Source organism: Lonsdalea quercina, from assembly GCF_900107885.1.
Taxonomy (GTDB): Bacteria; Pseudomonadota; Gammaproteobacteria; order Enterobacterales; family Enterobacteriaceae; genus Lonsdalea; species Lonsdalea quercina.
In genome coordinates this window covers 1-57,671 of record NZ_FNQS01000004.1, presented here as the reverse complement: position 1 = coordinate 57,671, position 57,671 = coordinate 1, and the positions used below count along the sequence as shown (strand labels likewise).

General features: G+C 56.1%; 49 protein-coding genes (1 of these 49 running past the window's edge). 33 read left to right on the top strand and 16 right to left on the bottom strand.

The window, feature by feature from the left end; genetic code table 11:
• Positions 1 to 2,515: the 3' portion of an autotransporter assembly complex protein TamB gene (tamB, locus tag BLU64_RS07140; protein ID WP_074728246.1), read on the top strand. 1,328 nt of this gene lie to the left of the window's left edge; the window shows 2,515 of its 3,843 coding nt (coding positions 1,329-3,843); its start codon lies beyond the left edge, outside the window; it ends in the stop codon at positions 2,513 to 2,515.
• 2 nt (positions 2,516 to 2,517) lie between these two features.
• Complete coding sequence (locus tag BLU64_RS07135) at positions 2,518 to 2,865, top strand: gamma-glutamylcyclotransferase family protein (RefSeq protein WP_026741789.1); 348 nt, start codon at positions 2,518 to 2,520, stop codon at positions 2,863 to 2,865.
• A 326-nt stretch (positions 2,866 to 3,191) separates the two neighbouring features.
• Here the strand turns inward: BLU64_RS07135 and ppa are convergent, their stop codons facing one another.
• Positions 3,192 to 3,722, bottom strand: coding sequence for an inorganic diphosphatase (ppa, locus tag BLU64_RS07130; protein ID WP_074728244.1), 531 nt, complete (start codon positions 3,720 to 3,722; stop codon positions 3,192 to 3,194).
• A 291-nt stretch (positions 3,723 to 4,013) separates the two neighbouring features.
• Here ppa and BLU64_RS07125 point away from each other — a divergent pair, with 291 nt between their 5' ends.
• On the top strand, positions 4,014 to 5,600 hold the full coding sequence (locus tag BLU64_RS07125; RefSeq protein WP_074728242.1) for a methyl-accepting chemotaxis protein: 1,587 nt from the start codon (positions 4,014 to 4,016) through the stop codon (positions 5,598 to 5,600).
• Between the two features lie 54 nt (positions 5,601 to 5,654).
• On the opposite strand, the gene plsY is transcribed toward BLU64_RS07125, so the two are convergent.
• On the bottom strand, positions 5,655 to 6,281 hold the full coding sequence (plsY, locus tag BLU64_RS07120; RefSeq protein WP_026741792.1) for a glycerol-3-phosphate 1-O-acyltransferase PlsY: 627 nt from the start codon (positions 6,279 to 6,281) through the stop codon (positions 5,655 to 5,657).
• 108 nt (positions 6,282 to 6,389) lie between these two features.
• On the opposite strand from plsY, the gene folB reads away from it, so the two are divergent.
• Positions 6,390 to 6,743 (top strand): bifunctional dihydroneopterin aldolase/7,8-dihydroneopterin epimerase, encoded by a 354-nt coding sequence (gene folB / locus BLU64_RS07115; protein WP_026741793.1) that lies wholly within the window; start codon positions 6,390 to 6,392, stop codon positions 6,741 to 6,743.
• 140 nt (positions 6,744 to 6,883) lie between these two features.
• Complete coding sequence (gene bacA / locus BLU64_RS07110; protein WP_026741794.1) at positions 6,884 to 7,705, top strand: undecaprenyl-diphosphate phosphatase; 822 nt, start codon at positions 6,884 to 6,886, stop codon at positions 7,703 to 7,705.
• A gap of 85 nt (positions 7,706 to 7,790) precedes the next feature.
• Here the strand turns inward: bacA and BLU64_RS07105 are convergent, their stop codons facing one another.
• Together BLU64_RS07105 and BLU64_RS07100 are read right to left on the bottom strand one after the other, a co-directional pair.
• Positions 7,791 to 9,023 (bottom strand): multifunctional CCA addition/repair protein, encoded by a 1,233-nt coding sequence (locus BLU64_RS07105; RefSeq protein WP_074728240.1) that lies wholly within the window; start codon positions 9,021 to 9,023, stop codon positions 7,791 to 7,793.
• A 91-nt stretch (positions 9,024 to 9,114) separates the two neighbouring features.
• Complete coding sequence (locus BLU64_RS07100; protein WP_026741796.1) at positions 9,115 to 9,735, bottom strand: TIGR04211 family SH3 domain-containing protein; 621 nt, start codon at positions 9,733 to 9,735, stop codon at positions 9,115 to 9,117.
• Between the two features lie 243 nt (positions 9,736 to 9,978).
• Between BLU64_RS07100 and BLU64_RS07095 the strand changes: the two genes are divergently transcribed.
• From BLU64_RS07095 to BLU64_RS07075, 5 genes are all read left to right on the top strand, one after another.
• A complete protein-coding gene (locus BLU64_RS07095) occupies positions 9,979 to 11,313 on the top strand; it encodes a CYTH domain-containing protein (RefSeq protein WP_074728238.1) in 1,335 nt (444 codons plus the stop codon).
• 54 nt (positions 11,314 to 11,367) lie between these two features.
• Entirely contained in the window at positions 11,368 to 14,223 is a 2,856-nt protein-coding gene (gene glnE / locus BLU64_RS07090; RefSeq protein ID WP_074728236.1) for a bifunctional [glutamate--ammonia ligase]-adenylyl-L-tyrosine phosphorylase/[glutamate--ammonia-ligase] adenylyltransferase, read from the top strand.
• Positions 14,224 to 14,338: 115 nt separating this feature from the next.
• Complete coding sequence (gene hldE, locus BLU64_RS07085; protein WP_026741799.1) at positions 14,339 to 15,766, top strand: bifunctional D-glycero-beta-D-manno-heptose-7-phosphate kinase/D-glycero-beta-D-manno-heptose 1-phosphate adenylyltransferase HldE; 1,428 nt, start codon at positions 14,339 to 14,341, stop codon at positions 15,764 to 15,766.
• An 11-nt stretch (positions 15,767 to 15,777) separates the two neighbouring features.
• The gene (gene ligA / locus BLU64_RS07080) at positions 15,778 to 17,826 is read left to right on the top strand and encodes an NAD-dependent DNA ligase LigA (RefSeq protein ID WP_036152413.1); all 2,049 of its coding nucleotides are present in this window, start codon (positions 15,778 to 15,780) and stop codon (positions 17,824 to 17,826) included.
• Between the two features lie 2 nt (positions 17,827 to 17,828).
• Positions 17,829 to 18,062, top strand: coding sequence for a DUF3820 family protein (locus BLU64_RS07075; protein WP_026741801.1), 234 nt, complete (start codon positions 17,829 to 17,831; stop codon positions 18,060 to 18,062).
• A gap of 23 nt (positions 18,063 to 18,085) precedes the next feature.
• Here the strand turns inward: BLU64_RS07075 and BLU64_RS07070 are convergent, their stop codons facing one another.
• The 4 genes from BLU64_RS07070 to barA form a co-directional block, all read right to left on the bottom strand.
• Entirely contained in the window at positions 18,086 to 18,352 is a 267-nt protein-coding gene (locus BLU64_RS07070; protein ID WP_244888415.1) for a FlxA-like family protein, read from the bottom strand.
• Positions 18,353 to 18,728: 376 nt separating this feature from the next.
• A complete protein-coding gene (locus tag BLU64_RS07065) occupies positions 18,729 to 19,100 on the bottom strand; it encodes a FlxA-like family protein (RefSeq protein ID WP_026741803.1) in 372 nt (123 codons plus the stop codon).
• A 158-nt stretch (positions 19,101 to 19,258) separates the two neighbouring features.
• On the bottom strand, positions 19,259 to 20,794 hold the full coding sequence (locus BLU64_RS07060) for a methyl-accepting chemotaxis protein (RefSeq protein ID WP_074728234.1): 1,536 nt from the start codon (positions 20,792 to 20,794) through the stop codon (positions 19,259 to 19,261).
• A gap of 433 nt (positions 20,795 to 21,227) precedes the next feature.
• On the bottom strand, positions 21,228 to 23,978 hold the full coding sequence (barA, locus tag BLU64_RS07055; RefSeq protein WP_026741805.1) for a two-component sensor histidine kinase BarA: 2,751 nt from the start codon (positions 23,976 to 23,978) through the stop codon (positions 21,228 to 21,230).
• 61 nt (positions 23,979 to 24,039) lie between these two features.
• Here barA and rlmD point away from each other — a divergent pair, with 61 nt between their 5' ends.
• The 5 genes from rlmD to eno all read left to right on the top strand — a co-directional run bounded on the left by rlmD (position 24,040) and on the right by eno (position 31,718).
• Positions 24,040 to 25,368: a 23S rRNA (uracil(1939)-C(5))-methyltransferase RlmD gene (rlmD, locus tag BLU64_RS07050; RefSeq protein WP_026741806.1), complete on the top strand. Its 1,329-nt coding sequence runs from the start codon at positions 24,040 to 24,042 to the stop codon at positions 25,366 to 25,368.
• A gap of 15 nt (positions 25,369 to 25,383) precedes the next feature.
• Positions 25,384 to 27,615, top strand: coding sequence for a GTP diphosphokinase (relA, locus tag BLU64_RS07045; RefSeq protein WP_074728232.1), 2,232 nt, complete (start codon positions 25,384 to 25,386; stop codon positions 27,613 to 27,615).
• A gap of 64 nt (positions 27,616 to 27,679) precedes the next feature.
• A complete protein-coding gene (gene mazG, locus BLU64_RS07040) occupies positions 27,680 to 28,474 on the top strand; it encodes a nucleoside triphosphate pyrophosphohydrolase (protein ID WP_026741808.1) in 795 nt (264 codons plus the stop codon).
• A 224-nt stretch (positions 28,475 to 28,698) separates the two neighbouring features.
• Positions 28,699 to 30,336, top strand: a complete 1,638-nt coding sequence (gene pyrG / locus BLU64_RS07030; protein ID WP_026741809.1) for a glutamine hydrolyzing CTP synthase — start codon at positions 28,699 to 28,701, stop codon at positions 30,334 to 30,336.
• Positions 30,337 to 30,416: 80 nt separating this feature from the next.
• On the top strand, positions 30,417 to 31,718 hold the full coding sequence (eno, locus tag BLU64_RS07025; protein ID WP_026741810.1) for a phosphopyruvate hydratase: 1,302 nt from the start codon (positions 30,417 to 30,419) through the stop codon (positions 31,716 to 31,718).
• A gap of 299 nt (positions 31,719 to 32,017) precedes the next feature.
• Here the strand turns inward: eno and BLU64_RS07020 are convergent, their stop codons facing one another.
• Positions 32,018 to 33,004 carry an MBL fold metallo-hydrolase gene (locus tag BLU64_RS07020; RefSeq protein ID WP_026741811.1) on the bottom strand — a complete coding sequence of 329 codons (987 nt, stop codon included), beginning with the start codon at positions 33,002 to 33,004 and terminating at the stop codon, positions 32,018 to 32,020.
• Positions 33,005 to 33,185: 181 nt separating this feature from the next.
• On the opposite strand from BLU64_RS07020, the gene queE reads away from it, so the two are divergent.
• Positions 33,186 to 33,857 (top strand): 7-carboxy-7-deazaguanine synthase QueE, encoded by a 672-nt coding sequence (gene queE / locus BLU64_RS07015; RefSeq protein WP_026741812.1) that lies wholly within the window; start codon positions 33,186 to 33,188, stop codon positions 33,855 to 33,857.
• A 39-nt stretch (positions 33,858 to 33,896) separates the two neighbouring features.
• On the opposite strand, the gene queD is transcribed toward queE, so the two are convergent.
• Positions 33,897 to 34,265 carry a 6-carboxytetrahydropterin synthase QueD gene (gene queD / locus BLU64_RS07010; RefSeq protein WP_026741813.1) on the bottom strand — a complete coding sequence of 123 codons (369 nt, stop codon included), beginning with the start codon at positions 34,263 to 34,265 and terminating at the stop codon, positions 33,897 to 33,899.
• A 349-nt stretch (positions 34,266 to 34,614) separates the two neighbouring features.
• Here queD and cysJ point away from each other — a divergent pair, with 349 nt between their 5' ends.
• The 16 genes from cysJ (at position 34,615) to rpoS (ending at position 51,068) form a co-directional block, all read left to right on the top strand.
• The gene (gene cysJ, locus BLU64_RS07005) at positions 34,615 to 36,432 is read left to right on the top strand and encodes an NADPH-dependent assimilatory sulfite reductase flavoprotein subunit (RefSeq protein WP_074728230.1); all 1,818 of its coding nucleotides are present in this window, start codon (positions 34,615 to 34,617) and stop codon (positions 36,430 to 36,432) included.
• Complete coding sequence (gene cysI / locus BLU64_RS07000) at positions 36,432 to 38,147, top strand: assimilatory sulfite reductase (NADPH) hemoprotein subunit (protein ID WP_074728229.1); 1,716 nt, start codon at positions 36,432 to 36,434, stop codon at positions 38,145 to 38,147. The genes cysJ and cysI overlap by 1 nt, the downstream gene beginning before the upstream one ends.
• Positions 38,148 to 38,159: 12 nt before the next feature.
• On the top strand, positions 38,160 to 38,894 hold the full coding sequence (locus BLU64_RS06995) for a phosphoadenylyl-sulfate reductase (RefSeq protein WP_074728227.1): 735 nt from the start codon (positions 38,160 to 38,162) through the stop codon (positions 38,892 to 38,894).
• Positions 38,895 to 39,119: 225 nt separating this feature from the next.
• Complete coding sequence (locus tag BLU64_RS06990; RefSeq protein WP_036152425.1) at positions 39,120 to 40,154, top strand: hypothetical protein; 1,035 nt, start codon at positions 39,120 to 39,122, stop codon at positions 40,152 to 40,154.
• 160 nt (positions 40,155 to 40,314) lie between these two features.
• Positions 40,315 to 41,736: a siroheme synthase CysG gene (gene cysG / locus BLU64_RS06985; protein ID WP_026741817.1), complete on the top strand. Its 1,422-nt coding sequence runs from the start codon at positions 40,315 to 40,317 to the stop codon at positions 41,734 to 41,736.
• A gap of 11 nt (positions 41,737 to 41,747) precedes the next feature.
• Positions 41,748 to 42,656: a sulfate adenylyltransferase subunit CysD gene (gene cysD, locus BLU64_RS06980; protein WP_026741818.1), complete on the top strand. Its 909-nt coding sequence runs from the start codon at positions 41,748 to 41,750 to the stop codon at positions 42,654 to 42,656.
• A gap of 11 nt (positions 42,657 to 42,667) precedes the next feature.
• The gene (cysN, locus tag BLU64_RS06975; RefSeq protein ID WP_074728226.1) at positions 42,668 to 44,095 is read left to right on the top strand and encodes a sulfate adenylyltransferase subunit CysN; all 1,428 of its coding nucleotides are present in this window, start codon (positions 42,668 to 42,670) and stop codon (positions 44,093 to 44,095) included.
• Between the two features lies 1 nt (position 44,096).
• Positions 44,097 to 44,720 (top strand): adenylyl-sulfate kinase, encoded by a 624-nt coding sequence (cysC, locus tag BLU64_RS06970; protein WP_026741820.1) that lies wholly within the window; start codon positions 44,097 to 44,099, stop codon positions 44,718 to 44,720.
• Positions 44,721 to 44,770: 50 nt separating this feature from the next.
• Positions 44,771 to 45,112 carry a DUF3561 family protein gene (locus BLU64_RS06965; RefSeq protein WP_026741821.1) on the top strand — a complete coding sequence of 114 codons (342 nt, stop codon included), beginning with the start codon at positions 44,771 to 44,773 and terminating at the stop codon, positions 45,110 to 45,112.
• A gap of 182 nt (positions 45,113 to 45,294) precedes the next feature.
• The gene (gene ftsB / locus BLU64_RS06960) at positions 45,295 to 45,633 is read left to right on the top strand and encodes a cell division protein FtsB (RefSeq protein ID WP_026741822.1); all 339 of its coding nucleotides are present in this window, start codon (positions 45,295 to 45,297) and stop codon (positions 45,631 to 45,633) included.
• Between the two features lie 2 nt (positions 45,634 to 45,635).
• Positions 45,636 to 46,355, top strand: a complete 720-nt coding sequence (gene ispD / locus BLU64_RS06955; RefSeq protein WP_026741823.1) for a 2-C-methyl-D-erythritol 4-phosphate cytidylyltransferase — start codon at positions 45,636 to 45,638, stop codon at positions 46,353 to 46,355.
• Positions 46,356 to 46,372: 17 nt separating this feature from the next.
• Positions 46,373 to 46,870 (top strand): 2-C-methyl-D-erythritol 2,4-cyclodiphosphate synthase, encoded by a 498-nt coding sequence (gene ispF, locus BLU64_RS06950; protein WP_026741824.1) that lies wholly within the window; start codon positions 46,373 to 46,375, stop codon positions 46,868 to 46,870.
• Positions 46,870 to 47,919 carry a tRNA pseudouridine(13) synthase TruD gene (gene truD / locus BLU64_RS06945; RefSeq protein ID WP_074728356.1) on the top strand — a complete coding sequence of 350 codons (1,050 nt, stop codon included), beginning with the start codon at positions 46,870 to 46,872 and terminating at the stop codon, positions 47,917 to 47,919. Before ispF ends, truD begins: the two co-directional genes overlap by 1 nt.
• A 108-nt stretch (positions 47,920 to 48,027) precedes the next feature.
• Positions 48,028 to 48,654, top strand: a complete 627-nt coding sequence (locus BLU64_RS06940) for a protein-L-isoaspartate(D-aspartate) O-methyltransferase (RefSeq protein ID WP_026741826.1) — start codon at positions 48,028 to 48,030, stop codon at positions 48,652 to 48,654.
• A 255-nt stretch (positions 48,655 to 48,909) separates the two neighbouring features.
• Complete coding sequence (gene nlpD / locus BLU64_RS06935; RefSeq protein WP_074728224.1) at positions 48,910 to 50,022, top strand: murein hydrolase activator NlpD; 1,113 nt, start codon at positions 48,910 to 48,912, stop codon at positions 50,020 to 50,022.
• A gap of 53 nt (positions 50,023 to 50,075) precedes the next feature.
• On the top strand, positions 50,076 to 51,068 hold the full coding sequence (rpoS, locus tag BLU64_RS06930) for an RNA polymerase sigma factor RpoS (protein ID WP_026739256.1): 993 nt from the start codon (positions 50,076 to 50,078) through the stop codon (positions 51,066 to 51,068).
• Between the two features lie 76 nt (positions 51,069 to 51,144).
• Here rpoS and proS read toward each other — a convergent pair whose 3' ends face one another.
• From proS to metN, 6 genes are all read right to left on the bottom strand, one after another.
• Positions 51,145 to 52,863 (bottom strand): proline--tRNA ligase, encoded by a 1,719-nt coding sequence (gene proS, locus BLU64_RS06925; RefSeq protein WP_074728222.1) that lies wholly within the window; start codon positions 52,861 to 52,863, stop codon positions 51,145 to 51,147.
• 115 nt (positions 52,864 to 52,978) lie between these two features.
• Entirely contained in the window at positions 52,979 to 53,686 is a 708-nt protein-coding gene (gene tsaA / locus BLU64_RS06920) for a tRNA (N6-threonylcarbamoyladenosine(37)-N6)-methyltransferase TrmO (RefSeq protein WP_026741829.1), read from the bottom strand.
• Entirely contained in the window at positions 53,683 to 54,093 is a 411-nt protein-coding gene (rcsF, locus tag BLU64_RS06915; RefSeq protein ID WP_026741830.1) for an Rcs stress response system protein RcsF, read from the bottom strand. Before rcsF ends, tsaA begins: the two co-directional genes overlap by 4 nt.
• Positions 54,094 to 54,203: 110 nt before the next feature.
• A complete protein-coding gene (locus BLU64_RS06910; protein ID WP_026741831.1) occupies positions 54,204 to 55,019 on the bottom strand; it encodes a MetQ/NlpA family lipoprotein in 816 nt (271 codons plus the stop codon).
• Between the two features lie 64 nt (positions 55,020 to 55,083).
• On the bottom strand, positions 55,084 to 55,737 hold the full coding sequence (locus BLU64_RS06905; protein ID WP_026741832.1) for a methionine ABC transporter permease MetI: 654 nt from the start codon (positions 55,735 to 55,737) through the stop codon (positions 55,084 to 55,086).
• Complete coding sequence (gene metN, locus BLU64_RS06900) at positions 55,730 to 56,761, bottom strand: methionine ABC transporter ATP-binding protein MetN (RefSeq protein WP_026741833.1); 1,032 nt, start codon at positions 56,759 to 56,761, stop codon at positions 55,730 to 55,732. The genes BLU64_RS06905 and metN overlap by 8 nt, the downstream gene beginning before the upstream one ends.
• Positions 56,762 to 56,943: 182 nt before the next feature.
• On the opposite strand from metN, the gene gmhB reads away from it, so the two are divergent.
• Entirely contained in the window at positions 56,944 to 57,516 is a 573-nt protein-coding gene (gmhB, locus tag BLU64_RS06895) for a D-glycero-beta-D-manno-heptose 1,7-bisphosphate 7-phosphatase (protein ID WP_074728220.1), read from the top strand.
• Positions 57,517 to 57,671: the final 155 nt, after the last annotated feature.

Below are 57,671 nucleotides of genomic sequence, written 5' to 3'. Positions count from 1 at the left end.
GCGCCTCGACGCGTTCGAAGGCTACAGCGACATCACCGCGAAAGTCGATTGGCGCGATGCCATCAACTGGAGCAGCGCGCTGACCATCAGCGGGATCAATACGGGCCGACAGTGGGCTGACTGGCCGCTACGTCTTAACGGCATCATCAAGGCTAATGGGAAAGTGGTGTCCGGCAGCGACTGGCAAGTACAGGTGCCTCAGTTGCAGATGGACGGCAGCATACGCCGGAACAAGCTGACGGCGAAAGGTTCGCTGAGAGGTAATGCGGCAGGGCTATGGAACGTGCCTGGACTGAATCTGGCGCTCGGCCGCAACCAGATCAACGTCAAGGGGAAACTGGACGATCGCTGGCAGCTGTTGGCCGATATCAATGCGCCGGAGCTAAATGGCATGCTGCCTGGTCTGGGCGGGCATATCCTCGGAAATCTCCACCTGGACGGCCGTCGGGACGCGCCTCAGGTACGCGCCGACTTAACGGCATCTTCGCTGCGTTGGCAGGATCTGCGGATCCAGCGTATCGATCTGAAAAGCGATGTCCGCACAGACCAGCAGATCCAGGGGACGCTGGCGCTTAAGGTGGCCCAGCTCACGCAGGGTTCGCTGAAGGTCAGCTCGGTTGATCTGGAAGCGGGCGGCAACGAAACCAAACATCAGCTTCAGCTCACGGTGAAAGGCGAGCCGGTTTCCGGCCAGCTTGCGCTGAACGGTAGCTTCGACCGCGCTCAGGAACGCTGGCGCGGGACGCTGAACCATACCCGTTTTGACACGCCGGTCGGCGAGTGGCGGCTGACGCAAGCCATGTCGCTGGACTATCTGGCGGCGGCGCAGAAAATCACCGTCGGCACCCACTGTTGGGTGAATCCGCATGCCGAAGTGTGTGTGCCTAAGCCGATTGAGGCCGGCCCCAGCGGACATGCCAGCGTGCGGCTTAATCGCTTCGATCTGGCGATGCTCGAACCGTTCCTGAGTGAAGACACCGTGCTGACCGGGCGGTTCTCCGGCGATGCCGATGTGAGCTGGCAGGCAAGCGGCGGACTGCCGCAGGCCAAAGTCACGCTGAATGGCGACGGTGTGAGCGTGCGTCAACAGATGCAGGGGGGCGCGTTGCCGGTCGTGTTTGACACGCTGACGCTGAATGCCGGTCTTGACCGCGGTCAGGCTAAAATCGGCTGGCGGATGGCGATCCGCGGCAACGGCCGTCTGAACGGGGACGTGCTGATTAGCGATCCGCAGCAGCGCCGCAACCTGAGCGGTACGGTCACCATCGATACGCTGTCGCTGGATATGCTCAACCCGGCCTTGCAGCAGGGCGAGAAGGCTGCCGGCATTCTGAACGCCAATCTGCGGCTGGGCGGCAACGTCGAGCGACCGCAGCTCTTTGGGCAGATGGTGCTGGAAAAACTGGATATCGACGGCAACTGGATGCCGGTCGATCTGAAGAATGGCCGCCTTGCGGTGTACTTCAATGGGATGTCCTCCACGCTGCAAGGGTTCCTCAAGACCACGCAAGGGCAGGTCAACTTGGCTGGGGGGGCCGACTGGTCGCAACCGGACGCCTGGCGAGCGCGCGTTGCCGTGAAAGGCGATCGTATGCGAGTGACGGTGCCGCCAATGGTACGTCTGGATGTGTCGCCCGATATCGTTTTCGAAGCCACGCCGCAGTTGCTGGCGCTAAATGGGTCGGTGAATATCCCGTGGGCGCGCATCGTAGTACATGACTTGCCAGCCAGTTCAGTCGGCGTCTCATCTGATGAAGTCATGCTGAATGAGGAAGGGAAACCGACGCAGGAGAAATCGACCTCGATTCCAATCAACAGCAATTTGACCATCCATATCGGAGATGACGTCAAACTCGACGCCTACGGCCTGACCGCCAATCTGGCGGGCGATTTAAAGGTGGCGCAGGATGAGCGTGGTTTAGGCCTTAATGGTCAAATCAATATTCCCAGCGGACGATTCAAGGCGTATGGTCAGGATCTGCAGGTTCGCAAAGGTCAGCTGTTATTCGCGGGTCCGCCGGGACAGCCGATGCTGAATATTGAGGCGATTCGTAACCCTGACAACACCGAAGATGATGTCACGGTAGGGATTCGCGTCACCGGCTCCGCCTCGGCGCCCAAGTTGGAGGTTTTCTCCGATCCGACTATGTCGCAGCAGGAAGCATTGTCCTATCTGCTACGCGGTCAGGGACTGGATAGCAGCGGAACCGATAGCTCAATGATGACCTCAGCATTGATCGGTCTGGGGGTTGCGCAGACAGGTCAAGTTGTGGGTAAAATCGGCGAGGCTTTTGGCGTAAGCAATTTAGCTCTGGACACACAGGGCGCTGGCGACAATTCGCAAGTCGTTGTCAGCGGTTACGTCGCGCCGGGCCTGCAAGTCAAATATGGCGTTGGCATATTTGATTCACTGGCAACGTTAACGCTGCGTTATCGTTTAATGCCGAAACTATATCTGGAGGCGGTGTCTGGCGTCAGTCAGGCATTAGATGTGCTCTATCAGTTCGAGTTTTAGCGATGCGAATTATTGTCTATGGCAGTTTACGACGCAAACAGGGAAATAGTCATTGGATGACCCATGCGCAATGGTTAGGCGACCATCAGCTCGAAGGCTATGAGTTGTATGACTTGGGTCACTATCCGGCGGCAGTGGCGGGTGAAGGGGCTGTCTACGGCGAAGTCTATCGCATTAGTTCCTCCATCCTGACCGAGTTGGATGCTTTAAAACGAGACGGTGGCGAATATCAGCGCAAGCTGATTTTCACCCCCTACGGGAGCGCCTGGATTTATCTTTATCAGCGCCCCGTGACCGGTCTGCGGCGCATCAGTAGCGGCGACTGGTCTAAACGCGACGACGAAGCGTAACGGCCTTTCATCGTTCTGCTACCCCGACATGCGGCGCTTTGCTCATGACGGGGGAGGCGTAAAAACCGGGAAATCGTTTTTCATTCTGCTTCAGTAAATAAAAAACACCGTCAGTGGCGGTGTTTTTTTTTATGCCTATCGTCAGGGAATGCCTCTCCATTTTTCCTTCCTTACCGTCAATGCGCGCGATCGCGAAAGGGCGTGGGGGGAGAAAAACGGGCGGCGTTTAAATGCCAAGGGGGCTGAGACATTAAGCCTCAGCCCCCTTGCAGGGACAGGTCATGCGCTGCCGGGAACGTCTTCCCACTGCGCCGTCACCGTCGGGATTACTTGTTTTTGGCGCGTTCGAAAGAAGCAACGATTTCCGCTTTAGCGGCTTCAGCGTTGTCCCAGCCTTCCACTTTCACCCACTTGCCTTTTTCCAGATCTTTGTAGTGTTCAAAGAAATGGCCGATCTGCGCACGCAGCAGTTCAGGCAGGTCGTTCACATCCTGAATGTGCTCGTACTCTTTGCTCAGTTTACTGTGCGGTACGGCAACCACCTTGGCATCTTCACCGGATTCGTCGGTCATTTTCAGCACGCCGACCGGACGGCAGCGGATCACTGAGCCTGGCTGCAGCGGGTACGGGGTTGGAACCAGTACGTCGACCGGATCGCCATCCAGAGACAGGGTGTGGTTGATGTAACCGTAGTTGCACGGGTAGAACATCGCCGTAGACATAAAGCGGTCGACAAACAGCGCGCCAGTTTCTTTGTCTACTTCATATTTGATGGGATCGGAATTCGCGGGAATTTCGATGACTACATAAATATCTTCCGGAAGCGATTTGCCTGCCGGCACCGTATTCAAGCTCATGTCGGTTTCCTTCTCTTTCAAACCAGAAATGGAGTGGCGGTCATTATAGCCAACTCGTCGTGAAAGTCGCGGTTTTTAGCAGTCCGGACGTCGGTCCGACGTGCCGCGGGACCCAGGCTGCTTCAGCCGGGGGCTTACGTCATAGTGGCGGTTAATAGCAAGCTAACCATGACCAATATAATAATTAATATAATTGAAGAGTAAGGGTGATGTTCCGATAAAAAGGGGGCTTCTTTAATGAGATTTATCTATTTTTTATGGCTTTTTCATTAAGTTAAGAGGGATTTTGGGATGTTGAAAAATATCACGGTGAAGTCCAGCCTGATTGTGTTGTTGAGCGTCATGGTATTACTGCTGCTTTTGGTCAGCGGTATCGGCGCTAATGCCATCAGCCAGGGAAATGCTTCGTTAAGCTCGATCGATAAAATACAGGGGAAAGAACTGGGGACGCTGGCGGCAAGCTATACGGCGACGTTGCGAGCCCGCACCACCGCCTATCAGGCCGCACGGCAAATGGATGAGGGCAACGTCACTCGGGCGAAAGAAACGCTGTCGCGCGTTGAAAGTTATCTGGATCGTTCTCGCAAGGATATGGATGAGTTTTTGGCATACGGCACGGTGACCGCCAAAGGGGCCGTTCTGGCCGAGCAGATCAAAACCAGCTATGAAAGTTACCGTAATCTGGGCATCAACCCGATGATGGATGCGTTAAAAAAAGGCGATACCAACGAGTTCTACAAAATCACACAAGACGTTGTGGTGCCTTATAGCATGGCCATGGATAAAGCCATCAACGACTTTCGCGTCTTCGCCGTCATGGTGGGAGATAATCTGCTGACCAAAGCCGAAGAGCTGGCGTTGAGCCGCCTGTCGATTATCGGCCTTTCCTGCGTGCTGACGCTGTTGCTGTCCGGCGTGGCTTGGGTCGTGATCAAGCGTCTAATCCTGCAGCCGTTGAATCGCTCTGTCTATCAGTTGGAAGTCATTGCTGGCGGCGATCTGTCCCAGCACATTGAAGACGGCGGCAAGAATGAAATCGGCCGCCTGATTCAGGCGATGAAGATGATGCAGGACGCGTTGGCGAATGCCGTCGGGCGAGTGCGCGATGCGGGGAGTCACATTGAGATCGGCACGCGAGAGCTGTCCGCCGGCAACGTCAATCTGGCGGAGCGCACCGAGGAGTCAGCGGCGTCATTGGAGCAGACCGCCGCCAGCATGGAACAGCTGTCCTCTACGGTGAAACTGAATGCGGAAAGCGCCGACCAGGCCTATCTGCTGTCGCAGAACGTGGCCGATATCGCCGACAAGGGCAGCGACGCCGTTCGTCGGATGCTGGAAAAAATGGAGCTGATCTCCCAGAGTACGGCAAGCGTGGCGGATATCCTGGCCATGATCGATGGTATCGCTTTCCAGACCAACATACTGGCGCTGAATGCGGCGGTTGAAGCAGCGCGTGCAGGCGAGCAGGGACGCGGCTTCGCCGTGGTGGCCGGCGAGGTCCGTAGTCTGGCCCAGCGCAGCGCGCAGTCTGCCAAAGAGATCAAAACGCTATTGGAAGATTCGCAGGTACAGGTGCGTGAAGGCACGGAAATCGCCCAGGTCGCTGGTGACACCATGAAGGACGTTTCGTCCGCCGTGGTGCAGGTCACGACGCTAATGGGCGAGATTTCCACCGCGACCCGTGAGCAAAGCAACGGCATCGATCAGGTTAATACCGCCGTTTCGCAGATGGATAGCGTGGCGCAGCAGAATGCCTCACTGGTGGAGGAGTCGGCTTCTGCGACGCGTTCGCTGGAAGAACAGGCGATGGAACTGGCGGCCAGTATGGCGCTGTTTAAGCTAGGCAATGAGCCGTCGGCCGCGATTGCCCGCAGCTAACCGGCACTCAGGCGGCGCCGCGTGTCAGCGGCGTCGTCAACAAAGCGATGCGGGTTATTTTTGTTCAGAAGAGGATGAAGAAGCTTTCCTGCGTCGTTTTTTCCAGATTTTGGCTTCCTGACCGCGCCATAAACGCTGAATGTTGTCGTGGTGGCGGACCAGAATCAGGCAGGAGAGCATGGCGACAGGGAAGGTCAACTGGGGTTTAAACCACCAGACGTAAAACGGCGCGATGAGCGCACTCACAATAGCGCCGAGCGACGAATACCCGCTGAGGAGCACGGTCAACAGCCACGTCCCCGTCATCAATCCCGTCAAGTCCCAGCCGATAGGCGCGATGGCGCCGAACGCCGTCGCCACCCCTTTACCGCCGTGGAAGCGAAAGAACAGTGGGTAGATATGGCCCAGACAGGCGGCGATGGCGATCAAACCGAGATAAAAAGGGGCGACGCCCAGCTCATAAGCGCCCCACACCGGCAGCATTCCTTTGAGAATATCGAAGAGCAGTACGGCAGCTGCGGCTCCTTTACCGCCGACGCGCAACACGTTGGTGGCACCCGGGTTTCCCGAACCGTTTTCGCGTGGGTCTGGCAATCCGGCGATCCTACAGACCAGAATCGCACTGGAAATCGAGCCGCACAGATACGCGAGGATAATCATTCCCAGCGCGGTAGCACTCATAATATGCGTCCGTCTAATAAAGGTCGTTTTAATATTAGCATCCAAGGATAATACGCATATTCCGCCGGAAGTGGTATCCGGCAGCCGCAAAAACAGAGGGTAAGGGTAATGGATATCGTATTTATCGAAGAACTTAGCGTGATTACCACGATCGGCGTTTACGACTGGGAGCAGACCATCCAGCAGAAGCTGGTGTTTGATATTGAAATGGGATGGGACAACCGCGCCGCCGCCGCCAGCGATGACGTCAAAGATTGTCTAAGCTATGCGGATGTCAGCGAGGCGGTGATTGAACTGGTTTCCACACAGCGGTTCGCGCTGGTTGAACGCGTGGCCGAAGATGTGGTCCAAACGCTGATGAAACGATTCGGGATACCGTGGATGCGTCTCAAAGTCAGCAAACCGGGGGCAGTCGCTCAGGCTCGCGCGGTCGGCGTGGTGATCGAGCGAGGGATGAGATAATTCCGGTATGTCATGATTAGAGACCCTTCCTAAGGTCATTAACTCGTAATCTCATTATTTTAATGTCGTTTCATATGCAGCGGCTCGCGTGCAGCGAGGCCGCTTTTTTATGGTTACGGTTTGATGGAGCTGAACAGGTAATGACAGATTCATACACGTTGCTGGTGGCGTTTATCCTTGGGATCGTCGAGGGTCTGACGGAGTTTTTACCGGTCTCCTCGACTGGGCATATGATCCTGGTCGGTCATTGGTTGGGATTTGAGAACGATCTGTCGAAAACCTTCGAGGTGGTGATTCAGCTGGGGTCTATTCTGGCGGTGGTCGTCGTGTTCTGGCGGCGTATGTTCGGCCTGATCGGCATCCATTTCGGTCGCCAGCCCCATGAGGGCATCAAGCCCACAGGGCGGTTGACGCTGGTGCATATCTTGTTGGGCATGGGACCGGCGGTGGTGCTGGGGATGCTTTTCCACGATGCTATTAAAACGCTGTTTAATCCGCAGATGGTGGCATGGGCGCTGATCGCCGGCGGTATTTTGCTGCTGATTGCCGAAAAATGGCGTCCTAAAACCCCGCGCGCGGAGGGGCTGGATGATATTAGCTATCGCCAGGCTTTCTACATCGGATGTTTTCAATGTCTGGCGCTATGGCCGGGATTTTCCCGTTCCGGCGCGACCATCTCCGGCGGCATGCTGACGGGCGTCAGCCGCTATGCGGCGTCGGAGTTCTCCTTCATCCTGGCGGTGCCGATGATGCTGGGGGCCAGCGGGCTGGATTTGTATAAGAATTGGCACCTGATGAGCTGGTCTGCGCTGCCGATGTTCGCCATCGGCTTCCTCACGGCGTTCTTCGTCGCCATGATCGCGATCAAAACGTTTCTGGCGGTGATTAAACGGATGTCGTTTGTGCCCTTCGCCATTTATCGTTTCATCGTCGGTGCGGCGGTGTATCTGATCTTCATGTAACAGAGCGGGAACATCCCCGCGACCGGCGTTGCTCAACACACGGCCTTTCCCCCCTGCGGCGACGCATAAAGGAAAGGCCGTTTTTTTAGTCCGCGTCCTGCTGGTCTTTCCAGTTCTGCAGCGCACGGCGGCGGCGCCAGTGCAGTTCGTCGCGGATCGCCGCATTGCGGAAGCCATCGGCCACGACCTGTGCGCTGGTGACGCTGCTGGCGACCTTGAAGGCTTCGCGCAGATAATCACCCTGCGGATAAGGCTTGTCCTCGAAGCCGGTTCGCCCGCGCGCATCGGCTTCGCTGGTGAGGATCAGCTGGTCCAGACGATGGGGTTTGCGCCAGACGTCAATGCTGTCGAACAGCTTCAGCAGCGTCTTAGGCTGCAGGATCGGCGCGGTATGCAGCAGATCATGGTACTCCGCCACCAGTTTCGCCAAATCGCGTATCTGATTGGGGATCCGCAGCCGTTGACACAGCGCTTCAATCAGTTTGATGCCTGCCGGACCGTGTCCGTGGTGGCGCGGCCACAGCGATGGCGGCGTCAGGCCTTTGCCGACGTCGTGGCACAGCGAGGCGAACCGCACGTCGATCTCGGGGCTGAGCTGCGCCGCGATCGCCAGCGTCATCATGACATGAACGCCGGTGTCGATTTCCGGATGCCATTGCGCAGGCGCAGGGACGCCAAACAGATTGTCGATTTCGGGGAACAAGACCTGCAGCGCGCCGCAGTCCCGCAGCCGCTCGAAATAGACCTGAGGCGAGTTCGACCCCAGCGCCTTTTCGGTCTCTTTCCACACGCGCTCCGGCGTCAGGCTGTCGAGTTCGCCGCTGTCGACCATCCGACGCATCAGCGCCAGCGTTTCCGGCGCAATCGTAAAGCCGAGATGGGCGTAGCGGGCGGCGAATCGCGCAACGCGCAACACCCGCAGCGGATCTTCGCCGAACGCGTCGGAAACGTGACGCAGCTGTTTGGATTCGAGATCGCGCTGGCCGCCGTAGGGATCGATCAGGCTGCCGTCTTCTTCTTGCGCGATGGCGTTGATGGTCAGATCGCGGCGCAGGAGATCCTCTTCCAGCGTCACATCCGGACTGGCGTTGCAGACAAAACCGGTATATCCCTGCCCGGATTTACGTTCCGTTCGGGCCAGGGCGTACTCTTCACGGCTGGTGGGATGCAGAAAGACGGGGAAATCCCTGCCGACCTGCTGATAGCCGAGTTTTAACAGTGTTTCGGGCGTGGCGCCGACCACCACCCAGTCGCGCTCGGTGACGGGTTGATGCAATAAACCATCGCGCACCGCGCCACCCACAAGGTAAATCTTCAAACCCAACTCCTGAATCAATGGTTTCTTAGTGACGATGGCTCACTATAACCTTTATTGATGTTCAGTGTCGGGTTTGACGACGGGCAAAGATTTAGCCCATCCAGCGATCGTTTTTCTTGCGACGCGGGATCAGATGCGGCAACACCAGCCCCAGCAGCAGACCTGCGCCCGCTACGCCGCCGCCGTACATGAACCACTGCAGGATCAGCGTGCGCTGTTTGTCATCTAACTGCACGTTGGCGGCGTTGACCTTCTTCTGCGCCACGACCAGCTGATTTTTCAAATCCTGATTTTCGCGCTGTAGCCCGGTGATCACGTTATCGCTGGCGGCGACTTTCTGCTGCATATCAGCGGTACGCTGGTTCCAGCTCTGGTCGATATTGGTCAGCTTGTCGGTCAGGACTTTCACCTGATTCTCCAGATCCGGCACGCGGGTGCGCAGGCTGGGCATCTGGCTCAGCTGATCGAGCGGGATCCAGCTGGCGCGGCCTTTGCTGTCGCGGATCTGGGCATAGCCCGCCCCCTCGTTGACTTCCACGACGGAGACTTCTTCACCCGCCTTCAGCGTGCCGACGATACGGTACTGGTTGCCCGGTCCGCTGTGGAGGTAGGTGATGAGTTCATCGGAGATATAGCGTTTTTCTTCCGCCTGGGTGCCAAAGGTGACGGCAAGGCCAACGAGGCCGGCAATAATAAAGCGTAATTTCTGCATAAGATCATCAGGTTGCGTGAATGAGTGTTAAATATTCGTCGGATAAGTCTGACGAGGAGGGTGACAAACCTAAATGGGAACTGTCTTACTCTTGTTTGTCAGCCGAAGACGCAGGATAACCGATGATGGCGGTGGCCGCACGTCTGGCGGCCTGCGGCGGCGAGGCGGTGGCAACGGTGGCAAGGTAGCGTAAAATGTTATTTACTGACGAGATTCCCGCAGCATCCGGTGTAGCTAACTATTATGAGTGAAGAGATCGAACTGAAATTTATTGTCCATCCTGCCACGGTGCCAGCTTTGCAAACCCAGCTGAACCAATGGAAGAGCGACTACAGCCACAGCAAGCATTTACATGCGCATCAGTTGGCGAACATCTATTACGAAACGCCGGACGGCTACCTGCGTCAGCACGGTATCGGGCTACGTATCCGTGGGGAAAACGGCCGCTACGAAATGACCGCCAAAACGGCGGGCAAGGTGGTAGGCGGCTTGCATCAGCACCCGGAATATAACGTCGAGCTGGCAGGACCGCAGTTGGACATTCGTCTGTTGCCGGACGATATCTGGCCGGAGCAGTGCGACCTTGATGCATTGGCGGCAGAGCTAACGCCGTTGTTCAGTACCGATTTCCGTCGTGAAGTCTGGGTCGTGTCTCATCACCAAAGCATTATTGAGATGGTGCTCGATCGCGGCGAGGTGGTGGCCGGGGAGTTGCAGGAGCCGATTTGCGAGCTGGAGTTGGAGCTGAAGGTCGGACAGCGTAGCGATCTGCTGGAATTCGCCGACGAGCTTTCCGACGTGGGCGGCCTGCGACAGGGCTACTTGAGTAAAGCCGCCCGCGGTTATCAGCTGGCTAAAGGCAACCCGCCGCGTGAGAGACACGCTCTGACGTTCATGCCGGTCAAAGAAAAAATGACGCTTGATGAGGGCATCGAGGCGGGCCTGGAGTTCGGGCTGACGCACTGGCAGTATCACGAAGAGCTGTGGGTGCGGGGCGATCAGGCCGCGCGCGATAGCATGCTGGAGGCGGGAACGCTCCTACGGGAAATGCTGGTGCTGGTCGGCGGCGTGGTGCCGCGTAAAGTGACCTCAGCATTTCGCGGCGCCTTGACGGCTTTGGAAGCGAAGGCGATGACCGATCTCGACGCAGAGACCGTCTGCTTCGATAAGGATTACCTGAAAAGTAAACTGGTGCTGACGACTTGGTTGCTGGAAGCAGGCTGGCGTCGTTATATGGATAATCGCGAGCGCATGCGTTTGCAGAGTTCCTATAAACGCTTCGCCGATATCATGCTGAGCCGGAGTCTGGCGGAGCTGAAGTCCGTGTTTGCGCATTCGCTGACGTCGTTGCATTACGAACAGCAGCTGCCGCGCCTGGAACGTGGTTTAAGCGCCTTTATGCTGCTGGGCGGTTTCTATCCGGAGGAGGAGGCGGGCGATTATGTTCGCGTCTGGCGCGAGCTGGCGCAGCAAATCGCCAAGCTTAACGTCCATCAACCGGCGCCCGCGGCGCTGGACGAAACCCGCAAGCAGGCGATAGCTCTTCCGCCTTTCTGGCTGAACAGCGGACAATCATGATGCATTGAAGCCGGCCGCCTGTCATCGGAGCAGGCGGCGGTGTGAGGATAGTCGATGAGCAGCACTCCTGCGCCCCGTTTCCCATTACCCGCTTCGTTACTCTCTCAGGCCCAGCAGGCGTTGTCCCGCTGGCCGTCTTCCCCTGCGCTCACGACCTTGTCGGCGGAGGAGCAGGCGACGGTCGCGATGAGCGATTTCGTCGGCGACGCGCTGGCGCGTTACCCTGACTGGCTGCACGACATCAGGCAATCGCCGCCGGTCCCCGATGAATGGGAAAACTATGCGGACGCGCTGCGGCTGGCGCTGAGCGAGGTGCGCGATGAAGCCGCGTTGATGGCGACGCTTCGCACGTTTCGGCGTCGCATGCTGGTGCGCATCGCCTTCGCGCAGGCGCTGGGTACATGCCGCACAGAGGAGACGCTGCGGCAACTGAGCGAACTGGCGGAAGTGTCCGTCATCGCCGCCCGCGACTGGCTTTACGACGCCTGCTGCCGGGAATGGGGAACGCCCTGCAATCCACAGGGCGACCCTCAGCCGCTGCTGGTGCTCGGCATGGGCAAACTGGGCGGTCGGGAACTAAATTTTTCCTCGGACATCGATCTGATTTTCGCCTATCCGGAAAACGGCAATACGCGTGGCGGGCGGCGGGAGCTGGACAACGCCCAGTTCTTTACCCGGCTGGGTCAGCGGCTGATCAAAGCGCTCGACCAAAAGACCGAAGACGGTTTTGTGTACCGGGTGGATATGCGCCTGAGGCCGTTCGGAGACAGCGGTCCGCTGGTGCTGAGCTTCAACGCGCTGGAAGATTACTACCAAGAGCAGGGGCGCGACTGGGAACGTTACGCGATGGTAAAAGCGCGGCCGCTCGGCGCAGCGGATCCGGCCTATCGTCAGGAGCTGAATCAGCTGCTGCGTCCGTTCGTGTTCCGGCGCTACATGGACTTCAGCGTTATCCAGTCCCTGCGCAACATGAAAAACATGATCGCGCGCGAAGTGCGTCGTCGCGATCTGCGCAATAACATCAAACTCGGTCCCGGCGGTATTCGGGAAGTGGAATTCATCACTCAGGTCTTCCAGCTGATTCGCGGAGGACGCGAGCCGCAGCTGCAATCGCATTCGCTGTTGCCGACGTTGCAACAGTTGGGCGAACTGGGCGTGTTGCCTGCGGAACAAACGTTGCGGCTGCGGGAAGCCTACCTGTTCCTGCGTCGGCTGGAAAACCTGTTACAGGCCATCGCCGATGAACAGACTCAGAACCTGCCGGAGGACGCGCTCAATCAATCCCGCCTGGCCTGGGGCATGGCCTGCGACAGCTGGCCGTCGTTGTGCGATGCGTTGACGCGACACACGCAGGCGGTACGCGACGTCTTCAACGAATTGATAGGCGACGACGCCCCTGACGGCAGCGATGATCCGACCCATGAACACTGTCGCAGTCTGTGGCAGGACGGGTTGGATGAGGGCGAGCTGGCGTCGCTGACCCCACATCTGCCGGAAGAGAACCGGACGAACCTGTTGTATCAGCTACAGGACTTCCGTTCCGAGCTGTCCCGCCGCACCATCGGTCCACGTGGCCGGGACGTACTGGACCAATTGATGCCCGCGCTGCTGGCGGAAGCCTGTCAGCAGGAGCAAGCCGATATCATCGTCTCGCGCATCACGCCGCTGCTCATCGGCATCGTGACGCGAACGACCTATCTGGAGCTATTGCTCGAATCGCGCCCGGCCCTGAAACACCTCATCCGCCTGTGCGCGGCCTCCCCAATGCTCGCCAGCCAGCTGGCGCGTTATCCGCTTTTGCTGGATGAGTTGCTCGACCCTGCTACGCTTTATCAACCGACGGCGCAACATGCCTACGCGGACGAACTGCGCCAGTATCTGATGCGGGTGTCGGAAGATGACGAGGAGCAACAGCTGGAGGCGCTGCGCCAGTTCAAGTTGACTCAGCAGCTAAGAATTGCCGCCGGTGATATCGCAGGCGCATTGCCGGTCATGAAAGTCAGCGATCATTTGACCTATCTCGCCGAGGCGATTATCGCCGCCGTGGTGCAACAGGCCTGGCAGAGTATGGTGACGCGTTATGGCCAGCCGTCTCACCTGCAACAGCGGGAAGGGCGCGGGTTCGCCGTGATCGGCTACGGCAAGCTGGGCGGCTGGGAGCTGGGCTATGGATCCGATCTCGATCTGGTCTTTTTGCACGATTGTCCGGCGAACGTGATGACCGACGGCGACCGCAGCATCGACGGCTATCAATTCTATCTGCGGCTGGCCCAGCGCGTCATGCATCTGTTCAGCACGCGCACCTCTTCCGGAATACTTTACGAGGTGGATGCGCGGCTGAGACCATCCGGCTCGGCGGGCATGTTGGTCAGTACGGTCGGGGCGTTTGACGACTATCAGCGCCACGATGCCTGGACCTGGGAACATCAGGCGCTGGTTCGCGCCCGAATGGTGTACGGCGAAACCGACGTCCAGCAACAGTTCGAGGCGACACGCCGACATGTTCTTTGCCGGGAGCGCGACGGCGAAGCATTACGCATCGAGGTGCGGGAAATGCGGGAGAAAATGCGGCGTCACCAGTCCCATCGAGATCCGGATGCTTTCAATCTGAAGACGGACGCCGGCGGCATCATCGACATCGAGTTTATCGTGCAGTATCTGGTCCTGCGCTATGCGCACGCACAGCCGGCGTTAACGCGCTGGTCCGATAATGTGCGCATTTTGGAGATGATGGCGAAGCACGGCGTGATGGAAGAAGACGAGGCCAATGCCTTGACGCGGGCTTATATTACGCTGCGCGACGAGCTGCATCGTCTGGCTTTGCAGGCGCGCTCCAGCCGCGTAAGCCGCGCGCACTTCATCGCTGAACGCGAACAGGTGGAGCGCAGCTGGAAAAACTGGCTGGGCTGAGAGGTTGTATGCAAAATTGGCGACGCCGCCGTGGATTTCCCCCGTGGGGGCCGTGCCGTCGGGCGAGCTGTGGTAATATAGCGCGCGATAAAATGAACCCTTTTTGGAGCAGGGAATGAAAGTTACGCTACCTGATTTTCGTCAAGCCGGTGTCCTGGTGGTGGGTGATGTCATGCTCGACCGTTATTGGTATGGTCCGACCAGTCGTATTTCACCGGAAGCGCCGGTGCCGGTGGTCAAGGTCGACACCATAGAGGAGCGCCCAGGCGGCGCGGCAAACGTGGCGATGAATATCGCGGCGCTGGGCGCCGGTTCTCGTTTGGTCGGCCTGACCGGCATCGATGATGCGGCTCAAGCGCTGAATGCCAAATTGAACGAAGTCAACGTGCGGTGTGATTTCGTCCCCGTCGCGACGCACCCTACGATCACCAAACTACGGGTGCTGTCCCGCAATCAGCAACTGCTCCGGCTGGACTTCGAGGAAGGGTTCGACAATGTAGACCCGGAGCCGATGATTGAGCGTATTCAGCAGGCGCTGCCGAAAATTGGCGCGCTAGTGTTGTCCGACTACGCCAAAGGCGCGCTGGTTCATGTTCAACGGATGATTCAGACGGCGAACGCCGCCGGTGTACCTGTATTGATCGACCCGAAAGGCACAGACTTTGCTCGTTATCGCGGCGCCACGCTGTTGACGCCGAACCTGTTAGAGTTCGAAGCCGTCGCTGGCCGTTGCCGCGATGAAGACGATCTGGTCGCACGTGGTATGCAGCTAATGGCGGAGCTGGAGCTGTCCGCGCTGCTGGTGACGCGTTCAGAGCAGGGCATGACGTTGCTTCAACCGGGTAAAGCGCCTCTGCACCTGCCAACGCAGGCCCAGGAAGTATATGACGTGACCGGCGCTGGCGATACGGTCATCGGCGTACTGGCCGCCGCTCTGGCCGCCGGTAATCCGCTGGAAGAAGCCTGTTTCCTGGCCAATGCCGCCGCGGGCGTCGTGGTCGGCAAGCTGGGAACTTCCACCGTCACGCCGATCGAGTTGGAAAATGCGGTTTGTGGTCGCGCTGAAACCGGGTTTGGCGCGATGGACGAAGTTCAGCTGAAAGCGGCGGTCGCGCAGGCGCGTCAGCGCGGCGAGCGTATCGTGATGACCAACGGCTGCTTCGATATTCTGCATGCCGGTCATGTTTCCTATCTGGCGAACGCCCGCAAACTGGGCGACCGTCTGATTGTCGCCGTAAACAGCGATGCGTCGACTCAACGTCTTAAAGGCCCCACACGTCCGGTCAATCCGCTGATGCAGCGTATGATCGTGCTGGGCGCGCTGGAAGCCGTCGACTGGGTGGTGCCGTTCGAAGAGGACACCCCGCAGCGTCTGATTGCCGAAATCCTGCCGGATATTCTGGTGAAAGGCGGCGACTACAAGCCGGAAGAGATCGCGGGCAGCAAAGAAGTCTGGGACAACGGCGGCGAAGTCAAAGTGCTGAACTTTGAGGATGGCTGTTCGACCACCAATATCATCAATACCATCAAGGCCAGTCGCTGATCGATGTCGTTATGTCAGAGAAAGGGTTTACTCCATTGAATTCACAGTCTGTTGAAACACGTCTTGAAACGCTGCGCAGCCAGCTCCGTTATCACGAGCACAAGTATCACGTGGAGGATGCGCCGGAAATTCCCGATGCGGAATATGACCGTCTGATGCGTGAGCTGAAATCGCTTGAGCAGGAACATCCGACGCTGATCACGCCGGACTCGCCCACACAGCGAGTTGGCGCGGAGCCGCTGGCGGCGTTCGAGTCGGTTCGGCACGAAGTGCCGATGTTGTCGCTGGATAACGTTTTCGACGAACAAAGTTTTCTGGCGTTCAGCAAGCGTATCAACGATCGCCTGAAACACGAGGACGATCTCTCGTTCTGCTGTGAACTGAAACTGGATGGACTGGCGGTCAGCCTGCTGTATGAAGAGGGCGTGCTGGTGCGTGCCGCCACCCGCGGCGACGGGACGACGGGGGAAAACATCACCTCAAACATTCGCACCATCGGCGCGATCCCGCTGCGGCTGAGCGGCGACGACATCCCGCGCCGGGTGGAAGTGCGCGGCGAAGTCTTTATGACGCATGGCGGCTTCGAGGCGCTGAACGAGGAAGCGCGTCGCACGGGCGGCAAGGTGTTTGCCAACCCGCGCAACGCCGCAGCCGGTTCGCTGCGTCAGCTGGACCCGCGCATTACGGCTAAACGTCCGCTGACTTTTTTCTGCTATGGCGTGGGACTGGTGGAAGACGGCACGCTGCCGGACTCCCACTGGGAGCGACTGCAACGCTTCAAGTCTTGGGGACTGCCGGTCAGCGATCGCATTCGGCGGTGCTGCGGCAGCGACGCCGTGCTGGACTTCTACCGGCAGGTAGAAGAAACACGCAGCGGTCTGGGATTCGATATCGACGGCGTGGTGATCAAGGTCGATGATCTCGCGCTGCAAGAGCGCCTTGGCTTCGTGGCCCGCGCGCCTCGTTGGGCGGTCGCCTACAAGTTCCCGGCGCAGGAGCAGCTGACCTGGTTGCGCGACGTGGAGTTTCAGGTTGGCCGCACCGGGGCGATTACGCCGGTCGCGCGGCTGGAGCCGGTGGCCGTCGCCGGGGTGGTGGTCAGCAACGCCACGCTGCACAATGCCGATGAAATCGAACGTCTCGGCATTCGTATCGGCGACCGCGTGACGGTGCGCCGCGCCGGAGACGTCATCCCACAGATCGTCAGCGTTGTGTTGACGGAACGTCCGCAGGAAACGCAGCCTATCGTTTTCCCTGACCAATGTCCGGTCTGCGGTTCCGACGTCGAGCGGGTGGAAGGCGAGGCGGTGACCCGTTGCACCGGCGGTTTATTCTGCGGCGCTCAGCGGAAAGAAGCACTGAAGCACTTTGTTTCCCGCCGGGCGATGGATGTCGACGGAATGGGCGACAAGATCATCGACCAACTGGTGGAAAAGGAGTACGTGCGCACGCCCGCAGACCTATTCCGCCTGACGGCGGGTATTCTCACCGGGCTGGATCGCATGGGGCCGAAGTCGGCGCAGAATCTGGTCAACGCGCTGGAGAAAGCGAAGTCGACCACCTTTGCCCGTTTCCTTTACGCGTTGGGCATCAGGGACGTCGGCGAAGCGACCGCGGCGAGTCTGGCCGCGCATTTCCTGACGCCGCAGGCTCTGTCTGATGCGGATCTGGACGCGTTGCAGCAGGTTCAGGACGTCGGGATTGTTGTGGCGACGCACGTGCGCAATTTCCTGGATGAAGAGCATAACCAGCAGGTGATCCGAGAGCTTATCGACGAGATTGGCATCCATTGGCCCGAGCCTGTTGTGGTCAACGTCGACGCCTCATCCAGCCCGTTTGCAGGCAAAACGCTTGTGCTGACGGGGTCGTTGAGCGTTTTGTCCCGCGACGAAGCGAAAGATCGCCTGACGGCGCTCGGTGCGAAGGTCAGCGGCAGCGTGTCAAAAAAGACAGATATGGTAATTGCGGGCGAAGCGGCGGGGTCGAAATTGACTAAAGCTCAGTCTTTGGGCATTCCGGTGATCGACGAGGCGGAAATGATGCGCTTGCTGGAGCAATAGCGATGGAAAAAGCCGACCTGCTGGCGATAGCCAACACGACGATGCCGTTCGGTAAATACAAAGGCCGGGCGCTGATCGATCTGCCGGAAGAGTATCTGCTGTGGTTCGCACGTAAAGAGGTGTTTCCCGAAGGGCGTTTAGGCGAGCTGCTGCAACTGACGATGGTGATCAAAATGGAAGGCTTGCAGGGGTTAATCAAACCCCTGAAAGACGCCTCAAGCGGTCGGTCTGGCTGACCGGCTCGTTCTTTTTCCGACCCTTACACGTAGACGTTAATCTGGTTGTCGGCGGTAGGACGATTAATGCCGTCCGCCAATGCCGAGAAACTAGGTGTCTGCGTGCTGCTGTTGCTGGAATAACCTTGCGTCTGCGAAGATTGCTGCTGAGAAACCTGGGCAGCGAGCGCCTGAATCTGCGCTTCAATCATCTGAATCTGCATCTGCGCGTTGGGGTCTTCACCGCCGCTGGACGTGACCTGACTCAGTTGTTGGGTCAACTGCTGTATCTGCTGTTGCAACCGGGCAATCCTTTGTGTGTTATCACGGTTGCTGGACGAATCGCTGAATGATGTCGACGATATTGCGCTGATTGCGGCCATGATGTCTTCCTCCATTGGTCAGCCTGGGCAGGCTATGGAGCAATTATAAAACAGGTGAGTTAGGCGAATATTTAGCACTTTGTCTGAAAAAACGCAGAATTTTTCTTCAAAGCGTGGGGAAAGCGTAAAGAGGTGCTTCATGTCGTGATGGGGCGGCGTTCTGGCCGGCGCGGTGTAAACGACGATATGCTCTGGGCTTCCGGGGGACGGCGGTCAGCGCGTAGGAAATACGGTCGGGCGCCAAGGCCCGGCCGTGGATCACACTCCAGTATGACGCGAAAAGCGCCAGTCTGGCGGAGAACCCTCAGATATAGACATCAATCTGGTGGGTGTCGGTTGGCTGATTGACGCCTTCCTTTTTGCTGCTGGAATTTGACGCATTGCTGGTTTCAGCGACGCTCTGCTGCTGCTGGCTTTTCTGCGCCTGCGCCATTTGCTCCTGAGCCTGTTGGGTCTGGAGCTGCTCAATCTGAGCTTCAATCATCTCAATCTGTGCCTGCAACATCTGCGTTTGAGTGGCTTTCGTCTCTTCATCCGCATTCGAATTGGACACATCCTTCAACTGCTCGGTGGTTTTTTCCAGTTTCTGATTGAGCTGGTTAATTTTCTGCGTGTAGTTGGTCGAGCCGCCAGATGAACTGCTGCTGACGGAAGACACTGAGCTAATACTTGTCATTTTTGCTCCTTCATCGTTGTGTCATGCCATGATACTCATCCCTTACCCTGTGCCAACGTACGCAGAGGGTAAGATCTCATTGTCGGCGAATTATTAAAATCTTTTAATGCTAGTTCAGTATAAAACATTCACTATTATGCTCGCCGGTTCCCTTCGCGTTAGCGCCCATAGACGTTGACCGCTTCCGTCAGGCGTACAGCCTGCTGCTTCAACCCTGTCGCCACGCTGGACGATTGGGTGACCATCTCGCTGTTACTCTGCGTCATTTGCTCGATCTGGGCGATGGAGTCGTTGATCAACGTGAGCGCTGACGTCTGTTCCTGCGTGGCGAGACCGATCTCGTGGATGAGGCCGCTGACCTTTCCGACATGTTCCACAATGCTTGAGATGTGCTGGTCGGCCTTTTCTACCAGGTGACTGCCGCTTTGAACGCTGGCGACGTTATCGTCAATCAAGGCCTTAATCTCTTTGGCGGCGGAAGCCGAATTTTGCGCCAGCTGCCGGACTTCGGCGGCGACGACCGCGAAACCCTTACCTTGTTCGCCCGCGCGGGCTGCTTCCACTGCGGCGTTAAGAGCCAGAATGTTGGTCTGGAACGCGATGTTGTCGATGACGGCAATGATCTCCACCACCTTTGCACTTGCCGCGTTAATCGCATTCATCATCTCGACGGTCTGCCGCATGATGTCGCCGCCCTGCTGTGCCGCCTGAGTGGCGTCGTCGGTCAGCTGGATTGCGTTCGCCGCCGTTTCGGCGCTTTGGTGGACGGCTGAGGTGATCTCTTCGATCGCTGCCGCCGTTTGCTGCAGGTTGCCCGCCGTCTCTTCCGTGCGTTGGCTCAGGTCGATGTTGCCAGCCGCCAACTGCTCGCTGACGCTTTTCATGCCCGCCACCTGAGTACTGACGTCGTCGACCAGCGAGTTCAGATTGAGCGAGAATTGATTGACCACTCGCAGCAGCATGCCGATTTCATCCACGCGGTTGAACCGCAACGCATCGACTTTTCTGCCTGAAACGACGCGCTGAGCCTGACGGAGTAGGGTCTGCAGCGGGCGGGCGATTTGCTGCTGTAAAAAGACGTCTAGCAACAGCAGGGTCAGCAGCGAAGAGAAAGTTTGCGAGAGAATGCCGGCGCCGGACAGGGAAAAAAGAAAAGGAATTATGCCGCCTGCCAATATGGCGCAGCGCAGACGCCAGCGTACTGGCATTTTTTGAAATAGGGAGAAAACGGAGAACAGGCCGGTTCTGACCACCAGCCCTTTATAGAATTTGCGGCGACCGGCTTGCTGTTTGATGACCGCGTCATAGAACGCCGCCGCGGCTTTAACTTCTTCAGCTTCCGGTGGATTACGAACGGAAATATAGCCAGAAAGTTCATCATTATGATAAACCGGCGTGACGTTGGCGCGTACCCAATAATAATCACCGTTTCTGCGGCGATTTTTTACCATGCCAGTCCAGCTGTCTCCCTGTTGCAGGGTATACCACATGTCTGCAAAGGCTGCGGGAGGCATATCCGGATGACGGACAATATTATGGGGTTGGCCCACCAGCTCTTCGGCGTCAAATCCGCTGACCCGAATAAAGGCCGAATTGGCATAGGTAATATGGCTTTTGATGTCAGTCGTTGACATTAACGTGATATCCGCGCTTAGCGAATATTCTTGTTGGGTGACAGGTGTATTAACCCTCATAACAAAACCCCGAGTGTGTGTCGTCGTAAAAGAAATAAATGAAAAATAACTAACCGATTGAATAAGAATGTTTATTAAAAGAGTGGCGTTTTATTATTATCAGTGGTCGTTTGGAAATAGGAATTATTTATATAAGACAAATTCCGTCTATTCGGGGGTATTTCCACCAGGCTGGGGATTATCCGGTAACGGGGGGTATTGTCAATTTATTCGTGATATCAGAATGTAGGTAATACTCATTCTCGCGATAATGATTATTTAAACTATAAAGTCATTTGATGAATTTAAATAAGCTAAAAAGAAATTAGAATTTGTTTGAGTTGTTAAAAATATAACGAATCATTTATTTATCCCGCCCAAGGTGTTTACAAAGCAGATAAAATTAAATGACATTAATTCCCCCATTGAGGAGGGAATTAATGAGGACGTTTTGTTAATCGGCAAGGTATTGTCCCGCCGCTTTCTCAACATGAGCCATTTCATCCAGCAGTTCCAGCCACTCCGGCTCTAAGGCTTCTGCTATTACGCCGCGACGCAGCTGCTGTTCCAGATACGCGCAATGTTGTTTGAGACGAGGCACGCCGCTATAGCTACAGCTGCCGTGCAATTTGTGGATGGTTTCCAGCAGCGATGCCTGATGCTGGCCATTCAATTGCGCTTCAATCTGCGGGCGCACCTGGGCCAGGAAATCCAGCAGCATTTTGAGCAAATCGCGAGCCAGTTCCGGCTTGTTGGCGGCCTGCTGTTGTGCCAGCGCCCAGTCCAGCGACGGCGTTTCCTCGGCGGCGTCGACCGGGGTGGCTTCCGGCTCGGGCACGTGCCTGCGCAGCACGCTGTACAGCATCTTTTCATCAATAGGTTTGGACAGATAGTCGTCCATGCCGGACTGAAGAAACTGTTCTCGTTCGCCGTGCATGACCTGCGCCGTGACGGCGATGATTGGCGTGTCTTTATGGTTGGGCAACTGGCGGATTAGCTCGCTGGCATGCAGACCATCCATTCCCGGCATTTGAATATCCATTAGTATTACGTTCAAGTCGTTTTGCCTGGCCTGTTCCACCGACTCCGCGCCGTTTTCGCACAGAATGATGTCGTCCACCAGCTCCTTCAACAGCGTGCCGATCAATTTCAGGTTCGCCAGATTGTCGTCGACCGCCATCACCCGCAGCGGCAGTCGCGGGGTTTCCTGCTTTGGATGAAGTTCCAGCCCAGTCGTGTTCGCGTAGTTGCACTGGAACAGATTGGTGTCTTGCAACAGCGGCAGGAGGCGGGCCGAGGTGATCGGTTTGCTCAGGCAGGCATGAACGCCCAGCGATTTCAGCTGTTCTGCATCCATCTGCGCCAGGCTGGGCAGGGCGAGGATCACGCAGGGCGCGCGACGGCAGAGACTGTGGATCTTGGGGGTGAAATCCAGCAGCGTATTGCGGTAATGGACGGGAATGCCGACCAGTAAAATATCGAATTTTTGCGCTGGCAGTTGTTCGGTCGAGGGGCTGTAGCTGACGGTCAGCGGCGTTCGCCTCAGCACATCCAGCGTCGCCTGCGCGGCCGCCGGGTTGGCTTCGACATAGGCCAGATTTTTCCCTTGCAGCATATCGAAGTAGTTATTGAGCACGGCGGGGTGCGGGTTCAACTGCAGATTCAGCGTACACCAGAAGGTAGACCCCTTATCGGGCACGCTGTGAAAGCGGATATTGCCGCCCATTTCCTGCACGAGCCGCTGGGTGATCACCAGACCCAGTCCCGTTCCGCCATGCCGGCGGGAAATGCTGGTGTCGGCCTGTCGGAAAGCCTGAAACAGCTGGGTTTGCTGTGTTTCATCAATCCCGATGCCGGTATCTTTGATTTGAATTTCCAACTGCGCCTGCTGATGCTGCTGAGAACGTTTTTCCACGCGGATATCAATATTGCCGTGCTCGGTGAACTTAATCGCGTTGCCCAGCAGGTTAGTGACGATTTGCTGGATGCGTAATGGGTCGCCGATAAACTGTTCCGGGACATCGCGCTTGATATTCAGCGTCAGCTCCAGCCCTTTCTCGTGCGCGGTGTGGGCCAGCAATATCACCATTTCATCCAGCGTGTTGTGCAGAGAGAAAGGGATGTGCTCCAGCACCAGCTTGCCGGCCTCCAGTTTGGAGAAGTCCAGCACGTCATTGATGATGTTCAGCAGGTTGTTGGCTGAACGTTCAATGGTGTGCAGGTAGTCTTGCTGTGTAGGCGTCAGCTGCGTTTTCAGCGTTTGTCGGGTAAAGCCGATCACGCCGTTGAGCGGCGTGCGAAGCTCATGCGACATATTAGCGAGAAACTCGGACTTGATGCGGGCGGCTTCCTGAGCGCGTTTCTTGGCTAAATCCAGCTCGACGTTCTGAATTTCCATCTGCTCCAGCGTTTCTCTCAGGTCGTAAGTTGCCTGATCGATATTCTGCTGCATCTCTTCATGATAGGCGGTCAATGACATCGCCATCGAGTTGATGCCGTTTTTCAGCATGTGCAGCTCGCCGAGCATCTTGCCCTCGACGCGGCTGTCCAGCTGGCCCCGGCGAATACGATCGACGGTATCCACCATATTACGGATGGGCGTGGTGACGTCCCGCATCAGGCGATAGGCGAACAGTAGCGCGCACCCCATACTTATCAGTAACAGCAGACCCGCTAGACCAATTTCCCGATACTGCTGTAGTTCGATGTTATCCAAATTTAGGGCGATGGCGACATACCCCACTGGCGCTAAGCGGCTACTACTGGTGGATAGCGACGGGGACAGCGCTTCCTCCGTCAGCAGCGGCATACGCATGATGAAGTGATTGTCCCGTTCGAAAATCTGGAGCGAGTCCGGCACCGGCGATCCTTCCGGCAGCGCCAAAATATTGTTGATATCGCGGGAGTAAGTGCTCACCAGGGGGCGATGATGCGTATCGAAAACGCTGATGGCGCGAACCACATCGGCATGGCGGCGATGCAGCCGGTGTACTAACTGGCGCAGCGTTTCCGGTTGGTGCTGCGCGATGGCGAATGCGCTGTTGATCGCCAGAGGTTCAATAATGCTGCTGCCGGCTTCCGTCAGTTGATCCTGCAACTGATTATAACGGTGAATGATGAAGAAGCCGCTGAGCAGAAGTCCCACCAGCAGCGTGGGCGCCAGAATCAGAATCATCATTCGTGCACGCAGACTGTATTTGGTCATGGGGGTCCAATGTGGGAGAATTGTGGCTGATTAATCCGTTAATACATGACATCACACTTATATGGCGCAATTCTACTCCCCAAAACGGCGTGTGACGACCCGTCAACGCATCACCGTGTCGGTCAACGATCTCGACCCGTTCGGTCAGGGCGTGGCGCGTCATCAGGGGAAAACGATTTTCATCGCTGGCGCGTTGCCGGGGGAACAGGCCGAAGTCCTGGTGACTGAGGATAAGAAACAGTTTGCCCGGGCGAGCCTGAAACTGTTGCTGAGCAAAAGCGAAGATCGTGTCGACCCTCGCTGCCCGCATTTCAACGTCTGCGGGGGGTGTCAGCAGCAGCATGCCAGTCAGGCGCTTCAGGAACGCAGTAAATCCAGCGCTCTAATGCGTCTGATGGCGAGGGAGACCGGGGTCACCGTACCCTCGCCGGATGTGATTAGCGGCCCGGCCTACGCCTACCGACGCCGTGCACGGCTTGGGTTATACTTTCAGGCTAAATCACAGCGATTGCTGATGGGGTATCGTCAGGCGGCTTCGCACGATGTGGTGGAGGTGCGTCACTGCCCGATACTGTGTTCCGAGCTGGAAGCGCTTCTGGCGCCGCTGCACGAGTGCCTTAGCGGTCTACAGGCGAAAAGGCGCCTCGGTCATGTCGAGCTGGTGCTCGCCGACCAAGGGCCGCTGGTGATTTTGCGTCATCTCGACCCGCTTAGCGACGCAGACCGTCAGGCGCTTATCTTACTGGCGCGCGCGCGGTCGATATCGCTGTTTCTTGCTGGTGACACGGACGCCCTTGAGTGTCTGCACGGCGAAATGCCTACGTACCAAATTGACGATCTTTCCCTGGCGTTCAGTCCGCGGGACTTCATTCAGGTGAACGACGTCATCAATCGGAAAATGGTCAGTCAGGCCTTGTCCTGGCTGGATGTGCAGCCGCAGGACCGTGTGCTTGACCTGTTTTGCGGCATGGGCAATTTTACGCTGCCGCTGGCCCGGCGGGCCGCCGAAGTCGTCGGCGTGGAAGGCGTGCCGGCGTTGGTGGCCAAGGGACAGGAAAATGCCCGACGCAACGGTTTATCCAACGCCGTGTTCTTTCATCATAACCTGGAAGAGGACGTCACCCGGCAGCCGTGGGCATCGCAGGGGTTCAATAAAATAGTGCTCGATCCGGCCCGCGCCGGCGCGCCGGGCGTTATGTCGCACATTGTGAAACTGGCGCCTGAGCGCGTGGTCTACATATCCTGTAACCCGACCACGCTGGCCCGCGACAGCAAAGTGCTATTGGCGGCCGGCTATCAGCTGGCGCGGATAGCGATGCTGGATATGTTTCCACACACCGGGCATCTTGAATCCATGGCGTTGTTTCTGCCCGGCGCCGGTGGTCGGTAAAGAAAGGGAGAATTTATGGTTGCGGTAAGAAGTGCACATTTAAATACCGATGGCGAATTCGAACCCGATGTGTGGATCGCGTCCTTGGGGATCGCCAACCAGCAGTCATGCGAGCGCCTGAAAGACACCTGGCGCTATTGTGAACAGCAGACGCAAGATCATCAGGATGCGATGTTGCTGTTGTGGCGCGGCATCGAAATGGTCGAGATCCTCTCCACGCTGAGTATGGATAACGACAGCCTGCGGGCGGCCATGCTGTTCCCGCTGGTCAATGCGGATGTCGTAGACGAAGAGACGCTGAAAGAGGCGTTCGGTCAGAATATCGCTAATCTGGTGCACGGCGTCAGGGATATGGATGCGATACGTCAGCTCAAGGCCACGCAGCACGACTCCGTCGCGTCGGAGCAGGTGGATAATATCCGGCGGATGCTGCTGGCGATGGTGGAAGATTTCCGCTGCGTCGTCATCAAGCTGGCGGAGCGTATCGCCCACCTGCGCGAAGTTAAGGATGCCCCTGAAGAAGAGCGGGTACTGGCGGCGAAAGAGTGCACCAACATCTATGCGCCTCTGGCGAACCGCCTGGGCATCGGTCAACTGAAGTGGGAGCTGGAAGATTTCTGTTTCCGCTATCTGCACCCCGAAGAGTACAAACGCATTGCCAGCCTGTTGCATGAGCGGCGCATCGATCGCGAACAGTATATCGACGACTTCGTGACCAACCTGCGTCAGGCGATGGAGAAGGACGGGCTTAAGGCCGAAGTGTACGGTCGTCCGAAACATATCTACAGCATCTGGCGCAAGATGCAGAAAAAATCGCTGTCCTTCGACGAGCTGTTCGACGTCCGCGCCGTGCGGATCGTGGTTGAACGTTTACAGGATTGCTACGGCGCGCTCGGGATTGTGCATACTCACTATCGTCATCTGCCGGACGAATTCGACGACTATGTCGCGAACCCGAAGCCGAACGGCTACCAGTCTATCCATACCGTAGTGCTGGGGCCGCGCGGTAAAACGCTGGAGATCCAAATCCGTACCCGCGAAATGCATGAGAACTCGGAACTGGGCGTCGCCGCGCACTGGAAGTATAAAGAAGGCGCATCGACCACCAGCCGCTCTGGTTACGAAGGGCGTATCGCCTGGCTGCGTAAGCTGCTGGCCTGGCAGGAGGAGATGGCGGATTCGGACGAAATGCTGGACGAGGTCCGCAGCCAGGTCTTCGACGACCGCGTCTACGTGTTTACGCCGAAAGGCGATGTCATTGATTTGCCGACCGGTTCCACGCCACTGGACTTCGCTTATCATATCCACAGCGACATCGGACATCGTTGCATTGGCGCCAAGGTCGGCGGCCGCATCGTACCATTTACTTATCAGTTGCAGATGGGCGACCAGATCGAAGTCATTACTCAGAAGCAGCCTAACCCCAGCCGGGACTGGCTGAATCCTAATCTGGGCTATGTCACCACCAGCCGCGGGCGTTCCAAGATCCACAACTGGTTCCGGAAACAGGATCGCGATAAAAATATCCTGGCGGGCAAACAGATCCTCGACAACGAGTTGGAAAATCTGGGCCTCAGCCAGAAGATGGCCGAAAAACTGCTGTTACCGCGTTACAACATCAATTCGATGGATGAGTTTCTGGCTGGGATCGGCGGCGGCGATATTCGCCTGAATCAGGTCGTCAACTTTTTGCAGTCCAAGGTCAATCAGCCGAGCGCCGAAGAACAGGATCGCGAGGCGTTGCGGCAACTGACCCAGAAGACCCCGGCGCCGGCGCGCGCCAGCAAAGACAACGGGCGCGTTGTGGTGGAAGGCGTCGGTAATTTGATGCATCACATCGCACGCTGCTGTCAGCCGATTCCGGGCGACGACATCGTTGGCTTCATCACCAAAGGGCGCGGGATCTCTATCCATCGGGCTGACTGTGAACAGCTGGACGAACTGCGTAGCCATGCGCCGGAGCGTATGGTGGATGCGGTCTGGGGGGAAAGCTACTCCAGCGGATATTCGCTGGTGGTGCGTGTGACCGCCAACGACCGCAGCGGTCTGCTTCGCGATATCACAACGATTCTCGCCAACGAGAAAGTTAACGTGCTTGGCGTCTCCAGCCGCAGCGACGTCAAACAGCAGCTCGCGACGATCGATATGGAAATCGAGATCTACAACCTGCAGGTGCTGGGCCGGGTACTGGCCAAGCTAAATCAGCTCCCTGACGTCATTGACGCGCGTCGTCAGCAGGGCAACTGAGCCGCAGTCCGATAATCTGGGCGGGCCGGGTTGCCCGCCTATTCAGCATTAACCAGGAAACGTTATGTCCTCATCCATCTCCCGACTGCTCACTATCATGATGCAACTGCGCGACCCGCAAAGCGGCTGCCCGTGGGATAGCAAACAAACTTTCGATTCGATAGTGCCTTATACGCTGGAAGAAACCTATGAAGTGCTGGATGCTATTCGCCGTAAGGATTTCGACGATTTGCGCGGCGAGCTAGGCGATCTGCTGTATCAGGTCGTGTTTTACGCCCAGATGGCTCAGGAACAGGGACTGTTCGACTTTTCCGACGTCTGCGACGCCATCAGCGACAAGCTGGAGCGGCGTCATCCGCATATTTTCGCCGGGGCCGATGCGCCGAACGCCGCCGACGCGCTGAAAAGTTGGGAGCAGACCAAGTCCAGGGAGAGAGCCGAAAAGGCACTCCACTCGCAGGTCGATGATATCCCGGAAGCGTTGCCAGCGCTGATGCAGGCGCAAAAAATTCAGCAGCGCTGCTCGGCGGTGGGGTTTGACTGGAAAACGCTGGGACCTGTCGTGGACAAGCTGTACGAAGAAATCGACGAGGTGATGTTCGAGGCGAAGCAGGCGGTGGTGGATCAGGAACGCCTGGGTGAAGAGCTGGGCGATATGTTCTTCGCCGCCGTCAATCTTTCACGACATTTAGGTCATAAGGCGGAAATCACGCTGCAGGACGCAAATCGTAAATTCTGTCGCCGTTTTCGTCAGGTAGAGCAAATCATTAGCGAAAAAGGGAAAACACTTCCCGAAGCCAGCCTTGAGGAAATGGAGGCTGCCTGGCAGCAGGTAAAATGTGAAGAAAAAAGGCATTAAGGGGTTTTAGGTCTGAAATGGCTGATAATTCATATATTTTGTTTTATCAGTATGATTTTTCAGGAAGATGTTTCGCCGCGATTTCGCAAGGTCGCGGCGGCCACGGACAGGATGGGTATCCGATGTTAGGCAAAACGAACATTTGTGGCGCCCATCAGGTTCCGGTATACTACTTTCCCGTCTTGGTCTTCCATCATCCTTAAACCTAAACTCTCAGGTTCAGCATGACAACTAATTATATTTTTGTGACCGGCGGGGTCGTATCCTCTCTGGGTAAAGGCATTGCCGCAGCCTCTCTGGCGGCTATTCTCGAAGCCCGCGGCCTCAACGTGACCATCATGAAACTGGACCCGTATATCAATGTGGATCCAGGGACAATGAGTCCTACGCAGCACGGTGAAGTGTTCGTCACCGAAGATGGCGCCGAAACCGATCTCGACCTGGGCCACTACGAGCGTTTTATTCGCACTAAAATGACGCGCCGCAATAACTTCACCACCGGACGGATCTATTCTGACGTCCTGCGCAAAGAGCGCCGTGGTGATTATCTGGGTGCGACCATTCAGGTTATCCCCCATATCACCAACGCGATCAAAGAGCGCATCATCGAAGGCGGCGAAGGCCACGATGTGGTGCTGGTCGAAATCGGCGGTACGGTTGGCGATATTGAATCGCTGCCGTTCCTTGAAGCGATTCGTCAGATGGCAGTGGAAGTCGGTCGTGAACACACCCTGTTTATGCACCTGACGCTGGTGCCTTATCTGGCCGCCGCAGGCGAGGTGAAAACCAAGCCGACGCAGCACTCGGTGAAGGAACTGCTGTCCATCGGGATTCAGCCGGATGTGCTGATTTGTCGTTCCGATCGTACCGTACCCGCGAACGAGCGCGCAAAAATTGCATTATTCTGCAATGTGCCGGAAAAAGCGGTGATATCTCTTAAAGACATTGATTCTATTTATAAAATTCCGTCGCTATTGAAATCGCAGGGCCTGGACGATTATATTTGTAAACGATTCAGCTTGGAGTGCCCGGAAGCGAACCTGTCAGAATGGGAACAGGTTGTTTACGAAGAAGCCAACCCGGGCGGCGAAGTGACTATCGGTATGATCGGCAAGTACGTTGAACTGCCGGATGCCTACAAGTCCGTCGTCGAAGCGCTGAAGCACGGCGGTTTGAAAAATCGTCTGACCGTGAACATCAAGTTCATCGACTCGCAGGATGTAGAAAGCCGCGGCGTCGAAGTCCTGAAAGATTTAGACGCTATCTTGGTGCCGGGTGGTTTCGGCTACCGCGGCGTGGAAGGCAAGATCATGGCGGCGCGATATGCTCGCGAGAACAAGATCCCTTACCTGGGCATCTGTCTCGGCATGCAGGTCGCACTGATGGAGTTTTCCCGTAACGTCGTCGGCATGGAAGGCGCGAACTCCACCGAGTTTGTCCCTGACTGCAAATACCCGGTTGTGGCGCTGATCACCGAATGGCGCGATGCCGAAGGCAACCTGGAAGTGCGTAGCGAAGAGAGCGACCTCGGCGGTACAATGCGCGTCGGCGGACAGGAATGCCACTTGACCGAAGGCAGCCTGGTTCGGAGCCTGTATGGCGAGCCGACGATCATTGAGCGTCATCGTCATCGTTATGAAGTCAACAACATGTTGTTGAAACAGATTGAAGCGGCGGGATTACGTGTTGCTGGTTATTCCGCCGACCGTCGACTGGTAGAGATTGTTGAGATCCCTGATCATCCGTGGTTCGTCGCTTGTCAGTTCCATCCGGAATTCACGTCCACGCCGCGTGACGGGCATCCGCTGTTCGCCGGCTTTGTGAAAGCCGCGGGAGCGTACCAGAAACGTCAGGAAAAATAGGGTTTTGTCAGCAACGCGCGTCCAGAGGTCGCGCGTTGTTCGTCTGAGGTTTTAGTTTAACTTGTACTGAGGAAAATCTAATGTCCAAAATTGTTAAAGTCATTGGCCGTGAAATCATCGACTCACGCGGAAATCCGACCGTTGAGGCTGAAGTTCACCTGGAAGGTGGTTTCGTAGGTCTGGCTGCTGCACCGTCAGGTGCTTCCACCGGTTCCCGCGAAGCGCTGGAACTGCGTGATGGCGACAAATCTCGTTTCCTGGGTAAAGGCGTGACCAAAGCTGTTGCTGCTGTTAACGGCCCGATCGCACAGGCTGTTCTGGGCAAAGATGCCAAAGATCAGGCTAACATCGACCAGATCATGATCGACCTGGACGGCACTGAAAACAAATCCAAATTCGGCGCTAACGCAATCCTGGCCGTTTCTCTGGCTTCTGCTAAAGCTGCCGCCGCTTCTAAAGGCCTGCCGCTGTACGCGCACATCGCTGAACTGAACGGCACCCCGGGTCAGTACTCCATGCCGCTGCCGATGATGAACATCATCAATGGTGGTGAGCACGCTGACAACAACGTCGACATCCAGGAATTCATGATTCAGCCTGTTGGCGCGAAAACCGTTAAAGAAGCCGTCCGTATGGGTTCAGAAGTGTTCCACAACCTGGCTAAAGTTCTGAAAGCCAAGGGTATGAACACTGCAGTCGGCGACGAAGGTGGCTATGCACCGAACCTGGAATCCAACGCTGCTGCGCTGGCTGCCATCAAAGAAGCCGTAGAAAAAGCAGGTTACGTTCTGGGTAAAGACGTGACTCTGGCTATGGACTGTGCCGCTTCCGAGTTCTACAACAACGAAACAGGCAACTACGAACTGAAAGGCGAAGGCAAAACCTTCACCTCTCAGGAATTCACTCACTACCTGGAAGAACTGACCAAACAGTATCCGATCGTGTCCATCGAAGATGGCCTGAACGAATCTGACTGGGAAGGTTTTGCATACCAGACTAAAGTTCTGGGCGACAAAATCCAGCTGGTGGGCGACGACCTGTTCGTTACCAACACCAAGATCCTGAAAGAAGGTATCGACAAAGGCATCGCTAACTCCATCCTGATCAAATTCAACCAGATTGGTTCTCTGACCGAAACGCTGGCTGCAATCAAGATGGCGAAAGACGCTGGCTACACTGCCGTTATCTCTCACCGTTCTGGTGAAACTGAAGATGCGACCATCGCTGACCTGGCGGTAGGTACTGCAGCTGGCCAGATCAAAACGGGTTCCATGAGCCGTTCTGACCGTGTAGCTAAATACAACCAGCTGATTCGTATCGAAGAAGCGCTGGGTGCTAAAGCGCCGTTCAACGGTCTGAAAGAAGTGAAAGGCCAGGCTTAATCGCCTCCTTTTCTTCTCTGGAGTCTGATGCGGAATCGCATTCAGACTCCGGTGGGATTGAATACAAATCCGGAAGCGCATCATGCGCCTCCGGATTTTTTTTACCCGTCTCTTAAGCCCGACTCACCAAGCGACTTTCCGTCGATCTTAATTTCTAAACTAATACCTGATCGGGTAGATCGCTCTGAATATGTCGCTGGCCGTTGTTGTGATGGAGTCAGCCGCGACGAGTGAGCGAAAATGAAGGGATAAAGCGGAGGAAGGAACAGGGAGAACGTTCCCCCTGCCGTAGATCTTTTTTACTGCGCAGCCAGCCCTGACAGGCTGTAGTTGGCCGGAACCCAGCGATAGCCGTTTGGCTGGCCGTCACTGTCTTTCAGCACTTTGACGTGGCCGAGACCAGGGAAGCTGATATGCGCGCCTGCGACCCAGTAGCCTTTGTCAGCGGCATCCGCCAGAATGGACGCGCGATTTTTCGCTGCGGTATCCATATCCGAGTCGAAGTTGATCGTGGTGGCCGGCAAAGGGAACTGAACGGCGGCGGCATGGATGATGTCGCCCCATACCAAGAGCTTGGCGCCCTCGCTATCGACCCACATCCCCGAGTGGCCCGGCGTATGTCCTGACAGCGGCAGGGCGGTGATCCCCGGTACGATCCGATCGTTGCCGCTATATACCTTCATTTTCTTCGCGGCATTAATCACCTGGAACGTATTCTGAGCCAGCTGAAAATTGGCTTTGCCGTCGGCTGGCGCCTTTTGCAGGTTCGCTTCACTCAGCCAGTAATCTCTATCGGCTTTGCTGATGTAGACCGCCGCGTTAGGGAAAGTCGGCTTACCGTTAGTTAGCAGACCGCCGATGTGATCGCCGTGCAAATGGGTCAGGATCACAGTATCGACCTGATCCGGTCGATAACCCGCGGCTTTCAAATTACTCAGAAGACGACCTACCGGCGCGCCCGGTTTTTCGCCGTTACCGGTATCGATCAGAACCAGATTTTTGCCGGTGTTGATCAGGAAGGTATTAATGGAGGTTTCAACGGCGGATGCGTCCAGCTCGTCATCCGCCAGACGTTGTTTAATGATGTCAGCCGGAGTGCGAGCCAGCAGTGTTCCCATCGGCATCGTAAATGTGCCATCTGAAAGCGCGGTCACCTCAAATTGTCCCACCATCAGACGGTAGTAGCCCGGCTGGGTTTTTACCTGCGGGACGGCCTGAGCGTTCACCACCACGGGAACGGCGAACAGCGTCATTAAACACAACGTCAGAGATTTCAGCGAACTCATGTCTTTCGTTCCTTGTCGTTTTCAGGTTTTGATGGATCAAGCCTAGCACTAAATAGCGATCATTAATCGGTCGTGAGTCATGACTCAATCAAAACCTATCGGGCTAATGACGACAGTTGTTTGGCGACTCATCGGCGATCTGCGATAATGACTTTTTACACAACCGCTACAGTGGAAAAACATGCAGTACCCGATTAATGAAATGTTCCAGACCTTACAGGGAGAGGGCTATTTTACCGGCGTTCCCGCGGTGTTTATCCGTTTACAGGGATGCCCGGTGGGGTGCAGCTGGTGTGACACCAAACATACCTGGGAGAAGCGTCCGGAGCGGGAAATCCCGCTTAAGCAGATCGTTGATAAAACGACGGAAAGCGATGCCTGGGGATCGGCCAGCGTGGAGGATATCGTTGGTCACATGATGCGGTTGGGCTATACCGCTCGGCATGTGGTCATTACCGGCGGAGAGCCTTGCATCCACGACCTGACGACGTTGACTCAGCGACTGGAAGCGCTGGGCTTCAGCACACAAATCGAAACCAGCGGGACGCACGAAATCCGCTGCTCAACCGACTGCTGGGTCACGGTCTCGCCAAAGGTGAATATGCGCGGCGGCATGGTCGTTATCGATCAGGCGCTGCAACGGTCGGATGAAATTAAACATCCGGTGGCGCGGGAGCGTGATATCGAAACGTTGGATGCGCTGTTGAACCGGTTGGATGATGATAAGGCGCGGGTCATTGCGTTACAGCCTATCAGCCAGAAAGAAGAAGCGACTCGGTTATGCATTGCCACCTGCATAGCGCGCAACTGGCGTTTATCCATGCAGACCCATAAGTATTTAAACATAGCCTGACGACGACCTGACCGGTGCGTCCGTGCTGGTCAGGCGCGACTACTTATCCTCTCCCCGATACACACAACCCGCCGTACAAGTTTCTTTAACCCGGACAGCGGTCAAAAGCGGCAGTATCGGTTTCAGTCTTTGCCAAATCCACTGAGCCAGAATTTCACTGGTGGGATTTTCCAACCCAGGAATTTCGTTCAGATAGTGGTGGTCCAACTGCTCCCAGATCGGACGAGAGATGGCTTTCAGTTCGGCAAAATCCATCACCCAGCCGGTATAGGCATCGACTTCGCCGGTAATTTCCAGTCGAACCATAAATGAGTGGCCATGCAGGCGGCCACATTTGTGTCCGTCTGGAACATGGGGAAGCCGATGAGCGGCTTCAAACTGAAAATCTTTAAACAGCATGGTTGGCATGACGGTGAATCTCTTATGACCTGAAAAAACCGACGCATACTACCGGAAAGTGCGCCTTTGCGCTATTTTCCGCCGCAAAGAAGCGTAAATGGTAATTTTTATCATTTAAATATTGAGGGTGCATGGGGGTTTTTATCCTTTTAAAACATATGATTATTTCAACTCGCAGCCTTTATCGCTTTTTGTGGTAATGGGTATATAAAAAACCCTTTAGTCATTTTGGTTATTTGATATTTCCATCATTTCTTTAATTGTTAAGATGGGGGTCGCTACCTTAATAGCCCATTCATTTTTTACCGCAGTAGATTGGCATTGGCTTCAGCGACCTGAACAAGGAAAAAGTATCACAATGACAAATCCGGTTTCTCCGACTTCGCTGCTCCCTCTGAGCGCGGAGCAACTTGCGCGCCTGCAGGCGTCAACCGGTGATTTCTCACCCACCCAGCTCGCCTGGCTATCCGGTTATTTCTGGGGGATCTCTCAACAGCCCGCCGGCGTTTCAACCGGCGCTGCCGCGGCGGCCAGCGCTCCCCCCGCCGCTCCTTCAGCCATCACGCTGATCTCTGCGTCTCAGACGGGGAATGCGCGGCGGGTCGCCGAACAGGCGCGCGACGACCTGCTGGCGGCGGGATTGCCGGTCACGCTCGTCAACGCGGGCGACTACAAATTTAAGCAAATCGCTCAGGAAAAACTGCTGGTCCTTGTGACATCGACGCAGGGAGAGGGAGAACCGCCGGAAGAAGCTGTGGCGTTACACAAATATCTTTTCTCCAAGAAAGCGCCAACCTTGAACGACGCGGCTTTTGCGGTCTTTGGTCTCGGGGACTCGTCATACGAATTCTTCTGCAAGGCAGGCAAGGATTTCGACAGCCGCCTGGCTGAACTGGGCGCGGAACGCCTGTTGGACCGGGTAGATGCCGACGTGGCGTTCCAGCCCGACGCGGAGCAGTGGCGGCAACGGCTGACGGAAGCGCTGAAATCTCGCCATCAGGCGCAGGATGCGGCTGCCGTTCAGACGGCGGCGGTGGGCGCGGTGGATGAGATAACGGCGAGCCCGTACGGCAAAGAAACGCCTTATACCGCCGCGCTGTCGGTCAATCAAAAGATCACCGGCCGCGGCTCGGACAAAGACGTGCGTCATCTGGAAATCGATCTGGGCGAGTCGGGTCTGCGTTACCGTCCCGGCGATGCGCTGGGCGTGTGGTATGAGAATGACCCCGCGCTAGTCGAAGAACTGCTGGGACTGCTGAAGTTAAAAGGGGATGAAACGGTGACGGTGTCCGGTAAGACTCTGACGCTCACCGATGCCCTACAACGACATTTGGAGCTGACGCAAAACACGGCGCCGCTGGTGGAGAAATATGCCGGGTTGTCGGGGGATGAAGCCCTTCAGGGACGGGTCGGAGACAAATCTGCGTTGCAGCGGTACGCGCAGCAGACGCCATTGGTAGATATGGTGCGCTCGGCGCCCGCCGAACTGACCCCGGAACAGCTGGTCGGCTGGTTGCGTCCGCTGACGCCGAGGCTGTACTCCATCGCCTCATCGCAGGAAGAGGTCGACAATGAGGTGCATATCACCGTCGGCGTCGTGCGCTATACCTACGAAGGGCGCGAGCGCACCGGCGGCGCCTCGGGCTTCCTGGCAGACCGGCTGGAAGAAGACGGCGAAGTGCGGGTTTTTATCGAGCACAACGACAATTTCCGCCTGCCTGCGGACGCGAACACGCCGGTCATTATGATCGGGCCGGGGACGGGCATTGCACCGTTCCGCGCCTTTATGCAGCAGCGTGAAGCGGAAGGCGCCGAGGGGAAAAACTGGCTGTTCTTCGGCAATCCGCACTTTGTGGAAGATTTCCTGTATCAGGTGGAGTGGCAGCGTTACGTTAAAGACGGGCTGCTGACACACATCGATCTGGCCTGGTCGCGCGATCAGGAGCACAAAATTTACGTTCAGGATCGCATCCGTGAGAAGAGCGCGGAAGTTTGGCGCTGGATCCAGGATGGGGCGCATATTTACGTATGCGGCGACGCCAACCGCATGGCGAAAGATGTCGAGCAGGCCCTGTTGTCGGTGATTGCTGAGCAGGGCGGGATGGATGCCGAACAGGCGGATGAATTTTTAAGCGAGCTGCGGCTTGAGCGGCGCTATCAGAGAGACGTGTACTAATGAGCGAGAGATATGCGGGTCCGCTGGTGGTAGAAGGCAAACTCACCGATGCGGAACGTCTGAAAAAACAGAGCAACTTCCTGCGCGGCACGATTGCAGACGATCTGAAAGATGGCTTGACCGGTGGCTTTACCGGCGACAACTTTCTGCTGATCCGTTTTCACGGCATGTATCAGCAGGACGACCGCGATATTCGCGCCGAACGTGTCGCGCAGAAGCTGGAGCCGCGTCATGCGATGATGCTACGCTGTCGCCTGCCGGGCGGCGTCATGACCCCGACACAGTGGTTGGCGATCGACGCTTTTGCCAAGGCCAAGACGATCTACGGCAGTATCCGTATTACTAACCGCCAGACGTTCCAGTTTCACGGCATCCTGAAATCCGACCTGAAATCGGCGCATCAGCTGTTGCACGACGTGGGTCTGGATTCACTGGCGACGGCGAACGACGTTAACCGTAACGTGATGTGTACGTCTAACCCTGCCGAGTCCGAGCTGCATCAGCAGGCGTACGACTGGGCGAAGAAGATCTCCGAGCATCTGCTGCCGCGTACCCGCGCTTATGCCGAAATTTGGCTCGATCGGGAAAAGATAGCGACGACGGATGAAGAGCCGATCCTGGGATCGACCTACCTGCCGCGTAAGTTCAAAACTACGGTGGTGATCCCGCCGCAAAACGACGTGGATCTGCATGCGAATGACCTGAACTTTGTCGCCATTGCCGAGAACGGTCGTTTGGTCGGCTTCAACGTGCTGGTGGGCGGCGGTTTGTCCATCGCCCACGGCGACAAGGCGACCTATGCGCGCACCGCCAGCGAGTTCGGCTATATCCCCGTCGAGAAGACGCTGGCCGTAGCGGAAGCGGTAGTCACCACCCAGCGCGACTGGGGAAACCGTACCAACCGTAAGAACGCTAAGACCAAATATACGCTGGAGCGCGTCGGCGTCGACACGTTCAAACAGGAAGTGGAACGTCGGTCCGGCGTAACGTTCGAAGCGATCCGTCCGTATGAATTCACCGGCCGCGGCGACCGTATCGGCTGGGTCAAAGGCATCGATAATAAGTGGCACCTGACGCTGTTTATCGAAAATGGCCGCATCCTCGACTATCCAGGCCGTCCTTTGAAAACGGGACTGAACGAAATCGCGAAAATCCACAAAGGGGATTTCCGTCTGACCGCCAACCAAAACCTGATTGTGGCGGGCGTGGCCACGCGCGATAAAGCGAAAATCGAAGCGCTGGCGCGCGAACACGGGCTGATTGACGATGCGGTCAGCGAGCAGCGTAAAAACTCTATGGCCTGTGTTTCGCTGCCGACCTGTCCGCTGGCAATGGCGGAAGCTGAACGTTTTCTGCCGCAGTTCGTCACAAAAGTAGAACAGATCATGCAGCGGCACGGCGTCGGCGATGAGCACATCGTCCTGCGTGTGACCGGCTGTCCTAATGGCTGCGGACGCTCGCTGCTGGCGGAAATCGGTCTGGTGGGTAAAGCCATCGGCCGTTACAACCTGCATCTTGGCGGCAACCGGGAAGGAACGCGCATTCCGCGTATGTACCGGGAAAATATCACCGAAGCTGACATACTCAGCGAAATCGACCAGTTGGTAGGGCGTTGGGCGCAGGAGCGCGAAGCGGGCGAAGGATTTGGCGATTTCGCCATTCGTGCCCACATCATCAAACCAGTGCTCGACCCCGCTGTCGATTTCTATGACTAAGAGGAGAGCCTGATGTCTGCACTCATTCTGGATGCGCTCAACGCGTTACCGAAGTCGGAACAAGAGGCTGAGCTTGCGGAAATCAACGCCGAGCTGGAAAGCCTTTCCGCCGAAAAACGTACCGCCTGGGCGTTGGAAAACCTGCCGGGCGAATTCGTCCTTACGTCGAGCTTTGGTATTCAGGCAGCGATTTCTTTGCATCTGGTGACTCGGCAGTGTCCGCAGATTCCGGTGATCCTGACGGATACCGGCTACCTGTTCCCGGAAACCTATCAGTTCATCGATAGCCTCACCGACCAGTTGAAGCTGAACCTGAAGGTGTTTCGCGCCGCGCTGTCGCCAGCGTGGCAGGAGGCGCGCTACGGCAAGCTGTGGGAGCAAGGCGTCGAAGGTATCGAACGCTATAACCAGATGAACAAGGTTGAACCGATGAACAGGGCGTTGCAGGAACTTGGCGCGGGGACCTGGTTCGCCGGGCTGCGCCGCGAGCAGTCGAGCAGCCGTGAATCGTTGCCGGTGCTGTCTGTGCAGCGCGGCGTATTCAAATTCCTGCCGATCATCGACTGGGACAACCGACAGGTCTATCAGTACCTGAAGGCCAATGGCCTGAGCTACCATCCGCTGTGGGATCAGGGCTATCTGTCGGTGGGCGATACGCATACCACCCGCAAGTGGGAGCCGGGCATGAGCGAAGAAGAGACGCGCTTCTTCGGTCTGAAGCGCGAGTGCGGCTTGCACGAAGGTTGACCCGCAGCCCCTCTTCCGAGGGGCTTGCTTTTGTAACGACGAGACTTCAACCGCCTGCCGTTTTAGGTTCGACCGACGCCCCCAACCCGATGGGTCGCCCCCTGAGTGTGGGGCCAGCGACTTAGATGCGATGAAATAAAATCATCGGGTAGCGCCGTGATACCCTCGGCGCGGCATGATATTTTTACCGCTGTTGGCTGAATGGTGCGGTGTGTGGTGTCTGAGATGAAGAAAATGTGGTGGCGTGACATCGACGATCGAGAGGGCGTCTGGCAGGGATTAGCGTTGGAAAGTCCTCCTGGCCAGCGTCCGGCCGGAGAACTGCAATTGCGCGTAGGCGCACAGGGAAGGGCACAGGGGGTCTGCGGAGATGAAACTTTATTCTGGGCGGTGATAGCGCCGAACGGCGCCGCGGCCAGCGTGCTTTGTCCTCGCAGAGACATCCGCCAGCGATCGTTGCTCCCTCCTATCCGCTCCGCCGACGTGATGCGGGCCGAGGCCTTGCAGACGCCCGCCGTGCGTCAGGCATTTTGGTGCCGATTCTTTGCCGAACGACTGCTTTCTTCTTCCCCAGCGCTGACGAACAGCGGCCAGTGGCTGTTGCGGCCTATGCCGTATGTGGCGCCCGCCGCGCCGCGCGTGGCTCAGCCGCAGCCGATAAACGCGTGGCGGTTTATCTCTCCTCAGGCGGCGGGCGACTATTGTCCTCGTTGGGATCTGTTCGGCGAAGATATCCCGGACCTGACTGCGTCAGACGTCGTGTTTCTTATTGATCGCTGGTGGGAGAGCACGCAGTTACTGCCGCTGTCTGTGGTCGACCCGACCTCGTCGCGGGTGAAGTGGTGGCGGAAGAAGGCACGGGAAGGGGCGTTGCCTCCCATTCTGCTGTGGTTTGTCTCCGGGCTGGGCGCCTATGTGATTTTAGATGGGCATTCGCGGTTGCAAGCCGCGCGAGATGAAGGTGTGCCGCCGCTGTTTATCGTGTTGAGCGGCTTATATCATCAACGCTGGAAGCCAGATACAGAACAGCGACAACGGGTGGTTGATGCGCTGGCGCGTCAGCAGCGGTCGAATCCTGCGCTGAATCAGGATGCGATAAACCAGACGTTGATTAATGCTTATGATGACCGTGGCGCGCTGGCCGGAGTGACTTATAGTCGAGTGGCGTCGCTGGGTGATGCTTGGCAACGGGAGGTGAAGGCGTATCTGCTTCAGCATCAGCTGGCGGAACATTTGGGCCGTTTCGATATAACCGATTGAGTCCCAATCCCCCATTTAGGGGCGTGAATACGCTTTTTACCGCTTATCGAGTGCTTCTTTATTCCATTACGGAACTTATCATGCGAATTCGGCATTTCATTACGCTTACCCCCTCGTTTTATAGTCCCATTATCACTTTTTTATCTTAGTAAAGGCATCTGTGAACTATCTCCCTGTATTCGCCGATTTGCGGCAGCGTCCCGTGCTGGTGGTGGGCGGCGGCGAAGTAGCCATGCGTAAAATCACGCTGTTGCTACGGGCGGGCGCAGAGGTCCGGGTGGCGGCGCGTGAGCTGTGCGCCCCGCTTGATGCTTTGCATCAGGCTGGAAAGGTGGTCTGGATTGCCCGTGAGTTCAGTCCCGAACAGCTGGACCCGGTGTTCCTGGTCATTGCCGCCACCGATGATGCTAAGCTCAATGAAACGGTCTCAGAGTCCGCGGATCGTCGTCAGAAACTGGTCAACGTGGTCGACGATCAGCCGAAGTGCTCTTTTATTTTCCCTTCATTGATTGACCGTTCTCCGCTAATGGTGGCGATCTCGTCCAGCGGCACGGCGCCGGTATTGGCGCGCCTGCTGCGCGAAAAGCTGGAGGCGCTACTGCCCTCTCGTTTAGGACAGATGGCCGAGCTGGCGGGCCAATGGCGTACCCGTGTCAAACAGCAACTGCCGACGATGACAGGCCGACGCCGGTTCTGGGAACGCCTGTTCGACAGCCGCTTTGCCTCTCTGGTGACGTCGGGAAAACTGACCGAAGCCGAAGAAACGCTGGAAAAACAGCTGATGGAACCGCAAAGCCCGCAAGGCGAGGTGTCTCTGGTGGGCGCGGGACCGGGCGATGCTGGCCTGCTGACGCTACGCGGTCTACAGGTGATCCAGCAGGCGGATGTCGTGCTGTACGACTATCTGGTGAGCGAGGACGTGCTGGAACTGGTTCGACGTGACGCCGAGATGATTTGCGTGGGCAAACGCGCCAGCGCGCATCTGATGCCGCAGGACGAGATTAACCGGCGGCTGGTGATGTTGGCGCAGCAAGGCAAACGGGTCGTTCGCCTAAAGGGCGGCGATCCGTTTATTTTTGGTCGAGGCGGCGAGGAACTGCAGCACGTGGCCAAGGCGGGCATTCCCTTCCAGGTGGTGCCGGGCGTGACCGCCGCGGCGGGGGTGACCGCGTATGCGGGGATCCCGCTGACCCACCGGGACTATGCGCAAAGCGTGGCCTTCATTACCGGACATCACCGCGTAGACGGCAAAGCGCCGGACTGGTCTACGCTGGCGCGCGAGCGACAAACGCTGGTGATTTACATGGGGACGATGAAAGCCGCGGATATCAGCCGTCAGCTGATTGAAAACGGGCGATCCGCAGAGACGCCGGTCGCCGTGATCAGCCGCGGCACTTGCCGGGATCAGCAGGTGCTGACCGGCATATTGCAACAGTTGGAACCGCTGGCGCAGCAGGCGGCTACACCGGCATTGCTGGTGATTGGCGAGGTGGTGAATTTGCATGAGCAAATCGCCTGGTTTGGAGATCATTCGCGGGTGTCGGCCTCAGAACGTCGGCCAACAGTGGTGAATTTGGCTTAAGGTACGATTTTATGGACGAGAAAAGACTGACGCATCTGCAACAGCTTGAAGCAGAAAGTATTCATATCATTCGCGAAGTCGCGGCGGAGTTCAGTAATCCGGTGATGATGTATTCCATCGGTAAAGACTCCTCGGTCATGCTGCATCTGGCGCGCAAGGCTTTCTATCCCGGCACGCTGCCGTTCCCGCTGCTGCACGTCGATACCGGCTGGAAGTTTCGCGAAATGTACGAATTTCGTGACCGGACGGCCAAGGCTTACGGCTGCGAACTGCTGGTACACCGCAACCCGGAAGGGGTCGCGATGGGGATCAACCCGTTTGTGCACGGCAGCGCGAAGCATACCGACATCATGAAGACCGAAGGGCTGAAACAGGCGCTGAACAAGTATGGCTTTGATGCCGCCTTCGGCGGGGCGCGGCGCGACGAAGAAAAATCGCGCGCCAAAGAGCGTATCTACTCGTTCCGCGACCGCTTCCATCGCTGGGATCCGAAAAACCAGCGACCCGAGCTATGGCGCAATTACAACGGTCAGATCAACAAGGGTGAAAGCATCCGCGTGTTCCCCCTGTCTAACTGGACGGAGCTGGATATCTGGCAGTACATCTTCCTCGAAAAAATCGACATCGTGCCGCTGTATCTGGCCGCAGAGCGCCCGGTGGTTGAGCGCGACGGTATGCTGATGATGGTTGATGACGACCGCTTCGAGCCGCTGCCGGGTGAAACCATCACCCAGCGCATGGTGCGTTTCCGCACGCTGGGCTGTTGGCCGTTGACAGGCGCGGTCGAGTCGCAGGCGCAGACTCTGCCGGAGATCATCGAAGAAATGTTGGTCTCCACCACCAGTGAGCGTCAGGGACGGATGATCGACCGCGATCAGGCCGGGTCGATGGAGCTGAAAAAGCGTCAGGGATATTTCTGAGGAGTGGCAGCATGAATCACGATATAGCAAAACAGATCGCCGAGCAGGGCGGCGTCGAGGCCTATCTGCTTGCACAACAAGATAAAAGCCTGCTGCGTTTCCTGACCTGCGGCAGCGTCGACGACGGTAAGAGCACCCTGATCGGCCGCCTGTTGCACGATACCCGTCAAATCTACGAAGATCAGCTTTCCACGCTGCACAATGACAGCAAACGACTGGGAACACAGGGCGAAAAGCTGGATTTGGCGCTGCTGGTCGACGGCTTGCAGGCTGAGCGCGAGCAGGGGATCACCATCGACGTCGCTTACCGCTATTTCTCTACCGAAAAGCGTAAATTCATCATTGCAGACACCCCAGGGCATGAGCAATACACGCGTAACATGGCGACAGGCGCATCCACCTGTGAACTGGCGATTCTGCTGATCGATGCCCGAAAAGGCGTGTTGGATCAAACGCGCCGTCACAGCTTCATCGCCACCCTACTGGGCATCCGTCATCTGGTCGTGGCGGTCAACAAAATGGATCTGGTCGACTATCAGCAGTCGGTCTTCGAACAGTTTAAGCAGGACTATTTGGACTTTGCGCAGCAGTTGCCTGCGGATCTCAACGTCACCTTCGTACCGCTCTCCGCGTTGGAAGGGGATAACGTGGCGACGCCCAGCACTCAGATGAACTGGTATACCGGCCCTACGTTGCTGGAGGTGCTGGAAACGGTTGATGTTGCGCCGCACAGCCTGTCCCAGCCGCTGCGCTTCCCGGTGCAGTATGTCAACCGACCCAACCTGGACTTCCGCGGCTATGCGGGGACGGTGGCGTCTGGCGTGGTCCACGTCGGCCAGCGCGTCAAGGTGCTGCCTTCCGGCGTGGAGTCGGCCATCGCCCGCATCGTGACCTTTGACGGCGATCTGCCGCAGGCGCAGGTTGGCGAAGCGGTGACGCTGGTGCTGGAAAAGGAGATTGATATCAGCCGCGGCGATCTGATCGTCGATCATGCGGAAACGCTGGAGGCGGTGCGGAGCGCGCAGGTGGACGTGGTGTGGATGGCAGAACAGCCGCTGATCGCGGGGCAAAGCTACGATATCAAAATCGCAGGCAAAAAAACGCGTGCGCGAGTGGAAAACATCCAGTATCAGGTCGAAATCAATACGCTGACCCAGCGGGTGACCGAATCGTTACCGTTGAACGGCATCGGGCTGGTGGAGCTGACCTTCGACGAACCGCTGGTACTGGATCGCTATCCGCAAAACCACGTCACCGGCGGCATGATCTTTATCGACCGCCTGAGCAATGTCACGGTGGGCGCGGGTATGGTACGTGAAGGCATCGAGCAGACCTACGAAGAGCCTGGTGCCTACAGTGCGTTTGAGCTGGAGCTGAACGCCCTGGTGCGTCGCCACTTTCCGCATTGGGGTGCGCGCGATTTACTGGGGGGGAAATAAGGTGTCCGACTCGCAATCCCTGCCGCCTGCCAATGAAAACGTGGTTTGGCATTCTCACGCGGTGACGCGTGCGGATCGTGAGCGTCGCCACGGCCACCGTGGCGCGGTCATCTGGTTTACCGGGCTGTCCGGCTCGGGAAAATCGACGCTGGCTGGGGCGCTGGAGCAGGCGCTGTACGCCGCTGGCGTCAGCACCTATTTGCTGGACGGCGACAACGTTCGGCATGCCCTGTGTCGCGACCTGGGATTCACGGATGACGACCGGCGCGAAAATATTCGCCGCGTCGGGGAGGTAGCCAAGCTGATGGTGGACGCCGGCTTGGTTGTTCTCACCGCGTTCATCTCGCCGCATCGCGCAGAACGGCAGATGGTGCGCGACTTGCTGGAAGAGCGTCAATTTATCGAAGTGTTCGTGGACACGCCGTTGGCGGTGTGCGAAGCGCGCGATCCTAAAGGTCTCTATAAGAAAGCGCGCGCTGGCGAGCTGCGCAATTTTACGGGAATCGACTCGATCTATGAAGCGCCCGAGCATCCGGAAGCGCATCTAAATGGGGAACAATTAGTAACAGATTTGATCGCGCAACTGTTAGCGATGCTGCGCCGTCTGGCTATCATAGACGCTTAATATTCTTGTCAAGCGTTGCAAAAACGCGTTGTGCCGGGAACATGAGCCGAATGGGTAAAACTCTCCAGCGTGTTACGCTACTGCCGCATCGCCAGATCCATCCTCCTTCACAGGACACGCCGGTGTCTTACCCCAGCCTGGGGGCGATAGCCGGCTTCTGTTTTTACTGGTTGGCGTTTGCTCTCACTTTCTTGTTGTATGGTCTTGATGCCACGCGGCTGCTAATGCTTTACACCTGGCCGCTATTTCTGGCGTTGCTGCTTCTCTGCGTCATGGTAGGCATGCTGTTCGGCCTGCTGTGGCAGCGGCGGGTGCTGCCCATGCTCCTGTGCTGCGGCGGTTCCGTTCTGTTCAGCTTCTGGCTGGTATTCTCGGTAATTTCAGGCTGGTAGGCTATTATTCATAGCCGGACGGCCTCAGCGCCGGACTTCCGGCACCGGGGCCTTTCTTCTCTCTGATGCGTTGAGTCCGGTGTTACGAAGTGCCTATGCCGAATTGTCATCAGCAATTGCATCCGCACAGTGGAGTCCTGATAAAAGTTATGGGATGATTAGGCGGCTTTTCAGGGGGCGGGATGGGAAAACTTACGCTGTTATTATTGGTTATTCTAGGCTGGCTGCAATATTCGCTCTGGCTGGGAAAAAACGGTATTCACGACTTGGTGCAGGTGAAGGACGGCGTTGCCGTTCAGCAAGCCAGCAATGCCAAGTTGAAATCCCGTAATGAACTGCTGTTTGCCGAAATCGACGATCTCAATGGCGGACAGGAAGCTATTGAAGAGCGCGCGCGTAATGAACTGAGTATGATCAAACCCGGCGAATCTTTCTATCGCCTGGTGCCAAACCAGTCGGACCATCAGACCAACTCGACCTCTACGTCCCCTCAATCTTCCTCTTATCCGACCCTACGCTAGGTATGTTGACTCTGAAGGATGACCCGTCCGGAGTGATTGCCGTATTGCCTGCCGCCGGAAACGGCAGCAGAATGCAGGTCGATCGCCCGAAACAATATTTGAACATCGGTAACAAAACGATTCTGGAACACACGTTAGACGCACTGTTTAAGCATCCGCGTATCCGTAAGGCCATTATCGCTATCAGCCCTGATGATCACTACTTTCAAACGCTGCCGCTGGCGTCCGATCCTCGCATTCAGGTCGTGCAGGGCGGACGTCAAAGGGCCGACTCTGTGCTGGCCGGTCTCCAACAGGTTCGTGGCGTGGAATGGGTGCTGGTGCATGATGCGGCCCGACCATGCTTACATCCAGACGATTTGGCTCGTTTGCTGGAACTGACTTCGCAAAGCGACGTTGGAGGCATTCTGGCTGCGCCGGTGCGTGATACCATGAAGCGCAGCAACGCGCAGGGCGCTATCGAACAGACGGTCCAGCGCAACGCGCTCTGGCATGCCCTGACGCCTCAGCTGTTCCCCTTGAAACTGCTGAAAAACAGCCTGGAACGCGCGCTGTCCGAAGGGGCGGAGATTACCGATGAAGCGTCGGCATTGGAGTTTTGCGGTTACCATCCCCAGATTATCAGCGGACGAGCGGATAATATTAAAGTCACCCGCCCGGAAGATTTGGCGCTGGCGGAGTTTTATCTGACTCGTAACCTTGATAATCAAACTATTGTATAAATAAAGGAGCGTGTGCGATGCGTATCGGTCACGGTTTTGATGTCCATAAATTCGGTGGCGAAGGCCCGCTTGTGCTCGGTGGAGTAAGAGTTCCCTACACGCAAGGTTTGCTCGCGCATTCCGATGGCGACGTAGTGCTGCATGCCGTCACCGACGCGCTGTTGGGCGCCGCCGCACTGGGTGATATCGGCAAATTGTTTCCGGATACCGACCCGGCCTTCAAGGGCGCGGATAGTCGCGAACTCTTGCGGGAAGCCTGGCGCCGCATTTCCGAGAAGGGATACAGACTGGGCAACGTAGACGTGACCATTATCGCTCAGGCGCCGAAAATGGCGCCGCACATCCCGCAAATGAAAGTGAATCTGGCTGAAGATCTTCAGTGCCACATGGACGACGTTAACGTTAAAGCGACCACGACCGAGCAATTGGGATTTACCGGCCGCGGCGAGGGGATCGCCTGTGAGGCCGTGGCTTTGTTGGTGAAAAGCGATGCGTCGGGAGTAGTGGCATGGTAATGGAAACCTCCAATGAGCTCTACTGGATGCACGGTAAGCCTGTCGCAAGCGGCGTACTGAAAGCATCGGCAGCAGACTTTGAGGTGATAGAAGATCTCGGATTCCAGCCTGATGGCGACGGCGAACACATTTTGGTCCGGGTGCGTAAACGCGGCTGCAATACGTCTTTTGTCGCCGAAGCGCTGGCGAAGTTCGCCCGTCTGCCGGCCCGCGCAGTCAGCTATGCGGGGCTGAAAGACCGTCATGCCGTCACTGAACAATGGTTCGGTCTGCATATGCCGGGAAAAGCCGATCCAGACTGGCGGACTTTCGAGCTGGAAGGATGCGAAATTCTGGAAACCGCTCGTCACCGCCGTAAACTGCGCATCGGCGCCCTGAAGGGAAATGCGTTCACGCTGGTGCTTCGTCACATCAGCGACCGAGCGGAAATCGAGAAGCGATTACAACACATCTCTGAACAGGGCGTGCCCAACTATTTCGGTAGCCAGCGTTTCGGCCGTAACGGCAATAATCTTGAGCAGGCTCGGCGCTGGGCGAACAATGAGATTCGCGTTAAAGAACGCAGTAAACGCAGTTTTTATCTGTCGGCTAGCCGCAGTGAACTGTTTAACCGCGTCGCCAGCGCCCGTCTGACGCAAAAGCTGGAAAAAACTGTGTTGAACGGGGATGCGCTGCAATTGACCGGTCGCGGCAGTTGGTTCGTCGCGCAGCCAGACGAGCTTGAGACGTTGCAACAGCGCCTGGATGCGGGAGAACTACAGGTGACGGCCCCGATGCCGGGCGATGGCGAAACGGGTACGCAGGCCGATGTGCTGGCATTTGAGTCGTCCTGTCTGGAGGAGAACCAACTGCTGCTGTCGCTGCTGCGCCGGGAGCGTCTGGAGCCGGCGCGGAGAGCCATTTTGATGACCCCACAACAGATGGAGTGGTCATGGCAGGATGATGACGTCGTCACCGTGCGTTTCTGGTTGCCGTCGGGCTGTTATGCCACCAGTGTCGTGCGTGAGCTGATGATGGTCAAAGAGCAGGAGTTCGACAGCGGGATGTAGCGGCATTTCGAGCGTGACGAAGATCATTTCGCTGCGGTAGGGGCATGCCTCTTTCCGAGCAGCATTAACAACGTTGATGGGGTTAGTCAAAGCTGGGGTTTGCGGGGAATGGTGAACAAACGCGTGCAGACATTACTGGAACAGTTGAGTCGGCAGGGAATTAAGGATGAACGCCTGTTACAGGCGATGGCCGCCGTACCGCGAGAACGCTTCGTTGATGAAGCCTTTGAACACCAAGCCTATGAAAATACGGCATTGCCTATTGGTTCGGGACAGACGATTTCTCAACCTTACATGGTCGCCAGAATGACCGAATTGCTGCGCCTGACGCCCGTATCCCGCGTTCTGGAGATTGGTACCGGCTCGGGGTATCAAACCGCCGTGCTGGCGCATCTGGTGCAGCACGTTTGTTCCGTGGAGCGGATTAAGGGGCTTCAGTGGCAGGCTAAGCGTCGTCTCAAACAGCTCGACTTGCATAACGTGTCCACGCGGCATGGCGACGGCTGGTTGGGATGGGCGTCAAAAGGGCCTTTCGACGCGATTATCGTCACGGCTGCGCCGCCGGAAATTCCCGTCGCCCTTATGGAACAGCTGGATGAAGGCGGGAGCATGGTATTACCGGTCGGTGAAGAGCAGCAAACGCTTAAGTTGGTTCAACGCAACAACGGAGAGTTCATTATTCAAACCATTGAGGGGGTTCGCTTTGTGCCGCTGGTCAAAGGCGAACTGGCCTGATTCTTTGTGATGAACGCTTGCCGCCTTAAAATTTCAATACAACTATCTTATGGTACTAATTTGTTGATATTGCTAGCATCAACAAATGGTGCTGTCTCTATGGCCCGTCGAAACCTGTTTGAATAAGAAACGAGGGGGCGCTTTGTTGAGTTTATTTGGGAATGAAAGATTCCAACTCTCAGCCGTTTAGCCAAATTTTAGAGACAGCGGGCGACAATTAACGAGTCAATTTTGGGTCATAGGGGGATTCGGCGCATGGGGAGCCAAATGATGAACTGGCGTCAGCTCGCGGTATGTACGGCAATTGCTCTAGGGGTGGCGGGTTGCGCCGGTGGTAACGATCAGCCTGCCTCTATAAGCAGCGTGGGCGATGGTGGCAATGCCTCTGGCCGTAGCGGTGCGATCGCTTCGCCGCCACGCCTCTCTTCATCGGCGAATTCACGACCTGCCGCTGCTGTCAGCACGTCGGTCACTTCCGCTCCGGTTAACCCGCAAGGCGGGAAAATCGTTTATAATCGCAGCTATGACGCGATTCCTAAAGGTAGCTATACCGGGAATACCTATACCGTAAAACGCGGCGATACGCTGTTCTACATCGCCTGGATCACGGGCAACGATTATCGCGAGCTGGCGCAGCGCAATAATATCCCGGAACCCTACAGTCTAAATGTCGGTCAGAGCCTGGCGCTGGGAAATAATATGAATACGAGCGCAGGGCAGGGCATGGCGGTCGCCAGCGTGCCTTCAGGGGCTGTCGTTAGCCCTTCCAGTTCGCGCAGCGGTCACATGCTTCCAGCCAATGCGGCGGCAGGAGGAGTTTCTCAGGCACCAGGCAGTACGCAAATACAAACTTCACAGGTTGATTCCACCTCAACTAATGCGTATTCTGCAAATTCGGGTAAACAGAATGTGGGTAAGATGTTACCTGCTACAGGGGCTGCAGTTTCCGCTCCTGCTACCGAACCAACGCCGGTACCTAGCAGCAGTAATGCCGCTATTACTGGTTGGCGTTGGCCTACAGATGGGAAAGTCATTGATAATTTCTCAGCCTCTGAGGGGGGAAATAAAGGGATTGATATCGCTGGCTCACGTGGGCAGACCGTGGTAGCTACCGCCGGAGGGCGTGTGGTGTACGCGGGCAACGCTTTGCGCGGTTACGGGAATCTGATAATCATCAAGCATAATGATGACTACCTGAGCGCCTATGCCCATAACGAAACCATGCTGGTCCGGGAACAACAAGAGGTTAAGGCGGGACAACAAATAGCTACCATGGGTAGCACCGGAACCAGTTCAGTACGCTTGCATTTTGAAATTCGTTACAAGGGGAAATCCGTAAACCCGCTGCGTTTTATTCCGCAGCGATAAATCGGGCAGAGTGCTTCGGTATTCTGCCAAGGGATCACGGGTAGGAGCCGCTTATGAGCCAAAGTACGCTGAAAGTTAACGAGTTACATGAAGATACTGATTTCGACGAGAATGGGCTTGACGTATTTGACGATAAGGCGCTGGCAGAGGAAGAAACCAGTGACAATGACTCTTTAGATGATGAGTTATTGTCACAAGTTAGCACCCAGCGTGTTTTAGATGCTACTCAACTCTATCTGGGAGAAATTGGCTATTCGCCTCTTTTAACCGCCGAAGAAGAGGTTTATTTTGCCCGGCGAGCGTTGCGTGGTGACGTATCATCACGTAAACGTATGATCGAGAGTAACCTGCGGTTGGTGGTGAAAATCGCCCGTCGCTATAACAATCGGGGGCTGGCTTTGCTGGACCTGATTGAAGAAGGAAACCTTGGTCTGATCCGAGCCGTTGAGAAGTTTGACCCGGAAAGAGGGTTTCGTTTTTCAACGTATGCAACCTGGTGGATCAGGCAAACCATAGAGCGGGCGATAATGAACCAAACCCGCACCATCCGTTTACCGATTCACATTGTCAAAGAACTCAATGTTTACCTGCGCACAGCACGCGAGTTATCCCATAAGCTAGATCATGAGCCTAGTGCGGAAGAAATTGCCGAACAGCTCGATAAACCAGTTGATGACGTAAACCGTATGTTGCGTCTGAACGAACGTATCACTTCTGTTGACACGCCGCTGGGCGGAGATTCTGAAAAGGCGTTACTGGATATTCTGGCCGATGAGAAAGACAACGGTCCTGAGGACACTACGCAGGATAACGATATGAAGCAAAATATCGTTAAGTGGTTGTTCGAACTGAATGCAAAACAGCGAGAAGTTCTGGCTCGTCGCTTCGGCCTTCTGGGTTATGAAGCGGCCACGCTGGAAGATGTTGGTCGTGAAATTGGTCTGACTCGCGAACGCGTGCGTCAGATTCAGGTTGAAGGACTGCGTCGTCTGCGTGAAATCCTGCAAATGCAGGGGCTTGATATTGAAGAGCTGTTCCGTGCATAGTCACCACTAACGGTGACGAGAATAAAAAAATGGTGGGGTAACCCACCATTTTTTATGTGCTGAAACCGGAACGCGATTAACGCACGACCTGCGAGAGCAGGAAGTCCACTACCTCATCAGTCTTAATCATCTTTTTCTCACCCTGACGACGGTTTTTGTACTCGATATCATCGTTGTCTAGGTTACGATCGCCAATGACGATAGTGTGAGGAATACCAATCAGCTCCATGTCCGCAAACATCACGCCCGGACGTTCTTTACGGTCGTCCATCAACACCTCTACGCCGTTGTCGCGCAGCTGCTGATAAATGCGTTCAGCAACTTCTTTCACGCGGAAGGACTTATGCATGTTCATCGGCAGAATAGCGACCTGGAACGGAGCGAGTACGTCTGGCCAGATAATGCCGCGATCGTCGTGGTTCTGTTCAATTGCTGCGGCAATCACGCGGGAGATACCAATACCATAGCAGCCCATCGTCAGCGTCTGGTTACGGCCATCTTCGCCCTGAACCGTCGCCTTCATGGCTTCTGAGTATTTGGTGCCGAGCTGGAAGATATGACCAACTTCGATACCGCGTTTGATCTGTAACGTGCCTTTACCGTCCGGACTTTGATCGCCTTCTACCACGTTACGCAAATCAGCAACCTGCGGCAGCGCAATGTCTCGCTCCCAGTTGATGCCGAAATAGTGCTTGCCGTCGATGTTGGCGCCTGCGCTGAAATCGCTCATTACCGCAACAGTTCTGTCTATGATGACAGGTAAGGACAGATTGACTGGACCCAGCGACCCTGGACCTGCATTCACCAACGCGCGAATTTCTTCTTCCGTGGCGAAGGTCAGCGGGCTTGCAACCAAATCCAGCTTCTCGGCCTTCACTTCGTTCAGCTCGTGATCGCCGCGAACCAGCAGGGCAACCAGCGGGTACGGACTTTCTTCCGTCGCTTTCACCAGCAGCGTCTTAACCGTTTTCTCCACCGGCACGTCGAACTGTTCGACCAGCTCGGCGATAGTTTTGGCGTCAGGCGTTTCCACCAACGTCATGTCCTGCGTCGGCGCGGCGCGTTCAACATTCGGGGCGACCGCTTCAGCCAGCTCGATATTAGCGGCGAAGTCGGATTCGGTGGAAAAGGCGATGTCATCTTCGCCGCAGGCGGCCAGTACCTGGAATTCGTGAGACGCGCTGCCGCCGATAGAGCCAGTATCCGCCTGAACGGCGCGGAAGTTCAGGTCCATGCGGCTGAAGATTTTCGTGTATGCCGCATACAACACATCGTAAGTCGCCTGCAGTGACTCTTGAGAAGTATGGAAGGAGTAGGCGTCTTTCATCAGGAACTCGCGTGCGCGCATGATACCGAAGCGCGGACGGACTTCGTCACGGAACTTGGTCTGAATCTGATAGAAGGTCAGCGGTAGCTGTTTGTAGGAGCTGATTTCATTACGCACCAGATCGGTGATGACCTCTTCATGCGTCGGGCCCAACACGAATGGACGCTCGCCGCGGTCGGCGAAGCGCAGCAGCTCGGGACCGTACTGTTCCCAACGACCGCTCTCCTGCCACAGGTCCGCAGGCTGAACGACAGGCATCGAAATTTCGATGGCGCCAGCGCTATTCATTTCTTCGCGCACGATATTTTCGACTTTTTTCAAAACGCGCAAACCCGTCGGCAACCAGGTATAGAGACCCGAGGCGAGTTTACGAATCATTCCTGCGCGCAGCATCAGCTGATGGCTGATAACCTCGGCGTCGGCGGGCGTCTCCTTTTGAGTGGAGAGCAAATATTGACTTGTACGCATGGTGTTGTAGTTCCGTAAGAACGATAAATGGCGTGGGCCGAAGGGCCTGAGCATAAATAAAAAGTGGCTTAGTTTACCAGCGAGGAACGTTCCCCAAAAGAGATGCAGACGTTTTTTAACGGGTATCCAGGCATATTACTTCTGTTTGTCCGTTGGCCACTCTCCAACGTACGTTGAATTCCAGTAATAGCGCAGCATATTCCTTCTCATCATGGTTCGTTTTACGGTAGGCTGGGCGCGGATCCTGTGCCAATACCTGGGTGATGAAGCGGCGTAACTGTGGATAACGGTCGCGCCATGCAATTAGCTGTTGTTCCGCTTGAGGAGAAAATATCACCGGCATATCTGCGTCTGGCGCGCAGGGCGCGAAGCCTGCTCGTGCCTGTGGTTGGCTTTCGGCGAAGGGAAGATAGGGCTTGATGTCGATCACGGGGGTGCCATCCACCAGATCCAGACTGCCGAGTTCCAGCACCAGCGAGTTTTTGTCGGCACGCACGCCCTTCAGCTCTACCAGCGACATCCCGACAGGATTGGGCCGAAACGTTGAACGGGTAGCGAAAACGCCCATACGGACATTGCCTCCCAGACGAGGAGGACGCACCGTAGGATGCCAGCCTGCAGACGCCGTCTGATGAAAAATGAACAGTACCCATAGGTGGCTGAAGTCGGAAAGCCCACGCACAGATTCCGGTTGGTTGTAGGGCGGCAGCAGGTGTAGTTCTCCCAGACCATCTTCAATCAGACCCGGTTGTCGAGGAACGGCAAACTTCTCTTTATAGGGGGAGCGGATAACACCGACTTGATCGAAGCAGAACTCGCTCATTGAGAGGAGACTTTCAGCGCAGTGCCTTCACAGATAGCCTGGCGATAGCAGCTATCGACATCACTCACAATCTGGCACTCGTGCAACAGGACCGCATTCGCTTTCAGGTTTGTCGCCCGGCTTTGCAATCTTTTTCGTGCTGTGGCGATGCTCGGTTGAGGATCCTGCGCCGTTGCCTGGCATGAGGAACCGGAGACTTCGCCCATATCGTGGAAAGGTTTCCCTACCAGCTCTTCGGCGCTTTTGTACAGCACGGCTGGCGTAGCCGGGGGGGTTGGTTTGCTTTTAGGCGTTGTTTCAACGGCTGACGGTGTCTCGGGCTGAGATGTGGTAGGCGTAGTCGATTTGTGTAGCAGAGAACATCCTGTCAGCGACAGCGATAACATTACAATGGGCAAGGCACGCATAGCTTTTCCTCTGGCTTTCATAAGTGCGCTTATTGAAGCAAGCTATGCGAAAAATAACAAGACGGGCCGAGGCCCGTCTTGTTATTTTATCGTTTCATGCAATGGGAAACTTACCAACCTTTGACGGCCCCACCATTAAAAGTTTTCAACGCGGCCTGATTCACTTCATCAGACTGGTAAGCATTGACAAATTTTTTCACATTTTCCGCATCTTTATTGTCTTCGCGAGCGACCAGCAGATTGACGTACGGAGAGTCTTTATCTTCTACAAACAGCCCGTCTTTGGTCGGCGTCAGATTAATCTGGCTGGCATAGGTAGTATTGATAACGGCCAGAGCAATCTGGTCGTCATCCAGCGAACGTGGCAGCTGAGGCGCTTCCAGTTCTACTAGTTTCACATGCTTCGGATTTTCGACGATGTCCAGTGAAGTTGGCAACAGCCCAACATTGTCTTTCAATTTGATCAGCCCCTGTTTTTGAAGCAGCAGCAGGGTACGGCCCAAATTGGTCGGGTCGTTAGGAATGGCGATTTGCGCGCCGTCCTGCAGTTCGCTCAGAGATTTGATCTTTTTCGAGTAGCCTGCGATGGGGTAAACGAAGGTGTTGCCGACGGAAACAAGTTTATAGCCGCGATCTTTAATTTGCTGATCCAGATACGGTTTGTGCTGGAACGCGTTCAGATCGATGTCGCCCTTGCTCAACGCTTCGTTGGGCAGAACGTAATCGTTAAAGGTGACCAGCTCAACATCAAGACCGTATTTTTCCTTGGCCACTTTCTGGGCGACTTCCGCGACCTGCTGTTCTGCACCGACAATGACGCCGACCTTAATATGGTTAGGATCTTTTTCTTCCTGTCCGCATCCTGCTAGCGCGAGAGCGCCAACCAATGCGCCTACTGCGGCGATAGATTTCAATTTAATAGCCATATTCCTTACCTCTGCTTAACAGTCTTGTTATCACGCACTTTTAAGGTGCATGGCAATGGAACAATTACTTGCGAGTGACAGCCCGAACTGCGCGATCGCCGCAAAATTGAATGATAAAAACCAACACAACCAACAGTACTAATACCGTATTCATCACTGTGGAGTTATAGCCGACATAACCATACTGATAACCGATCTGTCCCAGGCCGCCGGCGCCTACGGCACCCCCCATTGCAGAATAGCCCACCAGGGTAATCAACGTAATGGTCGCGGCATTGATCAGGCCGGGCAGCGCTTCAGGTAGCAAAATCTTTTTGATGATTTGCATCGGCGTGGCTCCCATCGCCCGTGCGGCCTCGATCAACCCACCGGGGATTTCCAACAGCGCATTTTCCACCATACGGGCGATAAACGGTGCTGCCCCTACGGTTAGCGGCACGATCGCGGCCTGAAGACCAATTGAGGTGCCGACAATAATGCGGGTAAAAGGGATCATCCACACCAGCAATATAATGAAGGGGATGGAACGAAAGATATTCACAATGGCCGAAAGCGCCCGATAAAGTTTGGGATTGGCAATAATCTGTCCCGGACGCGTTATATAAAGAAGCACGCCGACAGGCAGTCCCAGAACGAAACCGAAAAAGCCCGAAACCAGGGTCATCACAATTGTTTCCCACACGCCGCGGGCCATTAACCACATCATGGCTTCAGACATAACCGAGTACCTCTATATTTGCTTGGTTGTCCTGCAGGAATTTGATCGCTGCTGTGGTATCCGCTTCCGTGCCGGCCATTTCTGCCAGCATGATGCCGAATTTAACCCCGCCCGCGTAATCCATCTGCGCACTGATAATATTGTTGTTTACGTTGAAGCGCCGTGCGATTTCAGATAGCAGCGGCGCATCAACAGATTGACCGGTAAATTCCATGCGCAGCAGGGGAATACTGCCCTCATGAGGCGTTGGCGTCAGACGAGCGACATAGTCGTCCGGAATATCCAGATGTAATGTTGAATGAATGAACTTCTGAGCCAGTGGCGTTTTGGGGTGAGAGAACATCTGTCCGACGGTGTCTTGCTCAATCAGACGCCCTTCACTAATGACGGCGACCTGATCGCAGATGCGTTTCACGACATCCATTTCGTGGGTGATCAACAGAATGGTCAACCCCAAGCGGCGATTGATATCTTTCAGCAACTCCAAAATCGCGCGAGTCGTGGCCGGGTCCAGCGCGCTGGTGGCTTCATCGCACAACAGAACCTTGGGGTTGCTAGCCAACGCGCGGGCGATTGCCACGCGTTGTTTCTGGCCCCCAGACAGGTTGGCGGGATACGCATCGTGCTTATCCGACAACCCAACCAGCTCCAGCAATTCATCGACGCGCTGTTTGATCTTGGCGGACGGCTGATTATCCAGCTCCAGCGGCAATGCAACGTTACCGAATACGGTACGTGACGAGAGCAGATTGAAATGTTGGAAAATCATGCCGATTTGGCGGCGAGCGCGCGTCAACTGGCTATTTGATAACGCCATTAAATCCTGTTCGGCGACCAGAACGGTTCCAGATGTGGGACGCTCTAGCAGGTTGATGCAGCGGATCAACGTGCTTTTACCCGCGCCAGAAGAGCCGATGACGCCATAGATTTGGCCCGCCGGAACGTGCAGCGTAACGTCGTCGAGCGCTGTGATGGCTCGACCGTTTTGCTGGAAAATCTTTGTAATATGAGAAAGTTTTATCATGATTTCTATCAATAGGGGCCGCGGGCCGATGAATAATACTGACTTATACTGACCATTTGTTGTCGGGATGCTAAGGCGTCTAGACGTCCAAGTCAATCGAGATTGTAACTCTGCTATCATTCTCTCCAGCAGCGAAAACTGCGATACTACGGCGCAATTTTCTCTATCGGGAGCAAAGTAAAGTGGCAACCAGCGTTCCAGCAATTTTTCTCGACCGCGACGGCACGATTAATGTCGACCACGGTTATGTACACGAAATCGATCAGTTTCAGTTTATCGACGGTGTGATTGATGCACTGCGTGAGCTGAAATCAATGGGGTTTGCCTTGGTGCTGATTACCAATCAGTCGGGTATCGCACGCGGTAAATTTACAGAAGACCAGTTTATGCAACTGACGGAATGGATGGATTGGTCATTGGCCGATCGCGGGGTAGACCTGGATGGCATCTATTTCTGTCCGCATCATCCGGAAGCTTCTGAAGAAGAGTATCGCCAGACGTGCGACTGCCGGAAGCCACAGCCGGGAATGCTGAAATCTGCGCAAGAACATCTGCACATCGATATGGCTTCTTCTTATATGGTTGGCGACAAAGTTGAAGATATGCAGGCAGCCGCAGCTGCAGGGGTAGGCGCTAAAGTCCTTGTCCGCACAGGTAAACCAGTGACGGAAGAAGGGGAAAATCTGGCTGATTGCGTTATAGAGAGTCTGGCAGACCTGCCAAAAGCCATAAAAAGCATAAAAAACAAACGTTGAGACCGAAAAACAAGCGAATGGCAAAAAAGATTAAAAAAGGGGTTGTGCAACTCGGAGAGATCCCTATAATGCGCTCCCACTGACACGGCGCAGCGGACAACGCGACGCGGTGACAGTCGGAGAAAAACGAAGAAAGTCGTTGACTCTGAATGAGG

Coding starts and splice junctions, on each gene's coding strand:
- pyrG (WP_026741809.1), top strand. CDS start 28,699: ATGACAACTAATTATATTTTTGTGACCGGCGGGGTCGTATCCTCTCTG.
- mazG (WP_026741808.1), top strand. CDS start 27,680: ATGTCCTCATCCATCTCCCGACTGCTCACTATCATGATGCAACTGCGC.
- eno (WP_026741810.1), top strand. CDS start 30,417: ATGTCCAAAATTGTTAAAGTCATTGGCCGTGAAATCATCGACTCACGC.
- BLU64_RS07020 (WP_026741811.1), bottom strand. CDS start 33,004: ATGAGTTCGCTGAAATCTCTGACGTTGTGTTTAATGACGCTGTTCGCC.
- BLU64_RS06940 (WP_026741826.1), top strand. CDS start 48,028: ATGGTGAACAAACGCGTGCAGACATTACTGGAACAGTTGAGTCGGCAG.
- proS (WP_074728222.1), bottom strand. CDS start 52,863: ATGCGTACAAGTCAATATTTGCTCTCCACTCAAAAGGAGACGCCCGCC.
- cysJ (WP_074728230.1), top strand. CDS start 34,615: ATGACAAATCCGGTTTCTCCGACTTCGCTGCTCCCTCTGAGCGCGGAG.
- queD (WP_026741813.1), bottom strand. CDS start 34,265: ATGCCAACCATGCTGTTTAAAGATTTTCAGTTTGAAGCCGCTCATCGG.
- cysI (WP_074728229.1), top strand. CDS start 36,432: ATGAGCGAGAGATATGCGGGTCCGCTGGTGGTAGAAGGCAAACTCACC.
- BLU64_RS06910 (WP_026741831.1), bottom strand. CDS start 55,019: ATGGCTATTAAATTGAAATCTATCGCCGCAGTAGGCGCATTGGTTGGC.
- BLU64_RS07075 (WP_026741801.1), top strand. CDS start 17,829: ATGGAAAAAGCCGACCTGCTGGCGATAGCCAACACGACGATGCCGTTC.
- barA (WP_026741805.1), bottom strand. CDS start 23,978: ATGACCAAATACAGTCTGCGTGCACGAATGATGATTCTGATTCTGGCG.
- truD (WP_074728356.1), top strand. CDS start 46,870: ATGGAAACCTCCAATGAGCTCTACTGGATGCACGGTAAGCCTGTCGCA.
- ligA (WP_036152413.1), top strand. CDS start 15,778: ATGTCAGAGAAAGGGTTTACTCCATTGAATTCACAGTCTGTTGAAACA.
- cysN (WP_074728226.1), top strand. CDS start 42,668: ATGAATCACGATATAGCAAAACAGATCGCCGAGCAGGGCGGCGTCGAG.
- BLU64_RS07100 (WP_026741796.1), bottom strand. CDS start 9,735: ATGCAGAAATTACGCTTTATTATTGCCGGCCTCGTTGGCCTTGCCGTC.
- glnE (WP_074728236.1), top strand. CDS start 11,368: ATGAGCAGCACTCCTGCGCCCCGTTTCCCATTACCCGCTTCGTTACTC.
- BLU64_RS06995 (WP_074728227.1), top strand. CDS start 38,160: ATGTCTGCACTCATTCTGGATGCGCTCAACGCGTTACCGAAGTCGGAA.
- BLU64_RS07125 (WP_074728242.1), top strand. CDS start 4,014: ATGTTGAAAAATATCACGGTGAAGTCCAGCCTGATTGTGTTGTTGAGC.
- metN (WP_026741833.1), bottom strand. CDS start 56,761: ATGATAAAACTTTCTCATATTACAAAGATTTTCCAGCAAAACGGTCGA.
- ftsB (WP_026741822.1), top strand. CDS start 45,295: ATGGGAAAACTTACGCTGTTATTATTGGTTATTCTAGGCTGGCTGCAA.
- ispF (WP_026741824.1), top strand. CDS start 46,373: ATGCGTATCGGTCACGGTTTTGATGTCCATAAATTCGGTGGCGAAGGC.
- queE (WP_026741812.1), top strand. CDS start 33,186: ATGCAGTACCCGATTAATGAAATGTTCCAGACCTTACAGGGAGAGGGC.
- BLU64_RS07060 (WP_074728234.1), bottom strand. CDS start 20,794: ATGAGGGTTAATACACCTGTCACCCAACAAGAATATTCGCTAAGCGCG.
- BLU64_RS06990 (WP_036152425.1), top strand. CDS start 39,120: ATGAAGAAAATGTGGTGGCGTGACATCGACGATCGAGAGGGCGTCTGG.
- rlmD (WP_026741806.1), top strand. CDS start 24,040: ATGGCGCAATTCTACTCCCCAAAACGGCGTGTGACGACCCGTCAACGC.
- relA (WP_074728232.1), top strand. CDS start 25,384: ATGGTTGCGGTAAGAAGTGCACATTTAAATACCGATGGCGAATTCGAA.
- ppa (WP_074728244.1), bottom strand. CDS start 3,722: ATGAGCTTGAATACGGTGCCGGCAGGCAAATCGCTTCCGGAAGATATT.
- BLU64_RS07095 (WP_074728238.1), top strand. CDS start 9,979: ATGAGTGAAGAGATCGAACTGAAATTTATTGTCCATCCTGCCACGGTG.
- rpoS (WP_026739256.1), top strand. CDS start 50,076: ATGAGCCAAAGTACGCTGAAAGTTAACGAGTTACATGAAGATACTGAT.
- plsY (WP_026741792.1), bottom strand. CDS start 6,281: ATGAGTGCTACCGCGCTGGGAATGATTATCCTCGCGTATCTGTGCGGC.
- BLU64_RS06905 (WP_026741832.1), bottom strand. CDS start 55,737: ATGTCTGAAGCCATGATGTGGTTAATGGCCCGCGGCGTGTGGGAAACA.
- tsaA (WP_026741829.1), bottom strand. CDS start 53,686: ATGAGCGAGTTCTGCTTCGATCAAGTCGGTGTTATCCGCTCCCCCTAT.
- folB (WP_026741793.1), top strand. CDS start 6,390: ATGGATATCGTATTTATCGAAGAACTTAGCGTGATTACCACGATCGGC.
- rcsF (WP_026741830.1), bottom strand. CDS start 54,093: ATGCGTGCCTTGCCCATTGTAATGTTATCGCTGTCGCTGACAGGATGT.
- BLU64_RS07065 (WP_026741803.1), bottom strand. CDS start 19,100: ATGACAAGTATTAGCTCAGTGTCTTCCGTCAGCAGCAGTTCATCTGGC.
- BLU64_RS07135 (WP_026741789.1), top strand. CDS start 2,518: ATGCGAATTATTGTCTATGGCAGTTTACGACGCAAACAGGGAAATAGT.
- cysD (WP_026741818.1), top strand. CDS start 41,748: ATGGACGAGAAAAGACTGACGCATCTGCAACAGCTTGAAGCAGAAAGT.
- BLU64_RS06965 (WP_026741821.1), top strand. CDS start 44,771: ATGGGTAAAACTCTCCAGCGTGTTACGCTACTGCCGCATCGCCAGATC.
- nlpD (WP_074728224.1), top strand. CDS start 48,910: ATGGGGAGCCAAATGATGAACTGGCGTCAGCTCGCGGTATGTACGGCA.
- ispD (WP_026741823.1), top strand. CDS start 45,636: ATGTTGACTCTGAAGGATGACCCGTCCGGAGTGATTGCCGTATTGCCT.
- bacA (WP_026741794.1), top strand. CDS start 6,884: ATGACAGATTCATACACGTTGCTGGTGGCGTTTATCCTTGGGATCGTC.
- hldE (WP_026741799.1), top strand. CDS start 14,339: ATGAAAGTTACGCTACCTGATTTTCGTCAAGCCGGTGTCCTGGTGGTG.